The sequence below is a fragment of the Streptomyces lunaelactis genome (assembly GCF_003054555.1).
In the GTDB taxonomy this organism is placed as follows: domain Bacteria; phylum Actinomycetota; class Actinomycetes; order Streptomycetales; family Streptomycetaceae; genus Streptomyces; species Streptomyces lunaelactis.
The window spans coordinates 3,420,959-3,478,629 of sequence record NZ_CP026304.1 but is presented as its reverse complement, the minus strand read 5'-3'; the positions used below and the strand labels follow the sequence as shown (position 1 = coordinate 3,478,629).

The 57,671-nt window shown below is 69.2% G+C and carries 45 protein-coding genes, 3 rRNA genes and 1 pseudogene (2 of these 49 running past the window's edge); 28 read left to right on the top strand and 21 right to left on the bottom strand.

All coding sequences use genetic code 11. The annotated features are described in order from the left end of the window. Positions 1 to 802, top strand: the 3' portion of a protein-coding gene (locus tag SLUN_RS15640; protein ID WP_108149071.1) for a dipeptidase. The gene continues 314 nt to the left of window position 1, outside the view; only the last 802 of its 1,116 coding nucleotides appear in the window; its start codon lies beyond the left edge, outside the window; it ends in the stop codon at positions 800 to 802. Between the two features lie 183 nt (positions 803 to 985). Here SLUN_RS15640 and SLUN_RS15635 read toward each other — a convergent pair whose 3' ends face one another. Next, on the bottom strand, positions 986 to 1,348 hold the full coding sequence (locus SLUN_RS15635) for a VOC family protein (protein ID WP_108149070.1): 363 nt from the start codon (positions 1,346 to 1,348) through the stop codon (positions 986 to 988). Positions 1,349 to 1,436: 88 nt separating this feature from the next. On the opposite strand from SLUN_RS15635, the gene SLUN_RS15630 reads away from it, so the two are divergent. Next, positions 1,437 to 2,006, top strand: a complete 570-nt coding sequence (locus SLUN_RS15630; RefSeq protein WP_108149069.1) for a CGNR zinc finger domain-containing protein — start codon at positions 1,437 to 1,439, stop codon at positions 2,004 to 2,006. Between the two features lie 20 nt (positions 2,007 to 2,026). Here the strand turns inward: SLUN_RS15630 and SLUN_RS15625 are convergent, their stop codons facing one another. Beyond that, complete coding sequence (locus tag SLUN_RS15625) at positions 2,027 to 3,370, bottom strand: UDP-glucose dehydrogenase family protein (protein ID WP_108149068.1); 1,344 nt, start codon at positions 3,368 to 3,370, stop codon at positions 2,027 to 2,029. Positions 3,371 to 3,536: 166 nt separating this feature from the next. Here SLUN_RS15625 and SLUN_RS15620 point away from each other — a divergent pair, with 166 nt between their 5' ends. Next, positions 3,537 to 4,694 (top strand): acyl-CoA dehydrogenase, encoded by a 1,158-nt coding sequence (locus tag SLUN_RS15620; RefSeq protein WP_108149067.1) that lies wholly within the window; start codon positions 3,537 to 3,539, stop codon positions 4,692 to 4,694. A gap of 264 nt (positions 4,695 to 4,958) precedes the next feature. Here the strand turns inward: SLUN_RS15620 and SLUN_RS15615 are convergent, their stop codons facing one another. The 3 genes and pseudogenes from SLUN_RS15615 to SLUN_RS15605 all read right to left on the bottom strand — a co-directional run bounded on the left by SLUN_RS15615 (position 4,959) and on the right by SLUN_RS15605 (position 7,270). Then, positions 4,959 to 5,546: a Uma2 family endonuclease gene (locus SLUN_RS15615; RefSeq protein ID WP_108149066.1), complete on the bottom strand. Its 588-nt coding sequence runs from the start codon at positions 5,544 to 5,546 to the stop codon at positions 4,959 to 4,961. Between the two features lie 52 nt (positions 5,547 to 5,598). Further along, positions 5,599 to 6,554, bottom strand: a pseudogene (locus tag SLUN_RS15610) (helix-turn-helix domain-containing protein). Positions 6,555 to 6,829: 275 nt separating this feature from the next. Next, positions 6,830 to 7,270, bottom strand: a complete 441-nt coding sequence (locus tag SLUN_RS15605; RefSeq protein WP_108149065.1) for an ATP-binding protein — start codon at positions 7,268 to 7,270, stop codon at positions 6,830 to 6,832. Positions 7,271 to 7,414: 144 nt separating this feature from the next. On the opposite strand from SLUN_RS15605, the gene SLUN_RS15600 reads away from it, so the two are divergent. Together SLUN_RS15600 and SLUN_RS15595 are read left to right on the top strand one after the other, a co-directional pair. After that, complete coding sequence (locus SLUN_RS15600; protein ID WP_108149064.1) at positions 7,415 to 8,287, top strand: helix-turn-helix domain-containing protein; 873 nt, start codon at positions 7,415 to 7,417, stop codon at positions 8,285 to 8,287. Then, a complete protein-coding gene (locus tag SLUN_RS15595; RefSeq protein ID WP_108149063.1) occupies positions 8,284 to 8,490 on the top strand; it encodes a DUF397 domain-containing protein in 207 nt (68 codons plus the stop codon). The genes SLUN_RS15600 and SLUN_RS15595 overlap by 4 nt, the downstream gene beginning before the upstream one ends. A gap of 201 nt (positions 8,491 to 8,691) precedes the next feature. Here the strand turns inward: SLUN_RS15595 and SLUN_RS15590 are convergent, their stop codons facing one another. Beyond that, positions 8,692 to 9,975: an LCP family protein gene (locus SLUN_RS15590; RefSeq protein ID WP_108149062.1), complete on the bottom strand. Its 1,284-nt coding sequence runs from the start codon at positions 9,973 to 9,975 to the stop codon at positions 8,692 to 8,694. A 118-nt stretch (positions 9,976 to 10,093) separates the two neighbouring features. Here SLUN_RS15590 and SLUN_RS15585 point away from each other — a divergent pair, with 118 nt between their 5' ends. After that, complete coding sequence (locus SLUN_RS15585; protein WP_108154766.1) at positions 10,094 to 10,642, top strand: acyl-CoA thioesterase; 549 nt, start codon at positions 10,094 to 10,096, stop codon at positions 10,640 to 10,642. Positions 10,643 to 10,670: 28 nt separating this feature from the next. Here the strand turns inward: SLUN_RS15585 and SLUN_RS15580 are convergent, their stop codons facing one another. Beyond that, positions 10,671 to 12,140 (bottom strand): LCP family protein, encoded by a 1,470-nt coding sequence (locus SLUN_RS15580; RefSeq protein WP_442759035.1) that lies wholly within the window; start codon positions 12,138 to 12,140, stop codon positions 10,671 to 10,673. Between the two features lie 124 nt (positions 12,141 to 12,264). Here SLUN_RS15580 and SLUN_RS15575 point away from each other — a divergent pair, with 124 nt between their 5' ends. Beyond that, positions 12,265 to 13,281 carry a glycosyltransferase family 2 protein gene (locus SLUN_RS15575; protein WP_108149060.1) on the top strand — a complete coding sequence of 339 codons (1,017 nt, stop codon included), beginning with the start codon at positions 12,265 to 12,267 and terminating at the stop codon, positions 13,279 to 13,281. A 95-nt stretch (positions 13,282 to 13,376) separates the two neighbouring features. Here the strand turns inward: SLUN_RS15575 and SLUN_RS15570 are convergent, their stop codons facing one another. From SLUN_RS15570 to SLUN_RS15555, 4 genes are all read right to left on the bottom strand, one after another. After that, the gene (locus SLUN_RS15570) at positions 13,377 to 15,083 is read right to left on the bottom strand and encodes an LCP family protein (RefSeq protein ID WP_108149059.1); all 1,707 of its coding nucleotides are present in this window, start codon (positions 15,081 to 15,083) and stop codon (positions 13,377 to 13,379) included. Positions 15,084 to 15,134: 51 nt separating this feature from the next. Next, complete coding sequence (locus SLUN_RS15565) at positions 15,135 to 16,916, bottom strand: LCP family protein (protein WP_108149058.1); 1,782 nt, start codon at positions 16,914 to 16,916, stop codon at positions 15,135 to 15,137. Between the two features lie 219 nt (positions 16,917 to 17,135). Beyond that, a complete protein-coding gene (locus SLUN_RS15560; protein WP_371413832.1) occupies positions 17,136 to 18,731 on the bottom strand; it encodes an LCP family protein in 1,596 nt (531 codons plus the stop codon). A 183-nt stretch (positions 18,732 to 18,914) separates the two neighbouring features. Beyond that, positions 18,915 to 19,667 carry a TIGR03089 family protein gene (locus tag SLUN_RS15555; protein WP_108149056.1) on the bottom strand — a complete coding sequence of 251 codons (753 nt, stop codon included), beginning with the start codon at positions 19,665 to 19,667 and terminating at the stop codon, positions 18,915 to 18,917. 128 nt (positions 19,668 to 19,795) lie between these two features. Between SLUN_RS15555 and SLUN_RS15550 the strand changes: the two genes are divergently transcribed. The 3 genes from SLUN_RS15550 (at position 19,796) to SLUN_RS15540 (ending at position 23,428) form a co-directional block, all read left to right on the top strand. After that, positions 19,796 to 21,124, top strand: coding sequence for a peptidoglycan recognition protein family protein (locus tag SLUN_RS15550; RefSeq protein ID WP_108149055.1), 1,329 nt, complete (start codon positions 19,796 to 19,798; stop codon positions 21,122 to 21,124). Positions 21,125 to 21,208: 84 nt separating this feature from the next. Then, positions 21,209 to 22,291, top strand: coding sequence for a mannose-1-phosphate guanylyltransferase (gene manB / locus SLUN_RS15545; RefSeq protein WP_108149054.1), 1,083 nt, complete (start codon positions 21,209 to 21,211; stop codon positions 22,289 to 22,291). A 126-nt stretch (positions 22,292 to 22,417) separates the two neighbouring features. Then, positions 22,418 to 23,428, top strand: coding sequence for a DNA-3-methyladenine glycosylase family protein (locus SLUN_RS15540; RefSeq protein ID WP_108149053.1), 1,011 nt, complete (start codon positions 22,418 to 22,420; stop codon positions 23,426 to 23,428). Positions 23,429 to 23,464: 36 nt separating this feature from the next. Here the strand turns inward: SLUN_RS15540 and SLUN_RS15535 are convergent, their stop codons facing one another. From SLUN_RS15535 to SLUN_RS15525, 3 genes are read right to left on the bottom strand one after another with little or no spacing between them, the layout of a single operon-like run. Next, positions 23,465 to 24,805: a coenzyme F420-0:L-glutamate ligase gene (locus SLUN_RS15535; protein ID WP_108149052.1), complete on the bottom strand. Its 1,341-nt coding sequence runs from the start codon at positions 24,803 to 24,805 to the stop codon at positions 23,465 to 23,467. Next, positions 24,802 to 25,758 (bottom strand): 2-phospho-L-lactate transferase, encoded by a 957-nt coding sequence (gene cofD / locus SLUN_RS15530; RefSeq protein ID WP_108149051.1) that lies wholly within the window; start codon positions 25,756 to 25,758, stop codon positions 24,802 to 24,804. Before cofD ends, SLUN_RS15535 begins: the two co-directional genes overlap by 4 nt. A 12-nt stretch (positions 25,759 to 25,770) precedes the next feature. Beyond that, positions 25,771 to 26,271: a cysteine dioxygenase gene (locus tag SLUN_RS15525; RefSeq protein ID WP_108149050.1), complete on the bottom strand. Its 501-nt coding sequence runs from the start codon at positions 26,269 to 26,271 to the stop codon at positions 25,771 to 25,773. Between the two features lie 662 nt (positions 26,272 to 26,933). Between SLUN_RS15525 and SLUN_RS15515 the strand changes: the two genes are divergently transcribed. The 3 genes from SLUN_RS15515 to SLUN_RS15505 all read left to right on the top strand — a co-directional run bounded on the left by SLUN_RS15515 (position 26,934) and on the right by SLUN_RS15505 (position 32,781). Beyond that, a complete protein-coding gene (locus SLUN_RS15515) occupies positions 26,934 to 27,197 on the top strand; it encodes a WhiB family transcriptional regulator (RefSeq protein ID WP_023541320.1) in 264 nt (87 codons plus the stop codon). A gap of 257 nt (positions 27,198 to 27,454) precedes the next feature. Beyond that, positions 27,455 to 31,216: a glycosyltransferase family 2 protein gene (locus SLUN_RS15510; RefSeq protein WP_108149049.1), complete on the top strand. Its 3,762-nt coding sequence runs from the start codon at positions 27,455 to 27,457 to the stop codon at positions 31,214 to 31,216. After that, complete coding sequence (locus SLUN_RS15505; protein WP_108149048.1) at positions 31,213 to 32,781, top strand: DUF5719 family protein; 1,569 nt, start codon at positions 31,213 to 31,215, stop codon at positions 32,779 to 32,781. The genes SLUN_RS15510 and SLUN_RS15505 overlap by 4 nt, the downstream gene beginning before the upstream one ends. 86 nt (positions 32,782 to 32,867) lie before the next feature. On the opposite strand, the gene SLUN_RS15500 is transcribed toward SLUN_RS15505, so the two are convergent. Then, positions 32,868 to 33,296: a metallopeptidase family protein gene (locus SLUN_RS15500; protein WP_108149047.1), complete on the bottom strand. Its 429-nt coding sequence runs from the start codon at positions 33,294 to 33,296 to the stop codon at positions 32,868 to 32,870. A gap of 274 nt (positions 33,297 to 33,570) precedes the next feature. Between SLUN_RS15500 and SLUN_RS15495 the strand changes: the two genes are divergently transcribed. The 8 genes from SLUN_RS15495 (at position 33,571) to SLUN_RS15460 (ending at position 41,999) form a co-directional block, all read left to right on the top strand. Then, on the top strand, positions 33,571 to 33,999 hold the full coding sequence (locus SLUN_RS15495; protein WP_108149046.1) for a DUF3499 domain-containing protein: 429 nt from the start codon (positions 33,571 to 33,573) through the stop codon (positions 33,997 to 33,999). 179 nt (positions 34,000 to 34,178) lie between these two features. Then, positions 34,179 to 35,546, top strand: coding sequence for a phosphomannomutase/phosphoglucomutase (locus tag SLUN_RS15490; RefSeq protein WP_108149045.1), 1,368 nt, complete (start codon positions 34,179 to 34,181; stop codon positions 35,544 to 35,546). Positions 35,547 to 35,718: 172 nt separating this feature from the next. Continuing rightward, positions 35,719 to 35,901, top strand: a complete 183-nt coding sequence (locus SLUN_RS15485; protein WP_108149044.1) for a Trm112 family protein — start codon at positions 35,719 to 35,721, stop codon at positions 35,899 to 35,901. A 93-nt stretch (positions 35,902 to 35,994) separates the two neighbouring features. Next, a complete protein-coding gene (locus tag SLUN_RS15480) occupies positions 35,995 to 37,131 on the top strand; it encodes an SIS domain-containing protein (RefSeq protein ID WP_108149043.1) in 1,137 nt (378 codons plus the stop codon). A gap of 130 nt (positions 37,132 to 37,261) precedes the next feature. Next, entirely contained in the window at positions 37,262 to 38,425 is a 1,164-nt protein-coding gene (gene manA / locus SLUN_RS15475) for a mannose-6-phosphate isomerase, class I (RefSeq protein ID WP_108149042.1), read from the top strand. 111 nt (positions 38,426 to 38,536) lie between these two features. Continuing rightward, positions 38,537 to 39,514, top strand: a complete 978-nt coding sequence (locus SLUN_RS15470; protein ID WP_108149041.1) for a cation diffusion facilitator family transporter — start codon at positions 38,537 to 38,539, stop codon at positions 39,512 to 39,514. A gap of 271 nt (positions 39,515 to 39,785) precedes the next feature. Further along, entirely contained in the window at positions 39,786 to 41,243 is a 1,458-nt protein-coding gene (ahcY, locus tag SLUN_RS15465) for an adenosylhomocysteinase (RefSeq protein ID WP_108149040.1), read from the top strand. A 141-nt stretch (positions 41,244 to 41,384) separates the two neighbouring features. Then, positions 41,385 to 41,999: a hypothetical protein gene (locus SLUN_RS15460; RefSeq protein ID WP_108149039.1), complete on the top strand. Its 615-nt coding sequence runs from the start codon at positions 41,385 to 41,387 to the stop codon at positions 41,997 to 41,999. A 63-nt stretch (positions 42,000 to 42,062) separates the two neighbouring features. On the opposite strand, the gene SLUN_RS15455 is transcribed toward SLUN_RS15460, so the two are convergent. Beyond that, entirely contained in the window at positions 42,063 to 43,034 is a 972-nt protein-coding gene (locus tag SLUN_RS15455) for an RDD family protein (protein WP_108149038.1), read from the bottom strand. 119 nt (positions 43,035 to 43,153) lie between these two features. On the opposite strand from SLUN_RS15455, the gene SLUN_RS15450 reads away from it, so the two are divergent. The 4 genes from SLUN_RS15450 to rrf all read left to right on the top strand — a co-directional run bounded on the left by SLUN_RS15450 (position 43,154) and on the right by rrf (position 49,863). Then, positions 43,154 to 44,161: a stage II sporulation protein M gene (locus SLUN_RS15450; protein WP_108149037.1), complete on the top strand. Its 1,008-nt coding sequence runs from the start codon at positions 43,154 to 43,156 to the stop codon at positions 44,159 to 44,161. Between the two features lie 584 nt (positions 44,162 to 44,745). After that, positions 44,746 to 46,264 (top strand): 16S ribosomal RNA (locus SLUN_RS15440). Positions 46,265 to 46,559: 295 nt separating this feature from the next. Next, positions 46,560 to 49,647, top strand: a 23S ribosomal RNA gene (locus SLUN_RS15435). Between the two features lie 99 nt (positions 49,648 to 49,746). Next, positions 49,747 to 49,863, top strand: a 5S ribosomal RNA gene (gene rrf, locus SLUN_RS15430). Together the 16S, 23S and 5S rRNA genes form the textbook arrangement of a ribosomal RNA operon. A 110-nt stretch (positions 49,864 to 49,973) precedes the next feature. On the opposite strand, the gene SLUN_RS15425 is transcribed toward rrf, so the two are convergent. The 5 genes from SLUN_RS15425 to SLUN_RS15405 are packed head-to-tail and all read right to left on the bottom strand — an operon-like array spanning position 49,974 to position 55,401. After that, on the bottom strand, positions 49,974 to 51,284 hold the full coding sequence (locus SLUN_RS15425; protein WP_108149035.1) for a DUF58 domain-containing protein: 1,311 nt from the start codon (positions 51,282 to 51,284) through the stop codon (positions 49,974 to 49,976). An 11-nt stretch (positions 51,285 to 51,295) separates the two neighbouring features. Beyond that, on the bottom strand, positions 51,296 to 52,279 hold the full coding sequence (locus SLUN_RS15420) for an AAA family ATPase (protein WP_108149034.1): 984 nt from the start codon (positions 52,277 to 52,279) through the stop codon (positions 51,296 to 51,298). Then, positions 52,276 to 53,481, bottom strand: a complete 1,206-nt coding sequence (locus tag SLUN_RS15415; RefSeq protein WP_108149033.1) for a DUF4350 domain-containing protein — start codon at positions 53,479 to 53,481, stop codon at positions 52,276 to 52,278. Before SLUN_RS15415 ends, SLUN_RS15420 begins: the two co-directional genes overlap by 4 nt. Then, on the bottom strand, positions 53,478 to 54,167 hold the full coding sequence (locus SLUN_RS15410; protein WP_175314125.1) for a DUF4129 domain-containing protein: 690 nt from the start codon (positions 54,165 to 54,167) through the stop codon (positions 53,478 to 53,480). Before SLUN_RS15410 ends, SLUN_RS15415 begins: the two co-directional genes overlap by 4 nt. Before the next feature lie 4 nt (positions 54,168 to 54,171). Next, the gene (locus tag SLUN_RS15405; protein WP_108149032.1) at positions 54,172 to 55,401 is read right to left on the bottom strand and encodes a DUF7847 domain-containing protein; all 1,230 of its coding nucleotides are present in this window, start codon (positions 55,399 to 55,401) and stop codon (positions 54,172 to 54,174) included. A 183-nt stretch (positions 55,402 to 55,584) separates the two neighbouring features. Here SLUN_RS15405 and mtnA point away from each other — a divergent pair, with 183 nt between their 5' ends. The 3 genes in view from mtnA to mtrB are tightly spaced (at most 4 nt apart) and all read left to right on the top strand, a layout consistent with a single transcriptional unit that may run on beyond the window. Beyond that, positions 55,585 to 56,730, top strand: a complete 1,146-nt coding sequence (gene mtnA, locus SLUN_RS15400) for an S-methyl-5-thioribose-1-phosphate isomerase (protein WP_108149031.1) — start codon at positions 55,585 to 55,587, stop codon at positions 56,728 to 56,730. 4 nt (positions 56,731 to 56,734) lie between these two features. Then, the gene (mtrA, locus tag SLUN_RS15395) at positions 56,735 to 57,424 is read left to right on the top strand and encodes an MtrAB system response regulator MtrA (RefSeq protein WP_217502908.1); all 690 of its coding nucleotides are present in this window, start codon (positions 56,735 to 56,737) and stop codon (positions 57,422 to 57,424) included. Between the two features lies 1 nt (position 57,425). Then, positions 57,426 to 57,671, top strand: partial view of an MtrAB system histidine kinase MtrB gene (gene mtrB, locus SLUN_RS15390; RefSeq protein WP_108149030.1) — the 5' portion only. It continues 1,773 nt past the right edge of the window; the window shows 246 of its 2,019 coding nt (coding positions 1–246); the start codon lies at positions 57,426 to 57,428; the stop codon falls past the right edge of the window.

Sequence of the window (57,671 nt, the reverse complement as noted above, 5' to 3'; positions counted from 1 at the left end):
GTTCTGGGCCCTGCACATGCCACCGGAGTGCACGGGTGACGGCGCCCTGAGCGCCACCCTGGAACAGATCGACCTGGTCCGTTCCCAGGTGGCCGCCTGGCCCGAGGGCCTGCGCCTCGCGCTCAGCGCCAACGACATGGCCGACGCGCGCAACTGCGGCCGCGTCGCCACCCTGCTCGGCCCGGTGGCGGGCGCCGCGCTCTGCGACTCGCTCGGCACCCTGCGGGCGTACCACGCACTCGGCGTGCGCAGCGTCACCCTCGCGGGCACCCGCTGGACGGACGGCACCGGACTGACCCGCTTCGGCCACGAGGTCGTCCGCGAGATGAACCGCCTCGGCGTACTCGTCGACCTCTCGGGCTGCTCGCCCGAAACGATGCGCCGTACGCTCACGGTCGCGAGGGCTCCGGTCGTCATCTCGCACCACCCGGGCCAGGTCCCCGACGACGTACTGAGCCTCCTGCGCGCCAACCACGGTGTCTGCATGGTCGTGTGCACGGCCGAGACGATCCGCGAGACGGCGGACCGCCTGGACCACGTCCGCGAGGTGGCGGGCCCGGAATCGGTGGCCCTCAGCGGCGCCTACGACACGGGAACCCCGCACGCCCCGAGCCTGAAGGACGTCTCGTGCTTCCCCCGCCTGATCGCGGAACTCCTGAACCGCGACTGGCCGGACGCGGACATCGAGTCCCTGACCTGGCTGAACGTATCCAGGGTGCTGCGGGACGCGGAATTCCAGGCCAGAGCGACCCGGCCGCGCCGCGCCCCGTCGACGGCCACGCTCACGGCGCTCGACGCCTGAGCGGCCCCGGGGAAGTCCGGGCGGCGTCGCGGGCCGATGGCTGTCGCCTGGCTGCGTTGTCGTCAGTCGCCGACGCTCCGCGTGGACTCCTTCCTCCGCCTTGCCAGACTCGGCCCTCGACCCGCTCCTTCACCCACCCGGACTTCCCCGACACCGCTTAGGCCGGACCGGACCCAGGTTCGTTCAGCAGGCGCAGAGACAGAACGGGTGCCCAGCCGGATCCGCGTACACGCGCCACGACCGCGCCCTGTCGTCCGCGTCCAGCACCGTCGCCCCCAGCGCCAGCACCTGCTTCTCCGCCGCGTCCAGGTCCGTCACCGTCAGGTCTAGGTGGAACTGCTGCGAGTCGTCCGGCGCCGGCCACTTCGGCGGTACGAAGCCGGGCGCAGTCTGGAAGGCCAGCGGGGTACCCGGGGCCTGGGCCAGGCCGACCCAGCCCTCGCCGTCGTCCTCGATGCGGCCGCCCAGCACCTCGGCGTAGAAACGGCCCAGCGCGACGGGATCGGGACAGTCCAGAACGACGGTGCCCAGAGTGGCGATGGCCATGGCTCCTCCTCGGTCGAGAGTTACCGCTACATGGCTGCAAGCGGTAACGGTTACCTCATGCTCCCGTATCGGAGGTAACGTCGCAACCATGAATGACAAGGCGCTCGCACCCGGCGGACTCGCGCTGGTGGAGGCCCTGGTGAACACGCTGGACGTCGAGACCGGCGCCGACACCCTCGACACGGCGGACGGCCGCGCCGCCTTCGGCCTCGCCGAGCCGGATGTGCCCGCCGCCCGCGAACTCCGCGAGGCCCTGCGCGCCGCCTGCCTCGCCCACGCGGGCCACCGCGCGCCGGGCTCCTCGCCCGCGGCCCTCGACCGGCTCCTGGCCGACGCGCCGCTGCTGGTCACCGTCGCCGACGACGGCACGGCGGCGCTCCGCCCCGCGGCCCCGGACAGGCTCGTCTCACGCATCGCCGAGGCGCTCGCGGCCGCGGCGGCGAGCGGGACATGGGCGCGGCTCAAGGCGTGCGAGGCCGAGGACTGCCGGTGGGCGTACTACGACCGCAGCCCGGGCGGCCGGCGCCGCTGGTGCTCGATGTCGGTGTGCGGGGCGCGCGCGAAGATGCGCACGTACCGCGCCCGCGGCCGGGGCGCTGCCCCGTCCGAGCCGGGGCTCCGCCCCGAACCCCGCGCCTCGAACGCCGGCGAGGCTTGAGGCGCCCCGAGCCCCGAGGCTCAGGCCTTCGGGCGGCCCATCGCCCGGTACGTCCAGCCCGCCTCGCGCCACTTGACGCTGTCCAGCGCGTTCCGCCCGTCCAGGACGATCCGGCTCGTCGCGACCTCGCCCAGCGCCGCCACATCCAGCTCGCGGAACTCCCGCCACTCCGTCAGATGCAGCACCACATCCGCGCCGCGCACCGCGTCCAGCGCCGACTCCGCGTAAGCCAGGGTCGGGAAGAGACGCCGCGCGTTCTCCATGCCCTTCGGGTCGTACACCGTGACCTGGCCGCCCTGCAGATGGATCTGCCCGGCGACATTGAGCGCCGGGGAGTCCCGCACGTCGTCCGAGTCCGGCTTGAACGTCGCACCCAGTACGGCCACCCGCTTCCCGAGGAAGGAGTCACCGCCCACCGCGTCCCGCGCCAGCTCCACCATGTGGCCGCGCCGCCGCATGTTGATCGAGTCGACCTCCCGCAGGAAGGTCAGCGCCTGGTCCGCGCCCAGCTCACCGGCACGTGCCATGAACGCGCGGATGTCCTTCGGCAGACAGCCGCCGCCGAAACCGATGCCCGCCCGCAGGAACTTGGACCCGATGCGCTCGTCGTAGCCGATGGCCTCCGCGAGCTTCACCACGTCACCGTCGGCGGCCTCGCATACCTCCGCCATCGCGTTGATGAAGGAGATCTTCGTTGCGAGGAACGAATTCGCCGAGGTCTTCACCAGCTCGGACGTCGGGAAGTCCATCACCACGAACGGCGACCCTTCGCCGACCGGCGTCGCGTACACCTCGCGCAGCAGCTTCTCCGAGCGCTCGCTCTGCACGCCCACCACGATCCGGTCGGGGTGCAGCGTGTCCTGTACGGCGAAGCCCTCGCGCAGGAACTCCGGGTTCCACGCCAGCTCCGCGTCCGCGCCCACCGGAGCCAGCTCCGCCAGGAGCCCCGCAAGCCGGGCCGCGCTGCCGACCGGCACGGTCGACTTGCCGACCACCAGCGCGGGCCGCTTCAGCTGCGGCGCGAGCGAGGCGAAGGCACGGTCGACGTAACTCATGTCACACGCGTACTCCCCGTGCTTCTGCGGGGTGTTCACGCACACGAAGTGAACGTCGCCGAACTCGCCGATCTCCTCCCAGGAGGTCGTGAAGCGCAGCCGGCCGCTCGATCCCTCGATCCCCGCGACATGCTTGGCCAGCAGCTCCTCGAGCCCCGGCTCGTACATGGGGACCTTTCCGGCCGCCAGCATCTCGATCTTCTCGGGGACGACATCGAGGCCAAGGACCTCGAAACCCAGTTCCGCCATGGCCGCGGCGTGCGTGGCGCCGAGATATCCGGTGCCGATCACAGTGATTTTGAGGGCCATGCGGTGCTCCATTGAAGTGCGGGCTCAGGCGGGCTGCCCGAGCATAGCCGGGGCCTTTGCGGGGGACGTTTCCCGCTGTCGCCAAGCTCACGTATGCCGATGGGCGGCCAGCCCTCTAAAATTAGGTTACTTAACGGTAGTTAGCGTTCTTGGGGAGTGAGAAACCTTGGCCGGATCGGCTGATTTCGACCTGTACCGCCCGTCCGAAGAGCACGACATGCTCCGCGACGCGATCCGCTCGCTCGCCGAGGCGAAGATCGCTCCGTTCGCCGCCGAGGTCGACGAGCAGGCCCGCTTCCCGCAGGAGGCGCTGGACGCCCTGGTCTCCGCCGACCTGCACGCGGTCCACGTCCCCGAGGAGTACGGCGGCGCGGGCGCCGACGCGCTCGCCACCGTGATCGTCATCGAGGAGGTGGCCCGCGTCTGCGCGTCCTCCTCCCTTATCCCGGCCGTCAACAAGCTCGGCTCGCTCCCCGTGATCCTTTCCGGCTCCGAGGACCTGAAGAGGAAGTACCTGGGCGCGCTCGCCAAGGGCGACGGCATGTTCTCGTACTGCCTCTCCGAGCCGGACGCCGGCTCCGACGCCGCCGGTATGAAGACCAAGGCCGTACGCGACGGGGACTTCTGGGTCCTCAACGGCGTGAAGCGCTGGATCACCAATGCCGGTGTCTCCGAGTACTACACGGTGATGGCCGTCACCGACCCGACCAAGCGCTCCAAGGGCATCTCCGCCTTCGTCGTCGAGAAGTCCGACGAGGGAGTCTCCTTCGGCGCCCCGGAGAAGAAGCTCGGTATCAAGGGCTCGCCTACCCGCGAGGTCTACCTCGACAACGTCCGTATCCCCGCCGACCGCATGATCGGCGAGGAGGGCACCGGCTTCGCCACCGCGATGAAGACCCTGGACCACACCCGCATCACGATCGCGGCCCAGGCCCTCGGCATCGCGCAGGGTGCCCTCGACTACGCCAAGGGCTACGTCCAGGAGCGCAAGCAGTTCGGCAAGCCGATCGGCGACTTCCAGGGCATTCAGTTCATGCTCGCCGACATGGCCATGAAGCTGGAGGCCGCCCGTCAGCTCACCTACTCGGCGGCCGCCAAGTCCCAGCGCGTCGACGGCGACCTGACCTTCTTCGGCGCGGCGGCGAAGTGCTTCGCCTCCGACGTCGCGATGGAGGTCACCACGGACGCGGTCCAGCTGCTCGGCGGCTACGGCTACACGCGTGACTACCCGGTCGAGCGCATGATGCGCGACGCCAAGATCACGCAGATTTATGAAGGAACGAATCAGGTTCAGCGGATCGTCATGGCCCGCAACCTGCCGTAAAACGTCCGGGCGCGGTACGTGACGAGGCACCCCGCTCGCGGGGTGCCTCCCGTCGTTGAGGGCCGGCCAGGGTCAGTGGCTCGTGCTCGGACGCGAGACGGTCAACCGGGCCGCAGGTAACCGGCTCCTGGACCCGTAAGCCAACCCAGGCGGTTCACCAACCGCGCCACCGCTCTGGAGAGGAACCGGTGGCGGGCGGTACTGAACGCGCAGGGCTGGTCGCTGGACCAGTGAGGTCCGTACGCCGACGGCCCGGGCGACGGGCTACGCGTACCGGGGGAGGTCCGTGGTCGGGATGGTCCAGTCGCCGATGGTGACGTCCTCGCCGTACACGAACTCCTTGCGCGTGGCGTAGCGAGGACCCGCCGGGGTGGAGTGGATGTCGCAGAGCACCGCTCCCGAGCCGGTGCGCGGATCGAAGACCGCGTAGACCGGGACGCCGAGGAGGGGGTAGTCCCGCATCTTGCTCACCCAGTCGTTGTCCGGGTTCGACTGCGAGACGACCTCGATCGCGGCGAGGAGCGTGCGGGGATCGAAGGAACCTTCGCCCTCCATGTCGGCCTCGGCGATCACCATCACGTCGGGGTGCCGCATGATGCCCTCGGGCGCGTGCTCCACGTCCGGGGTGCCCGTGTGGGCCACCAGAACGTCCGGCAGGACCTTTTCGAGGCGCTTGCGTACCCGCAGCACGGTGAGTTCGTGCGGTCTGGCGGGCGACATCATGTCGTGGACGATCCCTTCCTTGGTGATCTCGAACTTGCCGGGAAGGGTGTCGTCCATCGACTGAACGAACTCGCGCATGACCTGGTACTGGCGGGCGTCGTGCTGCGCCTCGTCCGGGGCGATGGTCATGGTGCTCGCTCCTCGTCGTCCGTACCCGGCGGCAGGGGTCGTCCCCTTCATGCTAGGCGGCCTCGGCGAGGTCGGTTCTGCAGTCGCGGCACCGGCCTGGTTCCGGGGCACGGAAGGCGCGGTCGCACTTGTCGCAGTTCTGGAGCGGGTCGCGGGGTCTCGCAGGCGTGGGTGCGGCGGGTAGCGGGGGCGGCAGGAGCGCGGTGAGCCGGTGGGCGAGGAGGCCCGCGGGCTGTTTCAGGTGGTCGGGCAGGTCGGTGGTGAGCGCTTGGCGTACGGCGTCGGGGTGGGCGTCGCGTTCGAGCCATGCGGCGACGGCGGGGGCCAGCCGGCGGACGTCGTGCTCGCCCAGGAGCAGCCGCGGTTCGTCGCGGCGCAGGCCGGCGAGGAGGTCGATGGCCGCGCGGTGGCGCTCCAGGTCGGGGGCCTGCGGCTGGGGGAGCGGCGGCGCGGGCGCGCTGGCGTCGGCGGTTCGGGGCTGGGGCGGGGCGGGCTCCGCGACGGGGCCGCCGGTGGGGCGGCCTCGGGGGCCGGGGGCTCTGCGGGCTCGGGTTCCGCTGCGTGCGGCCGGGGCGTGGCCGGGACCGAGGCCGGTCGGCCGGGCTCGGTCGGTGGCTCGGGCGCTGCGACGGTGGCCGGGATGGCACCGGGCTGGTTGTACGAGATCGTGCGCGTGACGAGCTTGCCGCCGGGCAGGCGCGCCAGGGTGCGCTCCAGGTAGCTGTGCTCCTCCAGTTCGCGCAGCGCGGCGGCGATACGGGCCTCGCTCTCCGGGAAGCGGTCGACGAGCACCTTGATGCCGACCTTCGCCCCGTCGGGCAGCGACTGGATGTGCACGGCGAGCCCGATCGCGATGAGCGACAACTCGCCGTGCTGGGCTAGGTGGTTGCCGACGATCGTGAAGCGGCTGGTGTGGGCCGAGTCCACGTGGATCACACCGAAAGCGGTGACGCGTCCGGGTACACGGGACGAGGTGCGCGAGGGCGCGCTAACCTGCTGGGTATCCATCGGGAAGCCCTAACTTCCTCGGTGGTCAGGCCCTCGATCAGGATTGGCGTCCTGGCCGGGGGCCGTCGCATGTCTGCGGTTGTCGCGGCGAGCATATGCCCGCCAACCCGCCCGAAATCCAGCGCGATTGGCCAAAGTCACCCGGGAGGGTGACGGGGTGGGGTTGGGTGGGTACTTTCCCCGGTTCTTTCAAATGTTCTTAAGAGCTTTTTGCGTCGTGCGGCAGCGCGTCGCGGACAGCCGGGTCGCAGGAATCCGCGACCCGGTGCGACCAGTCACGGTACGAGGTCGAGCTCGGCCCAAACGGTCTTACGGGGCACGGGTCCTGACGCGACACCCCAGCGGTCGGCGAGAGCTTCGACGATCAGCAGACCGCGCCCGGACTCGGAGTCGGCGGCCGGGGCGGCGGGGGTGCCGGGACCGGGCGGAAGGCGGTCGCCACAGGTGTCGGTGACCTCGATTCGGAGCCGCTTGCCGTCGTCCTGGACGGCGAGATCCAGCCGGAAGTCCCGGCCCTGTACGCGGCCGTGGACAGTGGCGTTGGTGGCCAGCTCGGCGACGATCTGCGCGGCCGCCTCCGAGGGAAGCCCCCAGGAGGCCAGTTGGGCCGAGGCCAGCAGACGGGCGAGCCGGGCGCCCCGGCGGGTGGGGGAGAGCAGCACGGCGAACTGCCGGGCAGGAGCGGAAGGTTCGGTTCGGGTGATTTCCAGATTCACGTGACTCAGCGTGGCCGGTTCGTGCTTACGCTGAACAGAGCGACGCGTGTACGGACAGTGACTGTCCAGGCTGTGTATGGGCCTGTCCATCCGGTACGGCGTCGAGGGCGGGCATGGTGCGGACGCGGTGAAGGCGGGTGTCGTATGGCGGACGGGGTCGGCAGGGACGGTACGACGGACGGCGCGGACGAGCCGGACCGGGACGTGGACCTGGAGGACGACTCGGGAGCAGTGATCGCGGCGGTCGGCCGACAGGTCCGGCTCTGGCGCGAGGCGGCGGGGATGCGCGCGGCTGAGCTGGGCGCGGCGATCGGGTACGGCGAGAACCAGGTCTACAAGGTGGAGACCGGCAAGCGCATCCCGAAACCGGAGTTCCTGGACAGGGCGGACGAGGTTCTGGGCGCGGGCGGGAAGCTGGCCGCGATGAAGAAGGACGTGATGGAGGCCCGGTACCCGAAGAAGGTGCGGGACTTGGCGAAGCTGGAGGCGGACGCGGTCGAGATGGGTGCGTACGCCAGTGTCACGGTGCACGGCCTGTTGCAGACCGAGGAGTACGCCCGTGCGCTGTACCGGGGGCGGCGGCCCGCCTTCTCCGAGGACCAGGTCGAGCGCTTCGTGGCCGCGCGCATGGCCCGGCAGTCGGTGTTCGAACGGCAACCCGCGCCTCTCCTGACGTTCGTCCAGGAAGAGGCGACGCTGAGGCGGCCGACCGGGGGCAGAATGGTCCTGCGCCGACAGCTCGAACACTTGCTGGAAGTCAGCGCGTTGAGGCACGTCGAGATCCAGGTCATGCCGACGGAGACCGAGGAGCACTCGGGCCTGGACGGCCCGCACAGGCTGCTTAAGCTGAGCGACGGTACGGCTGTGGGTTACAACGAAGTTCAGCTCACCAGCCGTCTGATCAGCGACCCCAAGGAGGTCCAGATCCTTGAGATGCGGTACGGCCTGATCAGGTCGCAGGCGCTCACGCCTCGGCTGTCGCGGACCTTCATCGAGAAACTGCTGGGAGAGACATGAGCGTCAAGCCCTCGGCCGGAGTTCCTTCCGGGCTGACCTGGGTCAAGAGCAGCTACAGCGGGGCCGACGGCCCCGACTGCGTCGAGGTCGCGGCGGCCGCCGGCGCGGTCCACGTCCGCGACTCCAAGAACGTGCCGGGCCCGCGGCTCGGCTTCACGCCCACCGCGTGGGCAGAATTCGTTATGTACGCGTCCAGGAGCTGACCGCCGAGCAGTCGCGCCCCGAGCCCGGTTGATCCGGGTTCGGGGCACGGTGCTGTCAGAAGAAGCTGATCGCTGTGCTCGTCAGCCTTGGGCCGGCCCCCTCGGGTGCGCGATCGCAGCGCCGCCGGCCGGATGAGGCACGGCAAAGGCTCCGGACCCGTGAGGTCCGGAGCCTTCGGCCAGGCGCGATGCCCGAGTGGGTCAGCGGTCCGAGGTGACCGTGACCTTCTCGTCGTTCTTCAGCTGCTGCACCAGCTGCTTCACCTTGGCCTTGTCCCAGACCAGGTTGCCGCCCGAGCTGCCCGAGATCGGCATGTTCATCGACGTGCCGCCGCCGCCCGTGACGCCCTTCATCGCGAAGAACATCTGGCCCAGCGACCACAGGGACATGTCCTCGTCGACGATCAGCGTGTCCAGGCCCGCGCCCATCGTCGGGTAGAGCTTGAAGGGGTTGAGGATCGTGCCCGGCGTCGCCGTCTGGCTCGCCAGGGCCGCGAGGAACTTCTGCTGGTTCTTCGTACGGTCCAGGTCGCTGCCCGCGAACGCGTACCGCGTCCGTACGAACGCCAGCGACTGCTCACCGTCCAGCGTCTGCTTGCCCGCCTGGAAGTCCGCGCCCGAGTTCTTGTCCTTGAAGGCCTTCGGGATGTCGATCTCGACGCCACCGATCGCGTCCACGATGTTGGCGAAGCCCGCGAAGCCGATCTCGACGTAGTGGTCGATGCGCAGGCCGGTGTTGTGCTCGACCGTGCGGACCAGCAGTTCCGGGCCGTCCTCGGCGTACGCGGCGTTCAGCTTGGTGTGCCGGCCCTTCGCCGGGAACGTCTTTCCCGACTCCGAGCCGACGAAGGACGGAATCTCCACGTCCGAGTCGCGCGGCAGCGAGATCAGGGTCGGGCCGTTCGACCCGTCGTGCAGGATCATCATCGAGTCGGTCCGCTTGCCCTCGGCCGAGCCCGTGTGGAGCTTCTTCTTCTCCTCGGCCGACATGCCGTCACGGCTGTCGGAGCCCACGATCAGATAGTTCGTGCCCTCGCCGGCGCCGGGGCGCTCGATGACCTTGGAGAGGTCGACCTCGCGCTTGAGCTTGGAGTCGGCCCAGAAGTACGTGCCTATGGTGACCGCGAGCAGCACCACGACCAGCGTCAGCGAACCTATCTTGAGCCGGCGGCGCCAGTTCGGGGCGTGGCCGGGGTACGGCTGGCCCTGCGGCGGAACGCCGTCGCCGCCCTGGCCGCCGCCGGGGGAGCCGTAGACCTGGCCCGTGTTGTAGCCGCTGTCGTACGCCTGCTGGTCATAGCCTTCGTCGTACCCTCGCGACTGCTGCGGGGGGACGCCACCGTGCTGCGGCGGGGCCGGGCGCTGGACATGGCGCATCACCCGCGGGCCCTCGGGCGGGGCGCCCGAGCTGCCGCGGCCGTAGCCACGTCCGTTGCCGTTGGCGTTGCCGCGGTCGCCGGACCACCCATCGGGCCAATCGTTCATGCCGACCAGTGTGCAGTCCGGCTCTCGCCCCTCACAGGGGGGGTGGGAAATCGGACCAGGGCTGTTGCGAAGCTGATGCAATGCGGCCCCGCACAGGGCCCCGCATATGGTGGAGGGCATGACAGATCAGGACCAGCGCCCGGAGACAGAGATACCGGGCAAGCCCACCTCGGCGTCCCGTACCACCCTCAGTCACATCATGACCGGCAGTGACACCAACCTCCTCGGCACGGTGCACGGCGGCGTGATCATGAAGCTGGTGGACGACGCGGCGGGCGCGGTCGCCGGCCGCCACTCCGGCGGGCCGGCGGTCACCGCCTCCATGGACGAGATGGTCTTCCTGGAGCCGGTCAGGGTCGGTGATCTGGTGCATGTGAAGGCACAGGTCAACTGGACGGGACGGTCCTCGATGGAGGTCGGCGTCCGGGTCCTGGCCGAGCGCTGGAACGAGTCGACGCCTGCGCAGCAGGTCGGCAGCGCGTACCTCGTCTTCGCGGCCGTCGACGGGGACGGCAAACCGCGGGCCGTACCGCCCGTGATCCCCGAGACGGAGCGTGACAAGCGGCGCTACCAGGAGGCGCAGATCCGGCGCACGCACCGGCTGGCGAGGCGCCGTGCGATCAAGGAGCTCCGCGAACGCCGCGCTGCGGAGGGCATGGAGGACTGAGCACGGCCTGGCGGTGGCGCTGCCCCGGTTAGGGGCAGACCACCTGGTCCCCCGTCACCGCGCCGAACTCGCCCCGGTACGGGTCCTCCGCCCGTACCGCCGTCACGCCCTTGTAGTCCGTTCCGGCCGTCACCTTCAGCGTCGGCCCCTGCCCCTTCGCGGCCCGCAGCTCGCACCCCGGCAGCGCCGCCGCGAGCGACTTCGCCGAGCGGTCCCAGCGTGGGTCGTACGTCACATACGTGCGCCGCACCTCGCGGCCGCCGCCGGTCAGCGGGGCGCGGGTGGTGCTGAAGCCGGTCGCCCGCAGCGACGCGTCGACCTTCTTGCCGAGCCCGTCGGTGTGCGTCCCGTTGTAGACCTGCACCCGGATCTGCTGCGGCGACACATCGACCAGCGTCGCCTTCGGCCGCTTCGGCCGGTGCGGGGCGAGCGGCCTGTCCTCGCGCAGCATCTGGAACAGCTTCTTCGACTTCGCCTCGTCCCACTTCACCGTGGAGCCGATGCCCTTCACCGGGTGGCCGGCACCGCTGACCGGAACGGAGGTGAACTCCGACGCGGCCGCCGTGAAGCCCCGCATCGCCTTGCTGAGCGCGAGCAGCTCCTCGGTGCCGAAGCCCTTGTCGGCCCGTACGGAGTTCAGCATCGTCGAGGTGACCTCCCGGAGCTTCACCGGGTTCAGCAGGACGCCGCTGCTCGTCGCCTGGTGGATGAGGGCCGCCAGGAAGCGCTGCTGGCGCTGCATCCGGCCCAGGTCCGCCGCCCCGTCGATATGGCGCGAGCGCACGTACTGCAGCGACTGCCCGCCGTCCAGCTTGTGCGTCCCGACGGCCAGGTCCAGGCCGGTGTACGAGTCCTTCAGCGGCCGGGCGTTGCAGATCTCCACCCCGCCCAGCGCGTCCACCGTCTTCATGAAGCTGGTGAAGTCGACCTCCAGAAAGTGGTCGATCTTCACTTTGGTCATGTGCTCGACGGTCCGTACCGTCAGGCTCGGACCGCCTTCCGCGTACGCCGCGTTGAGCTTCACCGGGTGCGGCTCGTGGTGTTTGCCGGTGGTGGCGTCGGTGTGCTCGGGGATCTCGGCGTAGCTGTCCCGCGGCAGGCTCACCACACTGGCCCGCTCCCGGTCCGCCGAGATGTGCACCAGCATGATCGTGTCGGTGCAGTGGCAGGGCGCGCCGCCCAGGCGGTACTTCTGCTTCTCTTTCTTCGTGATCTTGTCGCGGCCGTCGGTGCCGACGACCAGGAGATTCATGCCATGGCCCGACTCGGGCCTGTTCTTCATGTCCCGGAACGGGTCGACCCGGCCGATGCCGGTGTCCAGGCTGGTGACCACCGCATGCCCGATGCCGCCCGCGCCGAGCACCAGGACCGAGAGCGTCGTCGCCACCCGCATGCCCCAGCGGGGCCGCTGGACGACGGGCCGCCTGGTCCCGGCCGGCCGTCCGGTCCTGTTATGGGCGGTCGGCCGGGGACGGCCGGAGCGGGGCGGCGTGGGCACGGGGGACACCTCCGCAGGTGACATGGGAATCTTTGAGCACCGTAGGCCCATACGATCTGCGACAACCGGCAGCGACCCGGCCGCCGCGCGTCCGTGTCCCCCATTCGCGGTAACGTGGCGGGCGATGAACGCCACGCCCCCTGTCTCAGTGATCATGCCGGTCCTCAACGAGGAGCGGCATCTGCGCAGCTCCGTCCGTCACATCCTCGAGCAGGAGTACGGCGGCGAGATGGAGGTGGTGATCGCGCTCGGCCCGTCCACGGACCGCACCGACGAGATCGCCGCCGAGCTCGTACGGGAAGACTCTCGCGTCCACACCGTCCCGAACCCCACCGGCCGTACACCGGCAGCGCTGAACGCCGCCATCAAGGCCTCCCGGCACCCGGTCGTGGTGCGGGTCGACGGCCACGGCATGCTGTCGGCGAACTACATCGCCACCGCGGTCCGGCTGCTCGAGGAGACCGGCGCGCAGAACGTCGGCGGCATCATGCACGCCGAGGGCGAGAACGACTGGGAGCACGCCGTCGCCGCCGCCATGACGTCCAGGATCGGCGTCGGGAACGCGGCCTTCCACACCGGCGGCGCGGCGGCCCCGGCCGAAACCGTGTATCTGGGTGTCTTCCGGCGCGAGGCGCTGGAGCAACAGGGCGGCTACAACGAGGAGTTCATCCGCGCCCAGGACTGGGAGCTGAACTTCCGCATCCGCGAGGCGGGCGGCCTTGTCTGGTTCTCGCCCGAGCTCAAGGTCCAGTACCGGCCGCGGCCCTCCGTGCGGGCGCTCGCCAAGCAGTACAAGGACTACGGGCGCTGGCGCCATGTCGTCGCCCGCTACCACCAGGGCTCCATCAACCTCCGCTACCTCGCCCCGCCGACCGCCGTCTGCGCGATCGCCGCGGGCATCGTGGTGGGTGCGGCGCTGACCCCCTGGGGCCTGGTGGTCCCGGCCGGCTATCTGGCCGCGATCGCCGCCGGTTCGGTCCCCGCGGGCAAGGGTCTGCCGCTGAAGGCGCGCCTCCAGGTCCCCGTCGCGCTGGCCACGATGCACATGTCGTGGGGGTACGGCTTCCTGACCAGCCCGCGCGCGCTGGCGCGGAAGGTCATCGCGAGCCGCCGCCCGGCAGTGCGGGCGACGGCCGTCTGATGCCCGTACGCCTCTGAACAGACCCCCGAACAGACCTCTGAACGGATACGAAGGGCCCCGGGTGCACGCGCACCCGGGGCCCCTTCGCATGCGAGCTACCAGGTGAAGCCGGGCTGCACGGGCATGCAGGCCTCGTCGTCGGCGCCGTTCAGCGCCTTCGCCGACGCCGGGGTCTTGTTGTCGTCCTGCACCGCCGACTTCGGATACGCGTCGCCCTGACGCCAGTCCGCGCCCACCACCAGCGAGATACCGGTGACATCCGTCGACTTCTTGACCGAAGTCAGCGGAATCCCGAGGGACTTGGCGACCGCCTGAGCGTCGCCCTCGAGCTCGGCGTTGGAGAACCGGATGACCGTCTTCTTCTGCGGGTCGGTCGTGGCGTCCGCCCTGGCCTCGGTGAAGCCCTTGCCGGACAGGATCCCGGCGACCGCCGCCGCACGGCCCTTCTCCGCGAACCGGCCGTCGCCCGAGGTGCCGTTCTGCACCGTCACAGCGATCTCACCGGGCGCCGCGGCCGGGTCCTTGGACACCGCGGGCGTGGTGGCGGCCGGCTTCTTCTTCGGCGCCTTGCCGTCCAGCGGAATGTCCTCGCGGACCATCCGGAACAGTTGCTCGGCGTCGCCCGGCTGGGGCTCGACCTTGCCGGAGAACCCCGGCCGTTCGGAGTAGTAGTTCGGCATCGTCGTCATGGTGATCCGGCCGGTCGGGACGCTCTTGAGCGCCTCGCCCAGGTCGAAGAGCTGCTTGACGGAGTTGATGCCCTTGTCGACGGTGAGCGCGCCGATGGCCGCCTCGGCAAGATTGCGCAGCTTGGCCGGGTCGGTGAGCTTGGTGTTCTTGCGCAGCTCGCGGACCATCGAGTTCATGTACATGTGCTGCGCGCGGGTGCGGGCGAGGTCGGTGCCGTCGTCGAAGCCGTAGCGCGTCCGCAGCCACTGGAGCGCCTGCTCGCCCTTGACGGGGTGCGTGCCGGCCTCGAGCTTCAGCCCCGAGCCCTGGCCCTGCTTGTTGCGCGAGTGGACGTTCTGCTTGACGCAGACCGGGACTCCGCCGATGGCGTCGGCCATGGAGACCACACCCGCGAAGTCGATCATCATGAAGTGGTCGATGGTGATGCCGGTGAGCTCGTACCAGGTGGCCACCGTGCAGCCGGGGCCGCCGCGGCCGAGCGACTCATTGGTCAGCGTCCAGCCGGTGGCGGCGTATGTCTTGCCGTCGTCCGGATCCGTGCACTGCGGGATCTTCAGCACGGTGTCGCGCGGCATGCTGATCACCGAGATATTGCTGCGGTCCGCCGAGAGGTGCAGCAGCATCTGTACATCCGCCAGCGGGGTGCCGTTGAACGTTTCCTTGGCGCCGCCGAGCTTCTGGTTCGCCTCGGAGTCCCGGGCGTCCGAGCCGATCAGCAGGATGTTCAGCGGTGTCTGCCCCGCGGCGTTGGCCTGGTGATCGCGCATCTTGTCGCCGAGCGTCAGGTCGTCCTTTTTGAGCTTGCTGTTGAGGTGCTCGTAGTAGAGATAGCCCGCCCCGGCCGTGGCCAGTATCAGCAGTGACAGCACGGACGCGACCCAGCGCAGTATTCGGCGCTTGCCACGTTTCCCGTGCCGCCGCGGGCCGCCGCCGCGGTGGCCATGGCCGTCGCCGCTCTCCTCCGGCCCGGGGCCTTCGCCGCCCTGGCGGGGAATCGTGCCCGTGCGCCCTTTGGGGGCCCCCTCGCCGTACAGGCTGTCGTCCCAGCCCAGTTCACGGGCCTGCCGGACGCGAGACCGCGTCCCCTCCCCCCGTACCCTGCCTTGCCCCACCCCGGGTCCCCCCTGTCGTTCAGGCTCCGCCCGTGACCCGGTGTTCCGGCGTCACTTGGCGCAGACCTGTTTGTCCGCTTCGACCTTCTGCACACCCTCCGGCGCCTTTGCCGGGCCGGTGATGGGCACTCCCGCGCCCTTGAAATCGGCGCCGAGGGTCAGCGTCATCGCCTCGGTTCCCTCGGCGTCCGTCGTGCCCGGCTTCAGCGCCGTGGCCGGCAGACCCATCAGGTCCGCGAGCTTGCGGGCCTGGTCCGCCTGGTTCGGCGCGTAGGTCAGCGTCGTCGCGGCGAGCTTCTGCGGGGCGTTGCCCTCATTGCTCGACTTCAGTACGCCCTCCTCGTTCTGCAGCCAGGTGAGCGTCGTCAGCGCCGCCCCTTGTGTCTCGCTGCCGTTGAAGACCGAAACCCGTACCGCGGATGCGGCCGCTCTCGGCCCTGTGAGCAGGCCCTGCTGCTTGTTCTTTGCGTCCTGCTCCTTCTGCTGCACCTCGGTGAGCGAGGTGTCGTTCTGGATCATCGAGAACAGCGGTTTGGCCTTGCTGTCATTGAGCAGGACGGTCGCGCCGTCGGTGTTGTCGACCACCGGCACGGTCGCGAAGGTGATGTTCTTCGGGTCCACCTTCGAGAGCTCCATGCCGAGATCGCGGAGCCTCGAGATCTTTCCTATCCCGCTGTCGACCGTGAGCGCTTTGGTGGCGGCCTCGGCCAGATCCCACATCTTGGTGGGGCTGGAGAGGGTGTCGCTCGACTTCATCTTCCGGATCAGCGAGCTCAGGAACTGCTGCTGGATCTCGATCCGGCTGAGGTCACCGCCGAAGCCCACCGAGTGACGCGTGCGTACGAACGCCAGCGCCTCCTCGCCCTCGATGACGTGCTTGCCCGCCGTGAGGTTGAGCTTGGAGTCCTTGTCCTTGATGTCCTTGGCGAGACAGACCTCGACGCCGCCGACCGCCGTGGTCATCGTCTTGACCGCGTTGAAGTCGGCCATCATGAAGTGGTCGACGGTGACGCCGGTGAGCGCCTTGACCGTACGCATGGTGCAGCCGGGGTCGCGGCCCTCCTGGCCGAGGCTCTCGTTGAACCGGGTCCTGGTCGTACCGCCTATGACCTTGGTGCCGTCGCCGGTCTTGGTCTCGCAGTCCGGGATGCTGGTGATCAGGTCGCGCGGGATGGACAGCGCGGTCGCGTTCGTCCGGTCCTTGGAGACATGGAAGAGGATCGTGGTGTCGGCATGTCCGACGCTGTCCTTGTCGCCGTAGGACTCATTGCCCGCGCCGGACCGCTTGTCCGTGCCGATGACGAGGATGTTGACGGCCTGGTCCTTCTTGAAGCCGCCGCTGCCCGCGCCCGTCACGTCAACCGTGTTCAGGTTCCCGTCGAAGTGCCGGTAGACGGCGTACGCGGCGACGGAGCCGCCGACGAGGACGAAGGCCATCACACCGCCCGTCCACAGCAGCGCCTTCTTCTTGCGCGACTTGGGCTGCTTGCGCTTGCGCCGGCCCGCAGGGGGAGGCGTCGTACCGCCCGAGCCACTGCCCGCACGGCGCGAGCGCTGGCCCGGGACCTCACGGCCCGGCGCCTCGCGCCCCGGCACGTCCCGTCCGGGAGCCCGGCCCGGCACGCCACGGCCGGGCGCTTCGCTGCCCGGCATGCCGGTGCCGCGGCGCGTCGAGCTTCTCGGGCCCGGGGTCCTGGGAGAGGGGGTTCTCGCGGCCGGCGACTGCTCTGCGGATTGGTTCAGTCGCAATTCGTAATTGCCGGTCTGCGGGTTTAGTACCCACTGGTCGGCGGGGTCGATCTCGTCCGCCCGCCCACGGCTCTGCGCATCCACGGTTGCCTGAATCCTCCGTCGGTGCCTCGCGAGGCGCCTCCCCCGAAGGGCGCTCGGTCTTTCGATCCAGCAGTGCGACCCAAGGTCGGAAGCACTGGATCGCGTCACACTATCCGCCCAGTTCAACGTGGAGCGACGTCCGTGACAAATTCCACGCCCCTTACAAGCGGGCCAATCCACCCAATCTTCTTAGACTGCCGACTCCGGCTGGTCATCGTTTTACTTACACATGGCCGCGGCGGCATTGGTGCCGGAGAAAGTGGGCGTCGGGCTCGGGCTCCCGGGTCCGGAGCCGTCGGGCTTCTCGTTGGTCGAGTCCGTGTCCTTGTCCCCGGTGACGACCGTGACGGGCTTGTCCTCGCGCAGCCGCTTGAAGAGCTGGCCCGACTCGGGCTCGACGAGCTCGTCGCGGTTGGGGTCGGCGGCGTACGGCTGCCGCGGAACCGTCAGGAATTGCACCTTTTCGGTCGGAATGCTGCGAAGTGAGCGCGTGAGGTCGTACAGATCCCTCAGAGAGTCCAGACCCGGGTCGGTGGTCAGCGACTTGGTGGCCGCGTCCAGCACCGGGTAGAGCCGGGTCGGATTGAGCATTACGCCGTTGCTCTGCATCTTCTTGACGAGCGCGGCGAGGAACTGTTGCTGGCGGTCCATACGTTCCGTGTCGCTGCCGTTGCCGATGGACTTGCGGGCGCGTACAAAACCGAGGGCCTGCTCGCCGTTGAGTGTCTGCTTGCCGGCCGGGAGCCTGAGATGCGCGTCGGCGTCGTCGATCGGCTCCTTGAGGCAGACCTCCACGCCGTCCACGGCGTCGACCATGTCCTTGAAGCCGCTGAAGTCCACGACCATGTGGTGGTCGACGCGGATGCCGGTGAAGCGCTCGACGGTACGGATCGTGCAGGCCGTCCCGCCGAACTCGAACGCCCAGTTGAACTGCGAGAACTGCTTCTTCGTGCGCGTGCCGTCCGGCTTGCGGCAGCTCGGGATGGACACCATCAGATCGCGCGGGATGGAAATGGCCGTGGCGCTCCGCCGGTCGGCGGCGATGTGCAGCAGGATCGTGGTGTCGGAGCGCTGACTGCCGCCGTCGTCGCGGCCGTACTTGCTGTTGTCGCCGGAGCGGGTGTCGGAGCCGAGGAGCAGGATGTTCTGCGCGTCGAGTGCGACGGGGGTGGGCCGCTCCTTCTCGTACGTCTCGAGCTCGGCGGCGGCGGTGGTGTCGGTGGTGATGTTGCCGTCGAGCTTGCGGTAGAACCACCACCCGACAGCCGCGGCGGCGAGCAGAACGAGGGAGGTCCCGAGGGCGACCCAACGGAGCCAGTGGTGCTTGCGGTTGGGGGGTTCGGTGTCGGCGTCGGTGTCGGAGCCCGGCGGGATGTCGGGGGCGGCAGTGCCGTCAAGGTCGGCCGTCGTGCCGACGGAAGCAGCTTCGTCGTCGTCGTCGGCGGCGGTCTCGGCGACAGGGGCGGCTTCTGCGGCGTGGCCGGGCAGGCCCTCGGCAGCGGCCGCTGTGCCGTCGGCCGTCTCGGCCGCGGCCTTGTCCTGCGGCGCGCTGTCCGTACCGTCTCCGCCCTGCGAGGCGTCGGCGGTGCCGGGCTTGTCCGAGCCGGGCTCGCTTGCGGCGGTCTTGTCCGTGCCGGGCTCGCTCGCGGCGGTCTTGTCCGAGCCGGGCTCGGCACTGCTCGTCCCGCCCGCGCCGCCCGCGGCCGATCCGGCCGCACCGGCCGCCCCGGCGTCCGATCGCCCAGACGCCCCGGTCGGCGGCTCGTCCTCGGCCGGTCTGTCCGGTTCGGCGGGCGTGCCAGCACTTTCCGTCACGTCTGCGTCCATCCTTCGTGGCGTCGGCGGCGCGCTGGGTCGCCGATCGCAGGACTAGACGGCGGAACCTGGCGCTTGGTTGTGCGTTGAAGCACGTGTATCGCCGATCATCCACCGGAGTTGACGCTCAGTCCCGGGGGCTCGGCCCGTGTGTGCGCCACACGAGTGGACCTCGGAGGCTTGTCATACCGCGGTGTTGGTGACCCGCTCGCTCTCGACCCGCTTGTCGAGGCCCTCTTGGGACAGCTCCCCGAGGTTTCGGCACAGCACCACGGACCCACCGGCCACGAGAGGTGCGAACAGCCCGGCGGACAGCCCGTCCCAGGAGTCGTACGCACGTCCGGACAGCAGCCGTGAGCCGGGCGCAAGGCCCAATTCGGCCGCGTCCGCGCGAGCCCGCCCGACCAGCTGGACGCCCGTCAGTTCCAGGCCGCCGACCGCGAGTGCGGGCGCGTCCGGGTCCACCGGTGCGTATGGGGCGAAACGGTCGCCCTGGCCCGGCACCTCCACCGCGTAGTCCGCGAAGCCCGCCGGCGGCTGCGGGAAACGGCCGCCCAGCGGTCGCAGCGCCAGAGCCACCCGCTCCCCGGAACAGGCCCGCGCCGCTTCCAGCGTGTCCGGGCCGCTGACGACCAGATCCGCGTCCGCGGGGTCGCCGCCCACCTCCACGGTCACCCCGACCGAGGAGGCGGCGAGCAGCCACACCGCGCTCTGCCAGTGCGCCGGCAGCAGCAGCGCGAGCCGGTCGCCGGGCGCGGCGGCAAGATCGCCCTGGAGCAGATTCGCCGTCTTGGCCACCCAATTGGCGAAGGTGGCCACGGACAATTCGACGCGCTCACCGGTGGCGTCGTCGTAGAAGGTGACCAGGGGGCGCGCCGGGTCCGCGGCGAGCGCGGATCGCAGCAGGTCGGCAGGGGTACGGTCGCTGGCGTTCACCCGCGCAAGCGTACGCGCCGGGGTGCCGGAGGGGCCGCCGTACCGGTGACGGCGTACACCCGGTCGGACCGATGGGCCGTCAGTTCCCCGGGGAGCACGGTCCTGGGGCCGGCCCCAGGATCGGATTCATGCGTGGATACCTAGCTTCTTCGATCGGCGTCGCGTGCTCAGCCGCGCTTGTACTGCCGCTCTCGCTGACCGTCGGCGCAGTCGCTGCGCCCCCGCAAGTGCCGGATCTGCCCGGCTCCACCCAGTCCCTGCCGCTCGCGCGCATAGCCGCCCCGGACCGGTCCGCCCGGTCCTTGAGCCAAACGGCGGAACAGGGTCTGACCGAGCGTGACGTGGGACCGTTCTCGATGGTCGGCGTCGTCTGGGACGACGTGAACGCCGAACTGCACGGCACCGTCCAGGTCCGCACCCGGGCCACCGGGTCCCAGACCTGGTCCGGCTGGCAGGACGTCGAGACCCACAACCACGAGCACGGCGCGGACCCCGGCACCGCGGAGGGCGATTCGGGGAAGGTGCGCGGTTCCACGGCGCCGCTCTGGGTCGGGGAGTCGGACGGCGTGGAGGTACGCGTACGGGCCGAGGCGGAGCATCAGGCGCCGCTGCCGGCGGGGCTGCGCCTGGAACTGGTCAACCCCGGCGAGGAGCTCGCTGACGGCCAGTCGGGTGCGAATCGTGCCGAGGTGGCACCCCCGATGTCCCCGACCGTGCTCCCGGCCCTGTCCCGATCGGAGACGGAGGCTCAACCCGAGGCTCAGCCCGAGGTCCAGCCTGAGGCTCAGGCCGAGGTCCCGCCTGAGGTCCAGCCCAGGGCTCAGCCCGACGCCGCCGGCGCGAAGCCGTACATCGGACCCCGCCCGCGCATCATCACGCGCAAGGGATGGGGCGCCAGCGAGTCGCTGCGCGAGAAGGGCTTCGTCTACACGAAGTCCGTGAAGGCCGCCTTCGTGCACCACACCGCCACCGGCAACAGCTATACGTGCAAGCAGGCGCCCTCAGTCCTGCGCAGTATCTACCGCTACCACGTCGTGAGCAGCGGCTGGCGCGATTTCGGCTACAACTTCGCCGTCGACAAGTGCGGAAACATCTACGAAGGCCGTGCGGGAGGTGTGGCCAAGGCGGTGCTCGGCGCACACACCCTGGGTTTCAACACGAACAGCATGGGCATCGCCGTGCTCGGCACGTACAGTTCCTCCACCCCGCCCGCGGCCGCGGTGACCGCGGTCGCCCGGCTGGCCGCCTGGAAGCTCGGACTGTTCGGTGCCAACCCGCGCGGCAAGGTGACGCTGACATCAGGGGGGAGCGGGAAGTACAAGAAGGGCAAGAAGGTCAGCTTCAACGTCATCTCCGGGCACCGGGACGGTTTCCTCACGGACTGTCCGGGAGGCCGCCTCTACAGCAAGCTCGGCACCGCCCGGACCGCCTCGGCCAGGTACCAGGGACGTGGCTGACGGGGAACGCACCGACCCCTGCATACACTTGCCGGTCTCGAACGAGTGACCATGCCGGCCCCATCAGGAAGCAGAGACGACACGGTGACAGAAGCGATCCTCCTGGTCGGCGGCAAGGGCTCGCGGCTGCGGCCGCTGACGGTCCACACGCCGAAGCCGATGGTTCCGGCGGCGGGCGTCCCCTTCCTCACGCACCAGCTGGCACGGGCGAAGGCGGCGGGGGTCGAGCACATCGTGCTGGCGACGTCGTACCTGGCGGAGGTCTTCGAGCCGTACTTCGGCGACGGCTCCGCGCTCGGCCTCCACCTGGAGTACGTCACCGAGGAGGAGCCGCTCGGCACGGGCGGGGCGATCCGCAATGTCGCGTCCCGGCTCCACTCGGGCCCCGAGGACCCGGTGCTGATCTTCAACGGCGACATCCTGACGGGCCTGGACATCGCGGCACTGGTCTCGACCCACCAGTCGTCGGGCGCGGACGTCTCGCTCCACCTGACCCGGGTCGAGGACCCGCGGGCCTTCGGCCTGGTCCCGACGGACGCGACCGGCCGGGTGACGGCCTTCCTCGAGAAGCCCCAGACGCCCGAGGAGATCGTCACCGACCAGATCAACGCGGGGGCGTACGTCTTCCGGCGCTCGGTCATCGACACGATCCCGGCCGGCCGGCCGGTCTCGGTGGAACGCGAAACCTTCCCCGGCCTGCTGTCGTCGGGAGCCCACCTGCAGGGCATGGTCGACTCCACGTACTGGCTGGACCTCGGCACCCCGCAGGCCTTCGTCCGCGGCTCGGCCGACCTGGTGTTGGGCCGCGCCCCGTCCCCGGCGGTCCCGGGCCGCTGCGGCGACCGTCTGGTGCTGCCGTCGGCGACGGTGGCCGCCGACGCCAAGCTGACGGGCGGCACGGTCATCGGCTCGAACGCGGTGATCGCCGAAGGCGCCCGCATCGACGGCAGCGCAGTCCTGGAGGGCGCGATCGTCGAGGAGGGCGCGGTGATCTCCGCCTCCCTGATCGGCGCCGGCGCGAGGGTCGGCGCCCGGACGGTTCTGTCGGGCGTGGTGATCGGCGACGGCGCGGTGGTGGGCGAGGACAACGAACTGCGCGAGGGCGCGCGGGTGTGGTGCGACGCGGTACTCCCGGCGTCGTCGGTCCGGTTCTCCTCGGACCAGTGAGACTGAGCCTCGCCGGAGGGGGCTGACAAAGTCAGCCCGTCCGGCGATTGAGGACACGGCCGAAGGCCGTACGGGGGCCTGGGGGCGCCCCCCCGCAGGCGGCCCGAGCCCGTAGTCTCGTACACCGTGGCAGGACGCTTCGCACCGAACCAACCCACCCGCACCACCGTGCGCGGCGGCCACACCCCCATGCCCAAAGCCATCCCCCGCCAGGTCACCGCCGCCCACACCCGCCGCTGGACACCCCCCGGCCCCCTCGACCTCGGGCTCGTACTCGGCCCGCTCTGCCGCGGGCCCGCAGATCCCACCTTCCGTACCACCCCCGACGGCTCCGTCTGGCGCGCCAGCCGCACGCCCGCCGGCCCCGGCACCCTCCGCGTCGCCCTGCGCGCGGCCGCGGGCACCGACGAGGCCGAGGCCGAGGCATGGGGCCCGGGCGCCGAGTGGCTGCTGGAGCACCTGCCCGCCCTGCTCGGCGAGGCGGACGACCCCGCCGCGTTCACCCCGCGCCACCGCCTCGTCGCCGCGTCCCAGCACCGCCGCCCCGGCCTGCGCCTGACCCGCACCTCGCTGGTCCTCGAAGCCCTGATCCCCTCGATCCTGGAGCAGAAGGTCACCACGGACGAGGCGTACCGCGCCTGGCGGCTGCTCGTACGGAAGTACGGCGAGCCCGCCCCAGGCCCCGACGCGCGCATGTACGTCATGCCCGACCCCCGCACCTGGGCGCTGATCCCCTCCTGGGAGTGGCACCGCGCAGGCGTCGACAACAAGCGCGCCTCCACCATCCTGCGCGCTGTCCGCGTCGCCCGCCGACTGGAGGAGGCCGCGGCGATGGAGCCCCAACAGGCCCAGGAACGGCTGGAGTTGATCCCCGGCATCGGCCCCTGGACCTCCGCCGAAACGGTCCAGCGCAGCAACGGCGCCCCCGACGCGGTAACCGTCGGCGACCTCCACCTGCCCGGCATCGTCGGCTACGCACTCGCGGGCGACCGCAACGCCGACGACGCGGCGATGCTCGAACTGCTCGCCCCCTACGCGGGCCAGCGCCACCGCGCCGCCCGCCTCATCCTCCTGAGCGGCCGCACCCCGCCCCGCCGCACCCCGAAGATGCCGCGCGGCGACATCGGCGCCCTGTAGGGAGGACTCGCGGCCTCCCCTTTCCGTATCGGACCCTCACCGCACCGCGATGAAGTCCTCCGTAGCCCGCGCCGGGCGCTCCTTCGCCGGTGCGGCCGCATGGCCCACCGCCACCGCGCCCATCGGGTCCCACTCCTCCGGCAGCCCGAGCACGTCCCGTACGACCTCGCGGCAGAACATCGTCGAGGACACCCACGCCGAGCCGAGCCGCTCGCCCGCCAGCGCCACCAGGAAATTCTGGACGCCCGCGCCCGCCGCGACCACGAACATCTCGCGCTCCGCGGCGTCCCGGCGCGCGTCGCCGTAGTGGTGCGAGCCGTCCATCACCAGGCAGGGGACCACCAAGTACGGCGCCCTGCGCAGGACATCGCCCCGCTTCACCCGCTTCGCGACGGACTGCTCCGACTTGCCGTCGCGGCGCAGGTCCGTGATCCACGCGTCGCGCATCGCGTCCAGCAACTCGGTGCGGGACGACGCGGATTCGAGCAGTACGAACCGCCACGGCGTCGTGTGATGCGGCGCCGGAGCCGTCACCGCGGCCGCGACCGCCCGCCGTACCGCGCCGCCGTCCACCGGCTCGTCGGTGAACTCCCGCACCGTCCGGCGCTGGGTCACCGCCTCCCGTACCGCCTCCGAAGTGCCGAGGCGGAACATGTCGTCGGCCGCGACCCGCACCATCGCCCGGGCGCCTTCCGCGTCATCGGCCACCACATGGGCCAGGCCGCGCACCACTGCGACCGGCAGGCCGTCGGCCTTGCCCTTCACCAGGTCGCCGGCGGCGGCCAGTTCGTCCGCGGTGGCGACGACGGTCGCGCTCAGGGGATTGCCGTGCGCATCAGTCCCGCCCCGCAGATCGTCCAGCACCCGCACTCCGGCCGCGCCGATCGCGACATCCGTCAGACCGTTGCGCCAGGGCCGCCCGAAGGTGTCCGTGACGATCACGCCGACGTCGACGCCCAGCGCCGCCCGCAGCCCTTCGCGGATCGCCCGCGCCGAGGCATCAGGATCGGCGGGCAGCAACAGCACTGTCCCGGCAGGGGTGTTGGACGCGTCGACGCCGGCCGCGGCCATCACCATGCCCTGCCGGTTCTCGACGATACGAAGGGGCCCGCGTCGCGCGACCACCCGTACCGTCTCCGCGTCGATCGCCGCCTCGCGGTCCGCCGCCTCGACGATCCGCCCCTCGGCCTTGCTCACGATCTTCGAGGTGACGAGCAGGACATCGCCGTCCACGAGCCCGGGCGAGGTGGCGATGATCAGCTTCGCGAGGTCGTCGCCCGGCCGGACCTCACCCAGACCCGGCAGCGCCCAGACCCGGTACGAGGGAGCCGGGGAGGACGAGGGAGAGGGCGAGGATGAGGGAGAAGGCGAGCTCACGCCCGTACCTCCTCGGCCAGCGCGAGCGCCTGCCGCGCCATCTCCGCGGCCGCGTCCACATCCGTCATCAGCAGCGGTACGGCCCGGCAGCGGATCCCCGCCCCTTCGACCTCGGCCACCGCGCCCGCGTCCACCGTGTCGACCAGCCAGCCGTCCAGCAGCCCCGAGCCGTAGTGCTGGGCGACGGCCGCGGCCGTCGCCTCCACGCCCACTGCCGCCAGCACCTTGTCGGCCATCCCGCGCACGGGCGCGTCCCCGACGATGGGGGACAGGCCCACCACCGGAACACCGGCCTCCGCGATCGCCTCGCGGATCCCCGGCACCGCCAGGATCGTGCCGACGCTGACCACGGGGTTGGACGGCGGGAAGACGATGACGTCGGCTGCGGCGATCGCCTCAAGGACCCCCGGCGCCGGCTTTGCCTGGTCCGCGCCCACCGGGACGACGGCCTCAGCCGCCACGGACGCCCGCAGCCTCACCCAGTACTCCTGGAAGTGGATGACCTTGCGCTCGCCCTCCACCTCGACGGCGACATGCGTCTCGACGCGGTCGTCGGACATCGGCAGCAGCCGCACACCCGGGTTCCAGCGCGCGCAGAGCGCCTCGGTCACCGCGCTGAGCGGATAGCCCGCGGCCAGCATCTGCGTACGGACGATGTGCGTCGCGAAGTCACGGTCGCCGAGCCCGAACCACTCGGGTCCCACTCCGTACGCCGCGAGCTCCTCCTTGACGCGGAAGCTCTCGTCGGTACGCCCCCAGCCCTGCTCCTCGTTGATGCCACCGCCCAGGGTGTACATCACGGTGTCGAGGTCGGGGCAGACCTTCAGTCCGAACAGATGGATGTCGTCACCGGTGTTGCCGATCACCGTGACGTCCGCGTCGGGCGCGGCCTGCTTGAGGCCGCGGAGGAAACGGGCGCCGCCGATGCCGCCGGCCAAAACCACAATGCGCATACGGACAGTTTGTCAGGCGGGTACGACGTCCCGGTGGGCCGGGGAGCACTGCGCGCTGTGCATCGGCATCTCGGTCAGACCCGGGTAGTAGATGTGCAGACTGACGGCCGGCTCGAGTGCGTCATTGACCACTTCGTGCACATAGCCGGGCGCGAACACCCGCTGTGCGCCGGCGGCCAGCGCCCGGGAGGTTCCTTCGCTGCGCTCGGTGAGCTCGCCGTCGAGGACGCTCAGCACACCGCAGGACAGGCCGTGGTCGTGCAGCCCGCTGCCCTGTCCGGGGACCCAGGACAGCAGCCACACCTCGTAGCCGGGGCCGGTGCGCAGCCGGTGGTACCAGCGGGTGGCGGTGTCGTACTGGACGAGGTGGGCCCACTGCGCGCGGTCGGCGGCGATGGAGCGGGCGAGGCCGACGAACTCGGCGACGGTGGCCGGGTGCTCGCGGGCGGGCTGGAGAAGGTGCTGTACGGCGAGGATGTCGCCGGCGATCTGGAGGTCGCTGTCGCTGTTCATGGGTGCGGTGGTTCCTCGGCAGAGAACGTGAGTTGCAGTGCTGGGGTTCCCCCGGTCGGAGCTCGGGGGAATGCGGGCTGAGCCGCAATGCGGTGAAGGTGCTGGAGCGCTAGGGCATCAACAGCTGGAACAGCAACAGCGAGCCTGGACAGCGCTGCGGAACCCACGGAGTGGGGTCGCGGAGGGCGCTGAGGTCACTGGCATGGAATCAAAGGTGACGTGTGGGCTCATTACTGTCAACCCAATGCCCGATTTGGCGGCAATGTTTCACCTCATCCGGTTACTGGAGGCGGAGAAAGGTTTGTGCGGTCGCGGCTGCGGAGACATGGCGCAGCAACCGCGCTCGCAAACGCCGTTGTGGCTCCGTGACCGGACTGTGATCCGGATCGCTTCAGTGGCTCGACGGGCAACATGATCGAACCCTGCGACGTCTTTCTCTGTGTGAGGAGGTGAGTGGAGAGCAGGCCGCTGGCATGTGTCAGGTTTTTGATGATTTGAACACTTTCCGCATAACTTTGGTTCCGCAGAGTGAATACCGGGCCCGATAGCAGATCTCGGCTTGACTGGCCCGGAGCCACACACTTGTAATTTCACTCGTGTCGTTCGGTCGAAACGGATAACGGCGACACCACGGGGACGTAAGAGACAGACGAGGGGCGCACATGACCGAGCTGTTCGAACAACTGCTGGTCGAGGACGCGGACGAGGAACTCGGCTGGCAGGAGCGCGCGTTGTGCGCGCAGACCGATCCCGAGTCCTTCTTCCCCGAGAAGGGCGGTTCCACCCGCGAGGCCAAGAAGGTCTGCCTCGCCTGCGAAGTCCGCTCCGAATGCCTCGAGTACGCCCTCGCCAACGACGAGCGATTCGGCATCTGGGGCGGCCTGTCCGAACGTGAACGCCGCCGACTGAAGAAGGCCGCCGTCTGAACACCGCACCGATACCCGGGGCGACAGTACTGCCCGAGACCAGACCAAACACCACAAGTCAGTACGTAAACCACGGTCCGCCGACTGCGCACTCTCAGCAGTCGGCGGACCGCTCTGTCCCACCCGTCGCCCGACCGCCACCCCCCACCGAGGCGCTTCGCGCCGCAGCGCTTTTTCATACCGTTAGTGTGGGGCCCCGTCCGAGACGCTCCAACGCCCCTACGGGGCGACCCCCCGGCCGGAGGGCCCGTACCTCAATGTCCCCCACCACAGCCGCGTTTGTTCCCGCACACCCGCCAGAGTTCCCGCGGCATGTCGTCACCGCCGTGCTCGTCTCCCACGACGGTGCACGCTGGCTCCCCGACGCCCTCGCCGGACTGCTCGGCCAGGAACGCCCCGTACAGAACGTCATCGCCGCCGACACCGGCAGCGCCGACGACTCCGCGCGGCTGGTCACCGAAGCCCTCGGCGCCGAACGCGTACTGCACCTCGCCCGCCGCACCGGCTTCGGCACCGCCGTCGACGAGGCCGCCCGCACCGCGGGCGTACTCACCCCCGACGAGCTGCCCTACCTGAAGCGGCCCAGCGGCTGGGACCCGGTCAGCAGGACCTGGCGCGACGACGCCTACGACATGCCCGAGCTGCCCCACGGCGAACCCGTCCAATGGCTGTGGCTCCTCCACGACGACAGCGCACCCGAACCCGGCGCCCTCGCCGAACTCCTGCGCGTCGCCGACTCCGACGAATACGCGGCCATCGTCGGCCCCAAACTCCGCGGCTGGTACGACCGCAAACAACTCCTCGAAGCCGGCGTCTCCATCGCCAACAGCGGACGCCGCTGGACCGGACTCGACCGGCGCGAACAGGACCAGGGACAGCACGACCAGACCCGCTCCGTCCTGTCCGTCTCCTCCGCCGGAATGCTCATCCGCCGCGACGTCTTCGACCAGCTCGGCGGCTTCGACCGGCGCCTGCCCCTCATGCGCGACGACGTCGACCTGTGCTGGCGCGCCCACGCCGCCGGACACCGCGTCCTCATCGCCCCCGACGCCGTCATGCGGCACGCCGAGGCCTCGGCCCGCGAACGCCGCACCGTCGACTGCGCCGGCCGCTCCGTCACCAGCCCCCACCGCGTCGACAAGGCCGGCGCCGTCTACACCCTCCTCGCCAACGCGCGCGGTGCCGCACTCCCGTACGTACTCCTGCGCATCGTCATCGGCACCCTGCTGCGCACTCTCGCCTACCTCGTCGGCAAGGTCCCCGGCCAGGCCGTCGACGAAGTCATGGGACTCTTCGGCACTCTGCTGCGGCCCGAACGGATCATCGCCGGACGCCGCAGACGAGCCAGAGAAGGCGGCGCCGTCGAAGCGGGCGAACTGCGCCCCCTCTTCCCGCCGCCCGGCGCGACCATCCGCGCCACCGTCGAACAGGTCGCAGGCCACATCGGCGGCGGCTCCGACGCCGACTCCGGCGGCTCACGCCACGGCGTCGTCGAATCAGGACCCGGCGGGGACGACGCGGACTTCCTCGAGATCGAACAGTTCGCACGCCTGAAGAAAATCGCCCGCAAGCCGGGACCGGTCCTCTTCGCCCTCCTGCTCCTCGTCTCGGTCGTCGCCTGCCGCGGCCTCTTCGGCAGCGGCGCACTCGCAGGCGGCGCACTGCTGCCCGCCCCCGCCGACGTCTCCGACCTCTGGTCCCGCTACGCCGACAACTGGCACCCCCTCGGCACCGGCGGCACCCAGACCGCACCGCCCTACCTCGCGGTACTGGCGGGCCTGTCCACGCTCTTCCTCGGCTCCACCGGCTTCGCCCTCACCGTGCTGCTCGTCTGCTCGGTCCCGCTCGCCGGACTCACCGCCTACTTCGCCTCCCGCCCCATCGTCGAATCCCGGCTGCTGCGGGCCTGGGCGAGCATCGCGTACGCCTTCCTGCCCGCAGCGACCGGTGCACTCGCCACCGGACGCCTCGGCACCGCCGTCCTCGCCATCCTGCTGCCGCTCATCGCGCGCGCGGGCGTCGCCGCCCACGGACTGCGCAGCAGCGGCAGTGGGCGTGGCAGCTGGCGCGCCACCTGGGCGTACGCACTCCTGCTCACCCTCGCCATGGCGTTCACACCCATCGTGTGGCCGATCGCGCTCGTCCTCGGCCTCGCCGTCCTCGTACTGCGCCGCGACGACATCACCGCCTACGGACTGCGCTTCCTCGCCGCCGTCGGCACCCCGCTGCTCATCCTCGCCCCCTGGTCGCTGACCCTGCTGACCGGCCCGTCCGCCTTCTTCCGCGAAGCCGGACTGGAATTCGGGGCCGGATCGGCCTCCGCGCTCGACCTCCTCGGCATCAGCCCCGGCGGTCCCAAGGCAGCGGGCGGCATCCTGCTCATCGGCATCGTGCTCGCGGCGCTCGCAGCCCTGCTGCGCGGCGAGCGGCAGTTCGCGATCCGTGCCTCCTGGGCCGTGGCGCTGGTCGGGCTGATCTTCGCCGCCATCGCCAACGGCTCGGGCTGGGCAGGACCCGCAACCCTCGTCTACGGCATCGCACTCCTCGCCGCCGCCGTACTCGGCGGCGAAGGCGGCCGCAGCCGCGTCGCCGCCCAGAACTTCGGCTGGCGCCAGCCCGTCGCCGTACTCATCGCACTCGCCGCAGGCATCGCCCCCCTCCTCGCCGCCGCCAACTGGATGCTCACTGGCGCCGCAGGCCCCCTGGAGAGGCGCGACCCCGTCCAGGTGCCCGCCTTCGTCGCCGAAGAGAGCGACACCCGCGACCAGCCGCGCACCCTCGTGCTCGGCGGCAGCTCGGCCGCCAAGGTCTCGTACACCCTCGTACGCGGCTCCGGCGGCCGCCTCGGCGACGCCGAACTCGCCGAGGCGGGTGGCGGCGACGCCCGGCTCGACAAGATCGTCGCCAATCTCGTCGCGGGCTCCGGCGCCGACCAGACCAGCGAGCTCAGCGGCTTCGCGGTCCGGTACGTGCTCGTACGCGACGGAGTACCGCGCCAGACCAGCCGCGTTCTCGACGCCACCCCCGGCCTCAGCAGGCTCAGCCAGCTCGACGGCAGCGCACTGTGGCGCGTCGACCGCCAGGTCGCCCGGGCCACCATCGTCTCCGGCAAGGGCGAACCGCTGCCCGTCGCCTCCGACGCCGTCGAGGCCCACGCCAAGATCCCGGCCGGAGCGTCCGGCCGCGTACTGCGCATCGCTGACCGCGCGGACGACGGCTGGCAGGCCACGCTGGACGGCCGCGTACTCAAGAAGACAGCCGTCGACGGCTGGGCCCAGGGCTTCGAACTCCCCGCCGAGGGCGGCCGGCTCGACCTGACCTACGACGACCCCGCCACCCACACCGGCTGGATCTGGGCCCAGGGCGCGCTCGCCCTGGTGCTGCTGGTGCTCGCACTGCCCGGCAGGCGGCGGGAGATCGACGACGACCTGCCCGAGGAGGAGATCGCTGTACCGGCACAGCCGGTCGAGGGTGAAGGCCGCAGGGCCCGCAGGCTGCGCGCCCAGGCGGAGGCCGGGTCGGAGACGGAGCTGGAGCCGGAGGCGGGTGTGGCTCCGCAGGCCGCGGCGTTCGTGGAACCGGACGTCTTCGGTCAGCAGCAGGACGAGCAGCAGGACGAGCACCAGCCGGCGCCGTACGCGGCGGTGCCCCAGCAGCAGCACGGCGAATGGGACGCGCAGGCGTACGCGGACGCCGGATACGCCACTCCGTACAGCAACGAGCAGCAGTACCAGTACGGCGGCGACCAGCAGCAGCAGTACAGCGTCGGCGAGCAGTACCAGCAGCAGCCGTACCAGGCCGACCCCTACCAAGCGGACCCGTACCAGCCCGCTCCCTACCCGGACGGGCAGTACGGCGACGGGCAGCAGTACCAGGAGGGGCAGTACGACCCCTACGCCTACGGACAGCAGGCCGGACAGCAGACCGGACAGCAGGCCGGGCAGCCCTACGCCGACGGCAGCGAGACCGACCAGCACCCCGGCCATCCCGGCAACACATCGCGAGGCGAGTCAGAGTGAAGCGCACGACCATCTCCCTGATCGCGACCACCGTCGCCCTCGCAGCGGTCACCGGATTCGCGGCCCTCACCGCACCCGACAGCGGTTCGGCGGCGGAAGCGAAGGCCCCGGCGCGGATGCCCGTCGAACGCTCCAGCCTGCTCTGCCCCGCGCCCAGCGGCTCCGAACTTTCCGAGACCGCGTACACGGCCTTCACCCCGGCGGGGAAGACCGGCGTGGCGAAGGACGGCGCGGCGAACGAGAGCAAGGCCGAACTCAAGCCGTCCGCCGCCACCTTGGCCGCCCCCGACACCGAGACCGAACCGAAGAAGGACGGGGCGAAGGCGGGTGACGCCGCGAAGGGCGTCAAGAAGCCGGGGCAGGACAAGGCCCTGCTCGCGCTGAAGGAGCCCGGCAAGCCGGTCGCCGCCAAGGCGAGCGGCGGCGAAACCCCCGCGCTCGTCGGCACGGCCACCGGCAGCCTCGCCCCCGGCTGGACCGCCCAGCAGACCACCACGGTCACCGCGGGCGGCGCGCGCGGCCTGCTCGGCGTCAGCTGCACCGCGCCCGACACCGACTTCTGGTTTCCCGGAGCGTCCACCGCCGAAGCGCGCCAGGACTACGTCCACCTCACCAACCCGGACGACACACCCGCCGTCGCCGACATCGAGCTGTACGGCAAGGACGGCACCCTCAAGACCACGCTGACCGAGGGCATCCCGGTCCCGGCCGGATCGAGCGTCCCGGTGCTGCTGTCCACCCTGACCGCGGACCCCGCCGGGGATGTGACCGTCCATGTCACGACCCGTACGGGCCGCGTGGGCGCCGTGGTCCGTGCCGCCGACGACAAGACGGGCAGCGACTGGCTGGCCGCATCGGCCGACCCGTCGGGCACCTTGGTGCTGCCCGGCATTCCGGCGGACGCCACCTCGGTACAGCTGGTGGCCTTCGCACCCGGCGACGACGACGCCGACCTGAAGGTGCAACTGGCGGGCGCGACCGGCCGGATCACCCCGGCCGGACACGAGACGCTGCACGTCAAGTCCGGGATGACCGCGGCCGTCGACCTGCGGGACGTCACCAAGGGCGAGGCCGGATCGCTGATCCTCAGTCCGGCCCAGAGCGGCCGCGCCACCCCGGTGGTTGCGGCGCTGCGCGTCGTGCGCGGCAAGGGCGACAAGCAGGAGGTCGCGTTCATTCCGGCAACCGTCCCGGTGGGGGAGCGGGCGACCGCCGCCGACAACCGCGCCAAGGGCTCGACTCTCTCGCTGACCGCGCCGGGCGCGGCGGCTCAGGTCAAGGTCATCGCATCGGCGGGTACGGAGGGGGGCACCCAGGTCGTCAGGACATACACGGTCAAGGCCGGTACGACGCTGGCCGTCACCACCCCGCCGGTCCCGGCCGGGCTGAAGGGCTCGTACGCGCTGACGGTCGAGACGGTGTCGGGCGGCCCGGTACACGCGTCGCGCACGCTGGCGCTGCCGCAGGACGGCATCCCGATGTTCACGGTGCAGACGCTGCCGGACGGCAGAGGGACGGTGGCAGTGCCGGAGGCCGAGCAGGACCTGTCGGTCCTTGGCGACTGACGGCGGCGCGCTGACAGCGACGGGCTGACAGCGACGGGCTAACGAATGACAGCCGGCAGATTTTGAAATCTGTCAGCTTTCATTCGTCATTCCTGCCCGTAACGCGGGTCGACCGACTCCGGCGCCAGCCCCAGCAGCTCCGCCACCTGCTCCACGACCACCTCGTGCACCAGCATGGCCCGCTCATCGCGATTCTTCGTACGGATCTCGACAGGCCGCCGGTAGACCACGATCCGGGCCGGCCGTTCCTTGTCCGCGGGTGCCGAGCTGCCCAGCGGTACCGACTCCTCCGGTGCGCCCGGCACGTCCAGTACGAGGAAATCGACATCGGCCAGTTGTGGCCAGCGCCGTTCCAGCCGTTCCACCGAGTCCTGCACCAGGTCGCGGAAGGACTCGGAGCGACTTGCGGCGAGGGGCACCTGGGGCGGTGCGACCGGACCCCGCATACCGCGGCCGTGGCGGTCGCGGCGGCGCGGCCGTGGTTCGGTCGGGCGGGGCGGTACGGGACTGTCCATCACTGACGCAGGGTAGCTCTCTCCGGAGTGCGGCGATCGGCCACGCGCTCCGTGGAGGGGGCATGTCGCTAAATGAGCATTCAAGCCAAGCTTGAGCCCGCTTGCACACCGGCCCGCGATCGGAGATCTTATCGCGATTGACCTTATTTACCCCAAGTCATGACCGGGTCACGGGTGGTCGTCGCCGGCGCGCTTCTCTTCCCGTGCAGGTCAGGGCAGTTGCCCGGGGCGCCGGTAGGTCCGACGTCACAGCACGACACGGTGGAGTGACCTGGTGGAGAGTCGTCGCAGCCCGCTCAAGAGTGCGGTACCGTCCAACGTCGTGAGCCCTGTACGTCGCTGTTCGCGCACCGCGTGCGGCCGCCCTGCCGTCGCGACACTGACGTACGTCTATGCCGACTCGACTGCGGTCCTCGGCCCGCTCGCCACCTACGCCGAGCCCCACTGTTACGACCTGTGCGCCGAGCACAGTGAGCGCCTGACCGCCCCCCGTGGCTGGGACGTCGTGCGGCTCACCGACGGTTCCGCCCCTGCCCGCCCCAGTGGCGACGATCTCGAGGCGCTCGCCAATGCCGTACGCGAAGCGGCTCGCCCCCAGGGGCGGGCGCCCGGGGCCGGAGCGCAGAACGGCCGCCGGACGGCGGATCCGATGGAGGTCGCGCGCCGCGGCCATCTGCGGGTGCTGCGCTCCCCGGAATCCTGAGCGCCGAGACCCCTCAACCCGCTGACAACAGAGCGGTGTTGGAGCCTCTGACAGCTCTTCGCGACGTGCGTGATCGTGAAGGCACACAGCACGATGGTCCTGGGCCGGATGCGGTCTTGATCGGTGCGGGTAGTTTGAGGCTTTGAGGTGACCGCAGAGACTTCAGGAGGGTTGGGCCCGTGACTGCTGATCTGTCGCAGATCGTGAAGGCGTACGACGTCCGCGGGGTGGTGCCGGATCAGTGGGACGAGGCGCTGGCCGAACTGTTCGGGGCGGCCTTCGTCCAGGTGACAGCCGCGGAGGCGATTGTCGTCGGCCATGACATGCGGCCGTCGTCGCCCGGTCTCTCGGGGGCGTTCGCGCGCGGGGCCGCGGCACGCGGCGCGGATGTCACCCTGATCGGGCTGTGCTCGACGGACCAGCTGTACTTCGCTTCGGGGAAGTTCGACCTGCCGGGCGCGATGTTCACCGCCTCGCACAACCCGGCGCAGTACAACGGCATCAAGATGTGCCGGGCCGGCGCGGCGCCGGTGGGCCAGGACACGGGTCTGGCGGACATCCGCGCGCTGGTCGAGTCCTGGTCCGGGCAGGGTGCCCCGGAGCCGGCGGCCGAGCGGGGCACGGTGACGGAGCGGGACACCCTCACCGACTACGCGGCGCATCTGCTGTCGCTGGTGGACCTGTCGGCGATGCGCCCGCTGAAGGTGGTCGTGGACGCGGGCAACGGCATGGGCGGCCACACGGTCCCGACCGTGTTCACGTCGCTCCCCGTCACCCTCGTACCGATGTACTTCGAGCTGGACGGCACCTTCCCCAACCACGAGGCGAACCCGCTGGACCCGGCGAACATCGTCGACCTGCAGGCCCGCGTCCGGTCCGAAGGCGCGGACCTGGGCATCGCCTTCGACGGCGACGCGGACCGCTGCTTCGTCGTGGACGAGCGGGGCGAGGGCGTCTCACCGTCGGCGATCACGGCGCTGGTGGCGGCACGTGAGCTGGCCAAACACCCCGGCGGCACGGTGATCCACAACCTGATCACGTCGTGGTCGGTCCCGGAGGTCGTCCGCGAGAACGGCGGCACCCCGGCCCGTACGCGGGTCGGTCACTCCTTCATCAAGCAGGAGATGGCCCGTACGGGAGCGATCTTCGGCGGCGAGCACTCGGCGCACTACTACTTCCGCGACTTCTGGAACGCGGACACGGGCATGCTGGCCGCGCTGCACGTCCTGGCGGCGCTCGGCGGGCAGGACGGCACGCTGTCCGAGCTGGTCGCGCAGTACGACCGGTACGCGGGCTCCGGCGAGATCAACTCCACGGTCGAGCACCAGGCGGGCCGTACGGCGGCGGTGAGGGAGGCGTTCGAGCCGCGCGAGGGCGTGACGATCGACGAACTCGACGGTCTGACGGTGACGGCGGCGGACTGGTGGTTCAACCTCCGCCCGTCGAACACGGAGCCGCTGCTGCGCCTGAACGTGGAGGCCCGCGACGAGGCGACGATGGCCAAGATCCGCGACGAGGTCCTGACCCTGGTCCGCGCGACGGCCTGACACCGGGGGCTGGGGGTACTCGTACCCCAGCCCGGTGGTTCCCCGCCCCGCACCCCAGAACGAGCCGCACCCCGCCCCCCAGCGGTACGCTGACGTGGCTCAATCCGCGTGACCGCCACCGCATGTCCGACCGACCCTCGACATGCGGCATGCCCGAAGGGACACCTCACACATGCCGCTCGAAGCCGGCCTCCTGGAGATCCTCGCCTGCCCGGCCTGCCATGCGCCGCTCAGCGACCGCACGGCAGCCGACACCCCCGAGCTGATCTGCACCGGCAAGGACTGCGGCCTGGCCTACCCGGTCCGGGACGGAATCCCCGTCCTCCTTGTCGACGAGGCGCGCCACCCCGCGTAACCCGCACAAGCACCCGCACCACGCCCCGTACAACTGCACACCGCACCCGCACCGCATCCCCCGCACGCGCACGGCGATCGGAGGCCCACCCCCATGCTCGACGAGTCGCTCCTCGACGCCCCGGACGCCCTGGCCCGAGCCGATCGCCGAGGCCTGCTGAGAGGCGCCGCCGAGGCCGGGGCGCGCGTACGCACCGCCGCCCGGCACGCCGCCGAGGCAGGCATCGCCGAGATCAAGCCCGAGGGCCGCCCCCGCGCCGTACTCGTCGCCGGGGCCGGCACCGCCGCCACCGGCGTCGCCGACCTGGTCGGCGCCCTCGCCGGCGCCACCGCCCCGGTCGCCCGCCTGCACCCCTCCGGCGTCGCCCCCGCCGCCGGCGCCCTGCGCTGGGCGCTCCCCGGCTGGGCGGGCTCCGTGGACCTCCTCCTCATCGCGACCACCGACGGCAGCGAACCCGGCCTCGCCCTCCTCGCCGAGCAGGCGTACCGCCGCGGCTGCACCGTCGTCGCCGTGGCCCCGCAGCGCTCCCCGCTCTCCGAGGCGGTCGACGGTACGCACGGCCTCGTCGTCCCCATGGCCACCGCCCCGCACGAGATGTACGAGGAGACGCAGGCCGCGAGCCCCGGTGCCCTCTGGGCGCTGTTCACGCCACTCCTCGCGCTCCTAGACCGCGTAGGCCTGATCGAGGCGCCCCCGGAGACCCTCGCCAAGGTCGCCGACCGCCTCGACAGCACCGCCGAACGCTGCGGCCCGGCCATCGCGACGTACAGCAATCCGGCCAAGACACTCGCCGCCGAGCTCGCCGACAGCCTCCCGCTGATCTGGACGGAGGGCACGGCCGCCGCCCCCGCGGGCCGCCGCTTCGCCGCCGTACTGGCCGAGCTGGCCGGCCGACCCGCCCTCGCCGCCGAGCTCCCCGAGGCGCTCCCGGCCCACGGCGTGCTCCTCGCGGGCGCCCTCGCGGCCGGCGCCGACCCGGAGGACTTCTTCCGTGACCGTGTCACGGAGCAGCAGGCCCTGCGCGCCCGCGTCGTACTCCTGCGCGACCGCCCGGCCGGCGGCCTCACCGCCGCGCCCGCCGCCCGCGAACTGGCGCTCAGCCACGACACCCCGATCAGCGAGCTCGAACCGGAGGAGGGCACGGAGCTGGAGTCGATCGCCGAACTCCTCGCCGTCACCGACTTCGCCGCCGTCTATCTGGCTCTGGCGGACTCGGACGACCGCAGCTGACCACGCGAGACATGAGCACGCGAGACATGAGCACGCGAGACCTGAGCACGCGAGACCTGAACACCTGAGACTTGAGCACGCGAGACTTGAGCCCCTGAACGCCCGCGATTCCGAGAACTCAAGGAAGCACATGGACCGCCTCTCCAACACCGTGCGCCCCTACGCCTGGGGCTCCACGACCGCGATCCCGGAACTGCTCGGCGTCGCACCCACCGGCGAGCCCCAGGCCGAGATGTGGATGGGCGCCCACCCCGGAGCGCCGTCCCGCATCGACCGCGGGCCCCTCAACGAGGTGATCGACGCGGACCCCGAGGGCGAGCTGGGCGCGGCAGCGGTCGCCACGTTCGGCCCGCGGCTGCCCTTCCTCCTCAAACTCCTCGCGGCCGGCGCTCCCCTCTCCCTCCAGGTCCACCCCAACCTCGCGCAGGCGAAGGAGGGTTACGCCGCCGAGGAGAGCGCGGGCATCCCCATCGACGCCCCGCACCGCAACTACAAGGACGCCAGCCACAAGCCCGAACTGATCTGCGCGCTCACGCCCTTCGACGGCCTGTGCGGATTCCGTACGCCCGTCGCGTCCGCGGATCTCCTCGCCGGACTCGAGGTCGACTCGCTCAAGCCGTACGTGGATCTCCTGCACGCCCACCCCGAAGAGGCCGCGCTGCGCGAGGTTCTCACCGCCGTTCTGAGCGCCGACCCCGCCGGGATGGCGGCCACCGTCACCGAGGCCGCGGCCGCCGCGGAACGGCTCGGCGGCGCCTACGCCCCGTACGCCGCGATCGCGCACCACTTCCCCGGCGACCCGGGCGTCATCGCGGCCATGCTGCTCAACTACGTCCAACTGCAGCCGGGCGAAGCTCTGTTCCTCGGCGCCGGCGTCCCGCACGCGTATCTCAACGGCCTCGGCGTGGAGATCATGGCCAACTCCGACAACGTGCTGCGCTGCGGACTGACCCCCAAGCATGTGGACGTCCCCGAACTGCTCCGTATCGTCCGCTTCGAGGCGACCGACCCCGGCGTCCTGCGCCCCGAGGCGTCGCCGTCCGGCGAAGAGGTCTACGACACCCCGATCGACGAGTTCCGCCTCTCCCGCTACGTACTCGCCCCGGGCGCCGCGCCCCGCGACCTCACGGCCCCCACCCCGCAGATCCTGCTCTGCACGGCGGGCAGGGTGACCGCCGGCGATCTGACCCTCGCTCCCGGCGGTTCGGCGTTCGTCCCGGCAGGGGACAAGGCGGAGATCTCGGGCACGGACGGCGGCTCGGGCACCGTCTTCCGCGCGACTGTGGTGGCCTGAGGCAGCACCACATTCGGGGGCTGCAACAATGGCGCACCGCAAAGACCGGGCAAAGCCCGGAACGGGATCGACGTAGCGATCGACGTACGTACGAAGGGACATCCGGCACACATGAGCGCGTCAGGCGGAACCAGGGCGATCGTGGCGGCACTCGCCGCCAACCTCGCAATCGCGGTAGCGAAGTTCGTTGCGTTCCTGTTCAGCGGCTCGTCGTCGATGCTCGCGGAGAGCGTCCACTCGCTCGCGGACTCCGGCAACCAGGGGCTGCTGCTCCTCGGCGGAAAGAAGGCCAAACGCGAGGCAACCCCGCAGCACCCCTTCGGCTACGGCCGTGAGCGCTACATCTACGCCTTCCTCGTCTCCATCGTGCTCTTCTCGGTCGGCGGCATGTTCGCGATCTACGAGGGCTACGAGAAGATCAAGGACCCGCACGAGATCGAGGCCTGGTACTGGCCGGTCGGCGTTCTCATCTTCGCGATCATCGCCGAGTCCTTCTCCTTCCGTACGGCGATCAAGGAGTCCAACGAGACGCGCGGCACGCTCTCGTGGACGGAGTTCGTCCGCCGTGCCAAGGCCCCGGAGCTCCCGGTCGTCCTCCTGGAGGACCTGGGCGCGCTGGTCGGTCTGGTGCTGGCGCTGATCGGTGTGAGCCTGGCCCTGGGGACGGGCAACGGCGTCTGGGACGGCATCGGCACGCTCTGCATCGGCATCCTGCTCATCCTGATCGCGCTCGTCCTGGCGGCCGAGACGAAGTCCCTGCTGCTGGGCGAGGCGGCCGGCACGGACGACATCGAGAAGATCAAGACGGCTCTTGTGGACGGCGATGTGGTCACCGGCATCATCCACATGCGTACGCTCCACCTCGGCCCGGAGGAACTGCTGGTCGCAGCCAAGATCGCGGTGCGGCACGACGGCACGGCCTCCGAGGTCGCCGACGCGATCAACGCCGCCGAGGACCGCATCCGCAACACGGTCCCGATCGCCCGTGTGATCTACCTGGAGCCGGACATCTACAGCGAGTCGGCGGCTTCGTCGGGCACCAACCCGGCCAAGTCCCCCGGCGGCCCGACCCCGGACCCCGCTCACTGAGCTCTCGCCTGCCCCGCAGGGCCTTCCGGACCGTGGATCTGGCTGGATTCAGGCCTGGGCGGGCTGGGGTCCGCTCGGCCGATCGGTGTAGATTCGTGACCAGAGTCAGACGTCGCTGCTGATGGCGGTCGGGCGGTCCCGTTCCTGTGGACCGGCCGAGGGAGAGAGGGCCTCCGACGGACTGCGCTGCGAGTGCCCGGGCATTCCTGTGTCCGCCGCCGCAGAGCCAGCCGTACCCACCCTCGACCCAACCCACGAGGAGCAGCTCGCTATGTCGACTGTCACCACTGGCCAGGACTTCAAGGTCGCCGACCTTTCCCTCGCCGCCTTCGGCCGCAAGGAGATCACCCTCGCCGAGCACGAGATGCCCGGCCTGATGTCGATCCGCAAGGAGTACGCCGCCACCCAGCCCCTGGCCGGTGCCCGCATCACCGGCTCCCTGCACATGACCGTGCAGACCGCCGTCCTGATCGAGACCCTGGTCGCGCTGGGCGCCGAGGTCCGCTGGGCCTCCTGCAACATCTTCTCCACCCAGGACCACGCGGCCGCGGCCATCGCGGTCGGCCCGAACGGCACGCCGGAAGCCCCCGCGGGCATTCCGGTCTTCGCCTGGAAGGGCGAGACGCTGGAGGAGTACTGGTGGTGCACGGAGCAGGCGCTGACCTGGCCGAACACCCCCACCGGCGGCCCGAACATGATCCTCGACGACGGTGGTGACGCCACGCTCCTCGTCCACAAGGGCGTCGAGTTCGAGAAGGCCGGCTCCGCCCCGGACCCCTCGACCGCGGACAGCGAGGAGTACGGCTACATCCTGACCCTGCTGAACCGCACCCTGGGTGAGGCGCCGCAGAAGTGGACGCAGCTGGCGTCGGAGATTCGTGGTGTGACGGAGGAGACCACGACGGGTGTGCACCGTCTGTATGAGATGCACCGTGACGGCACGCTGCTGTTCCCCGCGATCAATGTGAACGACGCGGTGACGAAGTCGAAGTTCGACAACAAGTACGGCTGCCGGCACTCGTTGATCGACGGCATCAACCGTGCCACCGATGTGCTGATCGGTGGCAAGACGGCGGTGGTGTGCGGGTACGGCGATGTGGGCAAGGGCTGTGCGGAGTCGCTGCGGGGTCAGGGTGCCCGGGTGATCGTGACGGAGATCGACCCGATCTGTGCGCTGCAGGCGGCGATGGACGGCTACCAGGTCACGACGCTGGACGAGGTGGTGGAGACGGCGGACATCTTCATCACGACGACGGGCAACAAGGACATCATCATGGCCGGGGACATGGCCAGGATGAAGCACCAGGCGATCGTGGGGAACATCGGTCACTTCGACAACGAGATCGACATGGCCGGTCTGGCGCGGACCCCGGGGATCGTGAAGGACGAGGTCAAGCCGCAGGTCCACACGTGGACCTTCGAGGACGGCAAGGTGCTGATTCTGCTGTCGGAGGGGCGTCTTTTGAACCTGGGCAACGCGACGGGTCACCCCTCGTTCGTGATGTCGAACAGCTTCGCGGACCAGACGCTGGCCCAGATCGAGCTGTTCACCAAGCCCGAGGAGTACCCGACGGACGTGTATGTGCTGCCCAAGCACCTGGACGAGAAGGTCGCCCGGCTCCACCTGGCCGCCCTCGGCGTGAAGCTGACCACGCTCCGCCCCGAGCAGGCCTCCTACATCGGCGTCGACGTGAACGGCCCGTACAAGTCCGACCACTACCGCTACTGATCGGCTACTGACACACCCTCAGCAGCAGGTACCAGCGGTACCAGGCAGGCCCCCGCACCCCCGTGTCGGGGGCCTGCCCCGTACCAGCCCCGAACGGCTCCCAGGCACAGAGCCTCACCGCACAAGGACACCCACGCCCTCATGCCCCGCGGTCGCTATTCGCTCCACGATCCGCACGATCACACCCCCCTCGGTGAAGAACACTTCCACTGCGCCCCCGGCCCCTCCGGCTGGCGTTACGTCTCCCAGATCACCACCCCCTCCGGCGACCACTCCGGCTCCGTCGACCTCGCCCTCGACGAACTCGGCCGTCCCATCCGCCTCGAACTCCACGCCTCGAGCTGGCAGGTCCGCGGCGCCGCCATCGACGGCGTCACCTGGGTCCGTACCGACCCCACCGGCACTCATGCCACCGAAGGCAATGTCCGCGCCCACGCCTTCACCGGCACATCCCCCGCCTTCCTTGTCGCGATCTCACGTCTGCTGCGCCTCACCCCCGGTTCCCCCGCGACGCGCGTCCGCCTCGTCGCCTTCACGGATCCCGTCCTCGCCCCCCGCACTCTCGATCAGTCCTGGGCCCTGATGAAGAGTGAAGCGCATGCCACTGACAATGGCCCCCTGATGGTGGACGAATACCAGGTCAGCGCCCTGGACACGGGCGAACAGCACGTCGTCCACATCGCCGGGGACGTTGTCCTCGCGGCCCCCGGCATCGAACTCGAAGACCTCGAGACCCCGCCCTCGGTCTTCCCCTGACCACCTGACCACCTGACCACCTGACACCGGACCTCGGCGTCCTGACCACCGGGCCCCCGTCACCTACGCGGGCGGCGCGAACCCTGTGACCGGCGGCGTCCCAGCTCCCGGCGCCCCGTCCCGCACCGGCGCGACCTGCGGATCCGCAACCTCCAGCGCCACCCCACCCGGCACAGCCCCACCAGGACCAAACGCCCCCGGCGTCACTCGGCCCAGGGCCACATCACCCGTAACAGCCACACCCGGAACCACCCGGCCCTGCGAGCCGCCGCCCACCCCCGCCGCGGCCCCGAACGCCTTCCGGGCATCGCGCGCCTGCCGCTCATTCACCACCGCCGCCAGATATGCGGCCGGCGGCACCCTCTCCGGCGCCGGCGCCCCGGTACACGCCGCCAGATCCCCGGCCAGCCGCTGAGCCATCGACCAGCTCACGGCCGGGTCCAATTGCCTCATCCGCGTCAGGTACTGACGTATCGCGAGCCACAGGTCATCCGGCACCCCCGACAGATCCAGCTCGGTGAACCGCCCGACTAGCCACGGCGGCGGAGGCGGCACCACCACCATCGCCCGCCCGGCCGGCATCCTCTCCCGCACCACCAGCGTCCCGGCGAACACATCCCCGATCCGCCGCCCCCGCGCCGACACCAGCGACGCAATACAGGCGATGACCCCGAACGACATCAGGATCTCGACCACACCCATCGCGCCACGCACCAGCGCATGCCGGAACCGGATCGGCCCCCCGTCGTCCCGCACCACCCGCAGCCCACACGCGAGCTTCCCGAGCGAGCGCCCATGGCTGAGGGTCTCCACGGCTATCGGGGCCCCGACCAGCACCAGCAGAAACGACGCGATGGCCACCGCCGTTCCCGCCGCCTCGTCCAGCGAGGCTGTCGCCACCGCCAGCCCGATCGACACCAGGAGATACGCCGTCCACACCACGACAAGGTCGATCACGAGAGCGAGCGCCCGGCTCGGCAGTCTGGCCGACTGCAACCCCAGTACGACCGCATCCCCCGTCACAAGCGCACTCACTGCTGCCCCCTTCGCCTTCGACCTTCTCTGCCCCTTGATTCCTCAGTCTGCCAAGCTGACTCGCAGCGCGCCGCAGTAGTACGGACCGTACGCACCAGTGCCTGGAGCAGCAGCCGACCATGGACCTCGATGTCTTCGTGACCGCCCACCGCGCCGAGTGGGACCGCCTGGACCACCTTGTGCACCGGGGACGCCACCTCACCGGCGCGGAGGCCGATGAACTCGTCGCCCTCTACCAGCGCACGGCCACGCACCTCTCGCTCATCCAGTCCAGCGCCCCGGACCCGCTCCTGACAGGCCGGCTCACCCAGCTCGTGGCCCGCGCCCGCTCCACTGTCACCGGCACCCGCCGCGCCTCCTGGCGCGACGCCGTCCTCTTCCTCACCGCGGGATTCCCGGCCGCCGTGTACCGCTCCCGGCACTGGTGGATCCCCACGGCGGTCCTCTCCACCGTCCTCGCCGCGATCATCGGCTGGTGGATCGCCACCCACCCCGAGGTCCAGTCGTCGATCGCAGCCCCGCAAGAGCTCCGCCGGCTGACGCGCCCCGGCGGCGAGTACGAGACGTACTACTCGAGCCACCCAGCAGCCTCGTTCGCCGCCCAGGTCTGGACGAACAACGCCCAGGCCGCCGCGATGTGCCTGACACTGGGCGCGTTCCTGTGCATCCCGGTGATCTGGATCCTCTTTCTCAATGTGCTCAACCTCGGCGTCGGCATAGGCCTGATGTCGGCGGCCGGCCGCCTCGACACCTTCCTGGGCCTTGTCCTCCCACACGGCCTTCTCGAACTGACCGCTGTCTTCGTCGCGGCGGGCACGGGCCTACGACTCGGCTGGACGGTCATCGACCCGGGCCCTCAATCCCGCCGCACAGCCCTGGCACAACAGGGCCGCGCCGCCCTGGGCATGGCCATCGGACTCGCCCTCGTCCTCTTCGTATCGGGCGTGATCGAAGGCTTCGTCACCCCCTCCGGCCTGCCCACCTGGGCGCGCATCGCCATCGGCATCGCCGCCGAGCTGGCGTTCCTGGCGTACGTCTACATCCTGGGCGGCCGAGCAGCGCGAGCCGGCGACACGGGCGACGTGGAGGCCGCGGACCGCAGCGCCGAACTCCCGGCCGCCGCCTGATGTGCGTTGGGCCGTTCTGAGCTGCTAGTCTCCTCTTCGCCCACAGAAAACCGTTGACACGGCACCCGTGGGGAGGTAGATTTAAACGGTTGCCTCGAACTGGACAAGTTCGAGTGCGACGGTTAGTGTCTCTCTCGCTCTCGCCGGAAATTGAATTTCCGCAGAGCCCCCCGATTTCCTATCCGAATCAAGAAGGCCGATTAGCTCGGCCGAAATGCTTCTGATAAAGTCGGGTCAGCCGAAAGGCAAAAGGCTCCCAACGGCCACGGATTCGAATTCCTCACCGGAAACGGAACGGAAAAAGAATCTGGTAAGGTTGGAAACACGAAGGGAAGCGCCCGGAGGAAAGCCCGAGAGGGTGAGTACGAAGGAAGCGTCCGTTCCTTGAGAACTCAACAGCGTGCCAAAAGTCAACGCCAGATTGACAACCCCGGCCCACTTCGGTGGGTTGAGGTTCCTTTGAAAGTCCTACTGGCCCTTGTGGCGGGTAGGCAATGACACAGCGAGGACGTTGTGAACAGTCGCTCTTATTCCGAGTCGACTGTTCCGCTCTAAGTGGTGTTCATCCCGATTACGGGAAAACATTCATGGAGAGTTTGATCCTGGCTCAGGACGAACGCTGGCGGCGTGCTTAACACATGCAAGTCGAACGATGAAGCCCTTCGGGGTGGATTAGTGGCGAACGGGTGAGTAACACGTGGGCAATCTGCCCTTCACTCTGGGACAAGCCCTGGAAACGGGGTCTAATACCGGATAATACTTCTTCCCGCATGGGAAGAGGTTGAAACTCCGGCGGTGAAGGATGAGCCCGCGGCCTATCAGCTTGTTGGTGGGGTGATGGCCCACCAAGGCGACGACGGGTAGCCGGCCTGAGAGGGCGACCGGCCACACTGGGACTGAGACACGGCCCAGACTCCTACGGGAGGCAGCAGTGGGGAATATTGCACAATGGGCGAAAGCCTGATGCAGCGACGCCGCGTGAGGGATGACGGCCTTCGGGTTGTAAACCTCTTTCAGCAGGAAGAAGCGAAAGTGACGGTACCTGCAGAAGAAGCGCCGGCTAACTACGTGCCAGCAGCCGCGGTAATACGTAGGGCGCAAGCGTTGTCCGGAATTATTGGGCGTAAAGAGCTCGTAGGCGGCTTGTCACGTCGGATGAAAGCCGGGGCTTAACCCCGGGTCTGCATTCGATACGGGCTAGCTAGAGTGTGGTAGGGGAGATCGGAATTCCTGGTGTAGCGGTGAAATGCGCAGATATCAGGAGGAACACCGGTGGCGAAGGCGGATCTCTGGGCCATTACTGACGCTGAGGAGCGAAAGCGTGGGGAGCGAACAGGATTAGATACCCTGGTAGTCCACGCCGTAAACGTTGGGAACTAGGTGTTGGCGACATTCCACGTCGTCGGTGCCGCAGCTAACGCATTAAGTTCCCCGCCTGGGGAGTACGGCCGCAAGGCTAAAACTCAAAGGAATTGACGGGGGCCCGCACAAGCAGCGGAGCATGTGGCTTAATTCGACGCAACGCGAAGAACCTTACCAAGGCTTGACATATACCGGAAAGCATCAGAGATGGTGCCCCCCTTGTGGTCGGTATACAGGTGGTGCATGGCTGTCGTCAGCTCGTGTCGTGAGATGTTGGGTTAAGTCCCGCAACGAGCGCAACCCTTGTTCTGTGTTGCCAGCATGCCCTTCGGGGTGATGGGACTCACAGGAGACTGCCGGGGTCAACTCGGAGGAAGGTGGGGACGACGTCAAGTCATCATGCCCTTATGTCTTGGGCTGCACACGTGCTACAATGGCCGGTACAATGAGCTGCGATGCCGTGAGGCGGAGCGAATCTCAAAAAGCCGGTCTCAGTTCGGATTGGGGTCTGCAACTCGACCCCATGAAGTCGGAGTTGCTAGTAATCGCAGATCAGCATTGCTGCGGTGAATACGTTCCCGGGCCTTGTACACACCGCCCGTCACGTCACGAAAGTCGGTAACACCCGAAGCCGGTGGCCCAACCCCTTGTGGGAGGGAGCTGTCGAAGGTGGGACTGGCGATTGGGACGAAGTCGTAACAAGGTAGCCGTACCGGAAGGTGCGGCTGGATCACCTCCTTTCTAAGGAGCACTTACCGAGCCTGCTCGGTCAGAGCCAGAACACCGGCGAATGTCCGGTGCTGGTTGCTCATGGGTGGAACGTTGACTATTCGGCACGGTCTGTTGGGATCACTAGTACTGCTTCGGCGTGGAACGTGAATCCTGACTGGTCGTGCCGGGCGCGCTGTTGGGTATCTGAGGGTGCGAGCGTGAGCTCGTCCTTCGCGATGCCGGCCCCAGTGAACTCGCCTGTGAGGGCGGGGTGATGGGTGGCTGGTCGTTGCTTGAGAACTGCACAGTGGACGCGAGCATCTGTGGCCAAGTTTTTAAGGGCGCACGGTGGATGCCTTGGCACCAGGAACCGATGAAGGACGTGGGAGGCCACGATAGTCCCCGGGGAGCCGTCAACCAGGCTTTGATCCGGGGGTTTCCGAATGGGGAAACCCGGCAGTCGTCATGGGCTGTCACCCGCTGCTGAACACATAGGCAGTGTGGAGGAACGAGGGAAGTGAAACATCTCAGTACCCTCAGGAAGAAAACAACCGTGATTCCGGAGTAGTGGCGAGCGAAACCGGATGAGGCCAAACCGTATGCGTGTGATACCCGGCAGGGGTTGCGCATACGGGGTTGTGGGATCTCTTTTTCACGGTCTGCCGGCTGTGAGACGAGTCAGAAACCGTATGGGTAGGCGAAGGACATGCGAAAGGTCCGGCGTAGAGGGTAAGACCCCCGTAGCTGAAATTCATACGGCTCGTTTAAGAGACACCCAAGTAGCACGGGGCCCGAGAAATCCCGTGTGAATCTGGCGGGACCACCCGTTAAGCCTAAATATTCCCTGGTGACCGATAGCGGATAGTACCGTGAGGGAATGGTGAAAAGTACCGCGGGAGCGGAGTGAAATAGTACCTGAAACCGTGTGCCTACAAGCCGTGGGAGCGTCGCTCATTGAGTTTACTCAATGGGTCGTGACTGCGTGCCTTTTGAAGAATGAGCCTGCGAGTTAGCGGTGTGTAGCGAGGTTAACCCGTGTGGGGAAGCCGTAGCGAAAGCGAGTCCGAACAGGGCGATTGAGTTGCACGCTCTAGACCCGAAGCGGAGTGATCTAGCCATGGGCAGGTTGAAGCGGAGGTAAGACTTCGTGGAGGACTGAACCCACCAGGGTTGAAACCTGGGGATGACCTGTGGTTAGGGTGAAAGGCCAATCAAACTCCGTGATAGCTGGTTCTCCCGAAATGCATTTAGGTGCAGCGTCGTGTTTCTTGCCGGAGGTAGAGCACTGGATAGGCGATGGGCCCTACCGGGTTACTGACCTTAGCCAAACTCCGAATGCCGGTAAGTGAGAGCACGGCAGTGAGACTGTGGGGGATAAGCTCCATGGTCGAGAGGGAAACAGCCCAGAGCATCGACTAAGGCCCTAAGCGTACGCTAAGTGGGAAAGGATGTGGAGTCGCAGAGACAACCAGGAGGTTGGCTTAGAAGCAGCCACCCTTGAAAGAGTGCGTAAGCTCACTGGTCAAGTGATTCCGCGCCGACAATGTAGCGGGGCTCAAGCGTACCGCCGAAGTCGTGTCATTTCAGCATATAGGGCCAACGCCCGCTGGGATGGGTAGGGGAGCGTCGTGTGCCGGGTGAAGCCGCGCCGGAAGGCAGTGGTGGACGGTACACGAGTGAGAATGCAGGCATGAGTAGCGATACACGAGAAACGTGTGCGCCGATTGACTAAGGGTTCCTGGGTCAAGCTGATCTGCCCAGGGTAAGTCGGGACCTAAGGCGAGGCCGACAGGCGTAGTCGATGGACAACCGGTTGATATTCCGGTACCCGCTTTGAAACGCCCAATACTGAATCCTCTAATGCTAAGGCCGTGAAGCCGCCTGATCTCTTCGGAGTTGAGGGGAGTGGGGAGCCGCCGGCCCAAGGTGGTAGTAGGTAAGCGATGGGGTGACGCAGGAAGGTAGTCCAGCCCGGGCGGTGGTTGTCCCGGGGTAAGGGTGTAGGCCGTGTGGCAGGCAAATCCGTCACACATTAAGGCTGAGACCTGATGCCGAGCCGATTGTGGTGAAGTGGATGATCCTATGCTGTCGAGAAAAGCCTCTAGCGAGTTTCATGGCGGCCCGTACCCTAAACCGACTCAGGTGGTCAGGTAGAGAATACCGAGGCGTTCGGGTGAACTATGGTTAAGGAACTCGGCAAAATGCCCCCGTAACTTCGGGAGAAGGGGGGCCATCACTGGTGAGAGGACTTGCTCCTTGAGCTGGGGGTGGCCGCAGAGACCAGCGAAGCGACTGTTTACTAAAACACAGGTCCGTGCGAAGCCGTAAGGCGATGTATACGGACTGACGCCTGCCAGTGCTGGAACGTTAAGGGGACCGGTTAGTGCGCTTTCGGGCGTGCGAAGCTGAGAACTTAAGCGCCAGTAAACGGCGGTGGTAACTATAACCATCCTAAGGTAGCGAAATTCCTTGTCGGGTAAGTTCCGACCTGCACGAATGGCGTAACGACTTCTCGACTGTCTCAACCATAGGCCCGGTGAAATTGCACTACGAGTAAAGATGCTCTCGCGCAGCAGGACGGAAAGACCCGGACCTTTACTACAGTTTGATATTGGTGTTCGGTTCGGCTTGTAGGATAGGTGGGAGACTTTGAAGCGGCCACGCCAGTGGTTGTGGAGTCGCCGTTGAAATACCACTCTGGTCGTGCTGGATGTCTAACCTGGGTCCGTGATCCGGATCAGGGACAGTGTCTGATGGGTAGTTTAACTGGGGCGGTTGCCTCCTAAAGAGTAACGGAGGCGCCCAAAGGTTCCCTCAGCCTGGTTGGCAATCAGGTGTTGAGTGTAAGTGCACAAGGAGCTTGACTGTGAGACCGACGGGTCGAGCAGGGACGAAAGTCGGGACTAGTGATCCGGCGGTGGCTTGTGGAAGCGCCGTCGCTCAACGGATAAAGGTACCCGGGGATAACAGGCTGATCTTCCCCAAGAGTCCATATCGACGGGATGGTTTGGCACCTCGATGTCGGCTCGTCGCATCCTGGGGCTGGAGTCGGTCCCAAGGGTTGGGCTGTTCGCCCATTAAAGCGGTACGCGAGCTGGGTTTAGAACGTCGTGAGACAGTTCGGTCCCTATCCGCTGCGCGCGCAGGAGTCTTGAGAAGGGCTGTCCCTAGTACGAGAGGACCGGGACGGACGAACCTCTGGTGTGCCAGTTGTCCTGCCAAGGGCATGGCTGGTTGGCTACGTTCGGAAAGGATAACCGCTGAAAGCATCTAAGCGGGAAGCCTGCTTCGAGATGAGGACTCCACCTCCTAGAGGGTAAGGCTCCCAGTAGACGACTGGGTTGATAGGCCGGATATGGAAGCACCGCAAGGTGTGGAGTTGACCGGTACTAATAGGCCGAGGGCTTGTCCTCAGTTGCTCGCGTCCACTGTGTCAGTTCTGAAGTAACGAACTGTCGAACCGCCTCATAGGTCACATGAGGCCGGGTTCCGGATCGATATTTTCATAGAGTTTCGGTGGTCATAGCGTTAGGGAAACGCCCGGTTACATTCCGAACCCGGAAGCTAAGCCTTTCAGCGCCGATGGTACTGCAGGGGGGACCCTGTGGGAGAGTAGGACACCGCCGAACAATCATTGTGGGAAAGCCCCGCACCTTATGGTGCGGGGCTTTTCTGCGTTCAGGGCCGTGTTTCGGGACGGAGTTTCCCTTCTCCGCCTCAATTCCGGTGTCGTTCGTCTCTAGAGTCGGCCGGCGGCCTTCAGCGCCAGGTAAGCATCCGCAAGCGCGGGGGCCAGATTGTCAGGAGTGGCGTCGACGACTGTGACGCCGTGGCGCTGGAGCTGCTCCGCAGTACGGCGACGCTGAGCCTGGGACTGGGTGCCGGCCGCCGCCTCGTACACCGCCTCGACGGTGCCCCGGCTGTTGGACATCTGCTCGATGTGGGGATCGGCGACCGATGCCACGAGGACAGTGTGGCGCTTTGTGAGCTGAGGAAGAACAGGGAGCAAGCCCTCTTCGATCGGCGCGGTGTCGAGGCTGGTGAGCAGAACGATGAGCGAGCGGCGCGGGGCGCTGTGCAGGACGGCGGCGCTGAGACCGCGGGCGTCGGTTTCGACGAGCTCGGGTTCCAGCGGAGCGAGCGCGTTGACCACCGCGGGCAGGAGGTCGCCGCCTGAGCGGCCCTGGACCTGGGCGCGGACACGGCGGTCGTAGGCCAAGAGGTCCACACGGTCACCTGCGCGCGAAGCCAGGGCGGCGAGGAGCAGTGCTGCGTCCATGGACGCGTCCAAGCGCGGGACGTTTCCGACTCGGCCGGCTGAGGTGCGGCCGGTGTCGAGAACGACGAGGATGTGGCGGTCGCGTTCGGGGCGCCAGGTGCGTACGGCGACGGTGGTCTGCCGGGCGGTGGCGCGCCAGTCGATGGAACGGCTGTCATCCCCGGGGACGTAGTCGCGGAGGCTGTCGAATTCAGTGCCTTGGCCACGGATCAGAACGCTGGTGCGGCCGTCCAGCTCGCGCAGCCGGGCCAGTCTGGACGGCAGGTGCTTGCGGCTGGTGAAGGGCGGTAGGACGCGTACGGTCCAGGGGACGCTGTGGTTGCCCTGGCGGGCGACGAGTCCCAGAGGTCCGTACGAGCGGATGGTGACGCGTTCTGCCTGGCGGTCGCCGCGGCGCGTGGGGCGCAGGACCGTGGTGAGACGGCGGCGTTCACCGGCAGGGACGGTCAGCTTGTGCCGGGAAGCAGCCTGTTCGGTGCCGGTGAGCCAGCTGCTGGGCGGCCAGGCGTCGCGGAGGTGGGCACGCAGGCGGCGGCCGGAGGGGTTGGTGACTGTCAGCTGGACTTCCGCACTGTCACCCAGTCGAACTGACGTGTCACCGCTTCGGGTGAATCGGAGCGTTCGCACTGGCGCGGCGAGGGCGTAGTCGCACAGGATTGCTAGTGAGAGAGGCGCATTCACAGCGAGCATCCCCGTCCAGCTCGGGGCGAGGATGCCCACGGGGAGAGAGCCGAGAGCGGCGAGGAGCGCGGTCCGTCCGGTGAGGGCCATGGGTCACTGCCTCATCGGGGTACGGGGACGTGGGTGAGGATCGCGGTGATGACGGAGTCGGCGGTGACGCCTTCCATCTCCGCCTCGGGCCGGAGCTGGATCCGGTGGCGCAGAGTCGGCAGTGACAGGGCCTTCACATCGTCGGGGATGACGTAGTCCCGACCAGTGAGCCAGGCCCAGGCGCGTGCGGTGGAGAGCAGCGCTGTGGCGCCTCGGGGGGACACGCCGAGGGTGAGTGAGGGGGATTCACGGGTGGCACGGCAGATATCGACGACATACCCGGTGATCTCGGCGGAGACCGAGGTCTTGGCGACGGCGGCACGAGCCGCTTCCAGGTCGGCGGGGCCGGCGACGGGGCGTACGCCCGCAGCCTGGAGGTCGCGGGGGTTGAAGCCTTCTGCGTGGCGGGTGAGGACGTTGATCTCGTCATCGCGGGAGGGCAGAGGGACCGTCAGTTTGAGCAGGAAGCGGTCCAGTTGGGCTTCCGGGAGCGGGTAGGTGCCTTCGTACTCGACCGGGTTCTGGGTCGCGGCGACCAGGAAGGGGTCAGGTAGCGGGCGGGGTATGCCATCGACCGTGACCTGGCGCTCTTCCATCGCCTCCAGGAGCGACGACTGAGTCTTGGGAGGGGTGCGGTTGATCTCGTCGGCGAGAAGGAGGTTGGTGAAGACGGGACCGGGCTGGAAGGAGAACTCGGCGGTGCGCGCGTCATAGACGAGAGACCCGGTGACATCGCTGGGCATCAGGTCAGGGGTGAACTGGACACGCTTGGTGTCGAGTTCGAGGGAGGCCGCAAGGGTGCGGACGAGGAGCGTCTTGGCGACGCCGGGTACTCCTTCGAGGAGGACGTGGCCGCGGCAGAGGAGAGCCACGACGAGCCCAGTGACAGCGGGATCCTGGCCCACCACGGCCTTGGCGATCTCGGTGCGCAGGGCCTCCAGGGAGGCGCGGGCGCGGTCCGAGTTCTCAGCTGTCTCGGGGGTCGGGGCGCTCATGAAGTGCGTACCTCTCTTTCAAGGGCGTCGAGTTGGTCTGCCAGATGGATGAGAGCGTTGCCGTCGGCCGGGGCCGGGCCGAAGAGCAGGGCCTTGAGGTCCCGGTCGCCGGTGGGGAGATGGGCCGAGACCGCCGGTAGCAGTGCCTCGGGGGAGTGGGCGTCGACCGGGGGGACGCCGAGGAGTGGGGCGAGGCGGGTGCGGGTGGCCGAGCGCAGGGCCGAGGCGGCGCGGTCGCGGGCGTTCACCTTGCGGTACAGGCGGGCGCGGCCCTCGGTGGACTCGGAGGCGCGGATGGCCACCGGCAGCCGCTCGGTCACCAGGGGGCCGAGTCGGCGGGCGCGCCAGATGGCGGCAAGGACGGCCGCGAGGGCGAGTTGGAGCGTGCCCCAGAGCCAGCCGGAGGGGATCAGGTCGAAGAAGGTGCTGTCGCTGGCGCTGTCGCCGCCGGTGCTGTCTTCCGCGGCGGAACTGTCACTGAGTGAGGGGAGGTACCAGACCAGATGGGTGCGGGAACCGAGGATTTGCAGGGCGAGCGAGGCGTTGCCGTGTTTGTCGAGGCGGTGGTTGTAGAAGATGTCCGGCGAGCCGAGCAGGACGGTGTCGCCGTTGTTCGGGCCGCCGATCCTGAGCAGGGTGGGCAGTCCGTCGCTCGGATAGCAGGTGTCGGTGTCGGGCGCCTCGGCGATGTACCGCTCACCACCGAGGTCCGCGTTGCCCGCGTTGCGGGCGGCGGGGAGAGTGCACTGGGGGGTGCGCGCCGAGACGGGGGCCGGGGTCTCGGTGTGGACGCCCGGGGCCAGGGCGCCGATGGAAGCGGGGCCGGCGGCGAGGAGGACCATGCGTCCGCCGGACGAGGCCGTCGCGGCGTGCAGCGTCTTTTGCTGCTGGTCCGTCAGCACATCGGGGGCGGCGACGAGAAGAGTGGTGCCGGGGCCGGCCGCGGAGGTCGCCTCGGCGAGGGTGGTGACGACACGGGTGGAGACGCCCCGGTCCTTGAGGAGTTCGGCGACGGCGCGGCTGCCGTTGCGGTCCGCGGAGCGGGGGTCGAGGCTGCCGTGTTGGTCCCCGGAGCGCAGGGCGGCCATGGTGATGCCGGCGACAACAATGAGGACGAGCGCGAGGAGGAGGCCGCGGGTGCGGGTCCACACCTGGTGGGTGGTGGGGGACATGGAGGTGGAGCTGACGGTAACCCCGGTCATTCGGCCGCTCCTTGGGCCGCGGCGCTCAGCAGGGGCTTGGCGCGCTCCAGCTCGAGGTCCAGATCCCGTACGCGTCGGTACGCGGAGCGGTCGGCGGTGCGGCCGCCGTATGTGACGTCGTCGAACTCCCGGGCGGCGGCGCGGAGTCCGTCGGCCTGGTCGGGGAGGGAGCGGCCTGCTTCGGCGGCGGCCTCGTCGGCGGTACGGCCGGGGCGCGGGTCGAGGAGGGCGCGTTCCTCCAGGGAGCGGACGATGGCCCGCATCCGTTCCTGGACGGCTTGGTTCCAGAGTCCGGCGGTGGCGTGTGCCTCGGCGGCGGCGCGGTGTTCGGATGCGCTGCGGGGGCTGTCGTCGAAGAGGGAGTCGGCGGAGCCCGGGCTGCGCCGGGGCGTGCCAAGACGCCACCACAGAGCGGCGGCCAGGCCTATGACGACCAGGACGACGACGAGGAGACCGAGCGGCCCGCCGGGCGCGGCGCCGGAGGCGGCGTCGAAGAGGTTGCCGACCCAGTCCCAGAAGCGGTTGAGCGCGCGCTGGAGAAGGCTCGGATCGTTCTCGTGGTACATCGGCTTGGACAGTTCCCGCTCCGCCGCCTCTCGGGCGGGGATGCGGGGAGTGTCCACCGGTACGTCATCGCCGACTCGAATCAGTCGCCGCGTTGTCGTCAGGCCCCCCCTGGTGGACACCGCATCAGCTCCTGGAGGAGGTGTTGCCCGGCGGCGCGGAGCCGTATCCGGGGACACCCGCGGCCCGTGCGAGTTCGAGGTCGAGGGCCTCTCGGCGGATGCGCTGGTCCACGTAGAGGAGGACGTACACGCCGGCGGAGATCGGGTAGGTGATGGAGGAGGCGATGACCGAGCCGATGCCCGTGATGATCAGGAAGGGCCAGCCGAAGTCAGGGCTGGTTCCGGCGAACAGGTCGCTGAAGCCGCTGCCGTCCACGGCGAAGGCGATCACGCTGAACGGCACGGCGATGATCATCGACACCAGCAGCGTCAGCAGCAGCGTGAGCGCCACGATGCCGAAGGTCCGCCACCAGGCGCCCTGGACCAGTTTGGCGGAGCGGCGCAGGGAGGGGATGACGCCCTGGCGCTCCAGCATGAGTGCCGGGGAGGCGAGAGCGAACCGGATCATCAGCCAGAGGATGACGCCGCAGGCCGCGAGGCCTCCGAGTACGGCGAGGGCGATTCCCGGACCGTCGCCGAGCAGCAGACCGGGGAGGATGCCGACGGTCATGATGGCGGCGCTCACGAGCGGCAGCAGCAGGGTCAGGCCCAGCAGTTGAGGCAGCCGGGGCCGGGCCTCGCGCCAGGCGTCGGACAGCGTCACCGGGTGGCCGAGCACCGACCGGCTGATCACCACGGTGAGAAGGGCCGTGGTGAAGAGCGTGACGATCACGGTGATGAGCAGGACCGGGCCCATGACGAGCAGGCTGGACTGAAGCGAGTCCACGGACTGGCTCAGTGCTTCCGACGGGGTCGCGTTCGGGTCGACCTCGGGTGGCTCGGGCATGAGGAAGCGCTCGACGAGGATGCCGCAGATCTCGGAGATCACGGACACGGTGATCGAGATGCCCAGCACGGTGCGCCAGTGAGCCCGCATTGCCGACACCGCGCCGTCGAGGATCTCGCCGACGCCGAGCGGACGCAGCGGGATGACGCCGGGCTTTGCCGCGGCGGGCGGCCTGCCCCAGCCGCCGCGCGGCTGGCCGCCGCCCCAGCCGGGGGCGGGCGGAGGCGGCGGGACGGGGTTGGTGTGCGGGCCGGTCGGCGCCGACCACTGACCTGGGGGCGGCTGTTCCTTGGACCACTTCGAGGCGGGGCCGCTCTCGTCGACGGGGCCGGCGGGCCGGGGCACGCTGGTCTCCTGCCCGTCGGAGGGAGCAGATCCGGGCGAGGCCCAGCCCGGAGTGTCGTTCACGGTCGTCCACCTCATGGATTGGTCGCGGGTCCGGCTCGGCGAGCCGGTACGTTCGCGGTGCCCGTCCGCCGTATCAAGGCGGCAGGCTGGCAGCCATCGTGCCACGCGCCGTCCGCTGGTGGGCCGGGCCCTGTATCTCCTTCGCGCCTTCATAGTGGGTGCCTCACGGGGCAGACTGGGCGGATGGCTGATCAGTACGCACAAAACCCGGTCGGCACAGCGCCGCCGACGCTTCCGTCGCTGCGCTGGGACGAGCCACCGGAAGGGCCTGTACTGGTGCTTCTCGACCAGACCCGGCTGCCTGCCGAGGAGGTCGAGCTGGTCTGCACCGATGTGCCTGCCCTGGTGCGGGCCATTCAGACGCTCGCTGTGCGGGGGGCGCCGCTGCTGGGTATCGCCGGTGCGTATGGTGTGGCTCTCGCTGCCGTTCGCGGATACGACGTGGATGAGGCGGTGACGCTGCTGGAGAGTGCGAGGCCCACCGCGGTGAACCTGGGGCATGGAGTGCGACGGGCGGCGGCCGGCTACCGGACTGCGGTGGACAAGGGGGCGGACGCGGAGCAGGCTGCCCGGGCGGCGCTCGTGGCGGCAAGGGAGCTGCACCGGGAGGATGCCGAGGCCAGTGCCCGCATGGCTGAGCACGGGCTGGTGCTCCTCGATGAGCTGCTGCCGGGCGGCGGCCACCGGATCCTGACCCACTGCAATACCGGGGCACTGGTCTCGGGTGGGGAAGGCACCGCGTTTGCCGTCGCGCTCAAGGCGCACCGCGCGGGCCGGCTGCGGCGACTGTGGGTGGACGAGACGAGGCCGCTGTTGCAGGGCGCCCGGCTCACTGCCTTTGAGGCGGCGCGCAATGGAATGCCGTACACATTGCTCACGGACAATGCCGCAGGATCGCTCTTCGCGGCGGGGGAGGTGGATGCCGTACTCATAGGGGCGGACCGCATAGCGGCCGATGGATCGGTGGCGAACAAGGTGGGGAGCTACCCGCTGGCGGTGCTGGCGAAGTATCACCATGTGCCGTTCGTCGTCGTCGCGCCGACGACGACGGTGGACCTGAGTACGCCGGACGGGGCGTCGATCGAAGTGGAACAACGACCGGGACAGGAAGTGACGGAGGTCACAGCGCCGCATGTGGCGGGGGCCGGGGCGGGTGCGGGCGGGCTGCCGGTCGCACCGCTGGGAACCCAGGCGTACAACCCGGCGTTTGATGTCACGCCCCCGGATCTGGTGACGGCGATCGTCACCGAGCAGGGTGCGCTGTCCCCGGTCACAGGGGCAGGAATAGCGGAGCTGTGTGCCAGGTCACGCCAGGTAACGATTAGCTAATGGGATGATGTCGATTATGAAGGGACGAGTCCTTGTCGTCGACGACGACACCGCACTGGCCGAGATGCTCGGGATTGTGCTGCGTGGTGAAGGTTTCGAGCCGTCGTTCGTAGCGGACGGCGACAGGGCACTTGCCGCTTTCCGTGAGGCCAAGCCGGATCTGGTTCTACTGGATCTCATGCTGCCCGGACGGGACGGCATCGAGGTGTGCAGGCTGATCAGGGCCGAGTCCGGCGTGCCGATCGTGATGCTCACGGCCAAGAGCGACACCGTGGATGTGGTGGTCGGACTGGAGTCCGGGGCCGATGACTACATCGTCAAACCGTTCAAGCCGAAGGAGCTGGTCGCCCGGATCCGGGCGCGGCTGAGGAGGTCGGAGGAGCCGGCGCCGGAGCAGCTGGCGATCGGGGATCTGGTCATCGATGTGGCCGGTCACTCTGTGAAGCGGGACGGGCAGTCCATCGCCCTGACTCCGCTCGAGTTCGATCTGCTGGTCGCGCTGGCCCGTAAGCCGTGGCAGGTGTTCACCCGTGAGGTGCTGCTGGAGCAGGTGTGGGGCTACCGCCATGCCGCGGACACCCGGCTGGTGAACGTGCATGTCCAGCGGCTGCGTTCCAAGGTCGAGAAGGACCCTGAGCGCCCGGAGATCGTGGTGACCGTCCGTGGTGTCGGCTACAAGGCCGGGCCGAGCTGACATGTCCCCAGGCAGCGTTGCTCCGAAGCCCGGGGAGCCGGGAGTCCGGACGGGGCCGGCTGCCGGACCGGGGCACAAGCCCTCGCGATTCGGCCGTCTGCTCCAGGGGGGACGGCTGCTCCAGGACGGGGCGCCGGGTGGTCCGGTGCTCCGGCTCGTCATGCGCTGGGTGCGCCGTCCGCTGCTGCCCGCGCTACGGCTGTGGCGACGGAACATCCAGCTCAGGGTGGTCGCGGGCACGCTGCTG

What these genes read in the sequence shown, in the direction of transcription:
- SLUN_RS15635 (WP_108149070.1), bottom strand. Translation starts at nt 1,348, where the DNA reads ATGGCCATCGCCACTCTGGGCACCGTCGTTCTGGACTGTCCCGATCCC.
- SLUN_RS15630 (WP_108149069.1), top strand. Translation starts at nt 1,437, where the DNA reads ATGAATGACAAGGCGCTCGCACCCGGCGGACTCGCGCTGGTGGAGGCC.
- SLUN_RS15625 (WP_108149068.1), bottom strand. Translation starts at nt 3,370, where the DNA reads ATGGCCCTCAAAATCACTGTGATCGGCACCGGATATCTCGGCGCCACG.
- SLUN_RS15615 (WP_108149066.1), bottom strand. Translation starts at nt 5,546, where the DNA reads ATGACCATCGCCCCGGACGAGGCGCAGCACGACGCCCGCCAGTACCAG.
- SLUN_RS15600 (WP_108149064.1), top strand. Translation starts at nt 7,415, where the DNA reads ATGGCGGACGGGGTCGGCAGGGACGGTACGACGGACGGCGCGGACGAG.
- SLUN_RS15595 (WP_108149063.1), top strand. Translation starts at nt 8,284, where the DNA reads ATGAGCGTCAAGCCCTCGGCCGGAGTTCCTTCCGGGCTGACCTGGGTC.
- SLUN_RS15590 (WP_108149062.1), bottom strand. Translation starts at nt 9,975, where the DNA reads ATGAACGATTGGCCCGATGGGTGGTCCGGCGACCGCGGCAACGCCAAC.
- SLUN_RS15585 (WP_108154766.1), top strand. Translation starts at nt 10,094, where the DNA reads ATGACAGATCAGGACCAGCGCCCGGAGACAGAGATACCGGGCAAGCCC.
- SLUN_RS15575 (WP_108149060.1), top strand. Translation starts at nt 12,265, where the DNA reads ATGAACGCCACGCCCCCTGTCTCAGTGATCATGCCGGTCCTCAACGAG.
- SLUN_RS15550 (WP_108149055.1), top strand. Translation starts at nt 19,796, where the DNA reads ATGCGTGGATACCTAGCTTCTTCGATCGGCGTCGCGTGCTCAGCCGCG.
- cofD (WP_108149051.1), bottom strand. Translation starts at nt 25,758, where the DNA reads ATGCGCATTGTGGTTTTGGCCGGCGGCATCGGCGGCGCCCGTTTCCTC.
- SLUN_RS15525 (WP_108149050.1), bottom strand. Translation starts at nt 26,271, where the DNA reads ATGAACAGCGACAGCGACCTCCAGATCGCCGGCGACATCCTCGCCGTA.
- SLUN_RS15515 (WP_023541320.1), top strand. Translation starts at nt 26,934, where the DNA reads ATGACCGAGCTGTTCGAACAACTGCTGGTCGAGGACGCGGACGAGGAA.
- SLUN_RS15510 (WP_108149049.1), top strand. Translation starts at nt 27,455, where the DNA reads ATGTCCCCCACCACAGCCGCGTTTGTTCCCGCACACCCGCCAGAGTTC.
- SLUN_RS15500 (WP_108149047.1), bottom strand. Translation starts at nt 33,296, where the DNA reads ATGGACAGTCCCGTACCGCCCCGCCCGACCGAACCACGGCCGCGCCGC.
- SLUN_RS15485 (WP_108149044.1), top strand. Translation starts at nt 35,719, where the DNA reads ATGCCGCTCGAAGCCGGCCTCCTGGAGATCCTCGCCTGCCCGGCCTGC.
- SLUN_RS15480 (WP_108149043.1), top strand. Translation starts at nt 35,995, where the DNA reads ATGCTCGACGAGTCGCTCCTCGACGCCCCGGACGCCCTGGCCCGAGCC.
- manA (WP_108149042.1), top strand. Translation starts at nt 37,262, where the DNA reads ATGGACCGCCTCTCCAACACCGTGCGCCCCTACGCCTGGGGCTCCACG.
- SLUN_RS15470 (WP_108149041.1), top strand. Translation starts at nt 38,537, where the DNA reads ATGAGCGCGTCAGGCGGAACCAGGGCGATCGTGGCGGCACTCGCCGCC.
- ahcY (WP_108149040.1), top strand. Translation starts at nt 39,786, where the DNA reads ATGTCGACTGTCACCACTGGCCAGGACTTCAAGGTCGCCGACCTTTCC.
- SLUN_RS15460 (WP_108149039.1), top strand. Translation starts at nt 41,385, where the DNA reads ATGCCCCGCGGTCGCTATTCGCTCCACGATCCGCACGATCACACCCCC.
- SLUN_RS15450 (WP_108149037.1), top strand. Translation starts at nt 43,154, where the DNA reads ATGGACCTCGATGTCTTCGTGACCGCCCACCGCGCCGAGTGGGACCGC.
- SLUN_RS15425 (WP_108149035.1), bottom strand. Translation starts at nt 51,284, where the DNA reads ATGGCCCTCACCGGACGGACCGCGCTCCTCGCCGCTCTCGGCTCTCTC.
- SLUN_RS15420 (WP_108149034.1), bottom strand. Translation starts at nt 52,279, where the DNA reads ATGAGCGCCCCGACCCCCGAGACAGCTGAGAACTCGGACCGCGCCCGC.
- SLUN_RS15415 (WP_108149033.1), bottom strand. Translation starts at nt 53,481, where the DNA reads ATGACCGGGGTTACCGTCAGCTCCACCTCCATGTCCCCCACCACCCAC.
- mtnA (WP_108149031.1), top strand. Translation starts at nt 55,585, where the DNA reads ATGGCTGATCAGTACGCACAAAACCCGGTCGGCACAGCGCCGCCGACG.
- mtrA (WP_217502908.1), top strand. Translation starts at nt 56,735, where the DNA reads ATGATGTCGATTATGAAGGGACGAGTCCTTGTCGTCGACGACGACACC.